Here is a 45,931-nt window from a genome sequence, read left to right as displayed (position 1 = left end):
GACCGGCCCTGGAGGACGGCTCGCCGCCGGGGACGGCCCCTGGGGGTGGCTCGTCGTTCGGGCCAGCCCTTGGGAGCGGCTCGTCGCCCGGGTCAGCCCTTGGGGGTGGCGGCCGCGCCCGAGTCGGTGAGGACCCCGGCGCCCGTGGTGGCGGCCAGTTCCGCCGGCAGGTTCCTGGCGGAGGTCTGGAGTCCGGCGGTGAGGACCGGGGTCCAGTTGACCGCCGTGGAGAGCTTCTTCGAGTGCGCGGCGTTGTGGGCGGCCACGAGGTCCGTCACGGCACCGTTGACGGTGTTGCCCCCGCCCGCCACCGCGCCCGTACCGTCACCGCTGAGCAGCTGCGCCGGCCTGCGGTCGGCGGACAGCGTCCAGGCGTTGTGTTCGGCGACGATCTGAGCCTTGGCCCGGGCGTTGACGCTGTACTGGTGCGTGTAGCCGTTGAGCTTCGTGGTGTCGTAGTGGTTGTTGTAGATGTGGATCTGTCCGAGGCGGGCGAGCGGCGCGCGCTGGGCGATGCCTTTCCACACGTTGTGGTGGATGGTCACGCGGAGCTTGCCCTTGCTGTCGGAGTCGCTGCTCCCGATCAGCATCGTCTTGTCGTGGCTGGTGAACAGGTTCCGCTCGACGGTCACCAGGTCCGAGCCGTTCGTGATGTCCAGGGCCCCGTCATGGACCTGGTACTTGCGCCCGAAGTACGTCTTGCTCGCGCTGTCGTACGTCGGGGCGTCGGTGAACGTGTTGTGGTCGGCCCACACGTGCGTGGCGCCGCGCAGGGTGACCGAGTCGTAGGCGGAGTTCCACTCGCCCTTGGACCCGTCGGTCGGGTCCCACTGCGGGAAGCAGTCCTCGGTGGCGCTGAAGGTGAGGTTGCGGATGATGACGTTGTCCGCGCCCTGCACCATCACGCTCCCGCCCTTGATCCCGGCGCCGGTACCGGGCACGCCGACGAGGGTGGTGTTCGACGGGACGCGGAAGACGATGTTCTTCGCCTGCTTCGCCCGGGCGGCCTGCCGGGCGTTCTCCTGCTTGCCCGACGGCGTCTTCGACCGGCCCCATACCGAGGGGTCGTACGCCTTGAGGTAGGCGCTCAGCGAGTAGCCCGTGCCGGCCGCGTAATCGGCGCAACGGCTCCCGCCGTTGGCGTCGATCGTGCCCTTGACCCGGATGATCCGAGGAGTGGTGGAGGGACCGGAGCCGAGCGCCTTGGCCAGTTCGGCACGGTTGGAGACGGTGTACACCTGCGCGTCGGCGGCCTTGGACCCGCCGGCCGTACCCGAGCCCTGGGCCGCCCAGCCGTCGTTGGCGGGCAACGTCTGGCGCGACAGGTTGGGAGCGGCGTTGGCGTTCATGACGAACGGCACCGCGCTGAGCCCGGCGGCCCCCACGGCGGCGGAGCAGATCAGCGCCGTACGGCGGCGGCGGTGTGACCGGCGGTGAGTGGGGGATGCCACAGATGAATCCTTACGAGATCGATCGGGTGACCCCGGTTGTCGGGACCTCCGCCCCTCAGTGGCCGCGGTGATCGGAAAGGTTGCCACGGCGTACCTGTGTCGTGTCCCACAGCACAGGCGGCAGTGAGCGGTGGCGGGCAGGGCACCGTGGGGAAGCCGTGCGGCTCCGAGCCCGGCTCTGATTCCGATCCCGGCTCCGGTTTCGGTTTCGGCTCCGGAAAGCAGAAAAACCCCAGCTGGGCTGGGGTTTCTCCTGGTACTTCTGGTGTCCGAGGGGGGACTTGAACCCCCACGCCCGATAAAGGGCACTAGCACCTCAAGCTAGCGCGTCTGCCATTCCGCCACCCGGACAAGGTGTCTGTCGCTCCGCGAGGCGCTCCCCGCGGCGACATGGACAACTCTACCAGGGGTTCGAGGTGCCCTTCACCCGTATATCCCGTGGTCAGGCGGCCGGGCGGGGTGTCCGCGAGAGGCTCGGCAACTCATACGCAGCGTCTCCGCCGCCGCACTCTGCGTAGAAGGGGTGTGCGAATGTGAGCTCCGTGCCGGAGGCGCGGGCGGCCGCATGCTGTCACCGCTGCTGGAGGCCGCCCCTGGGTGCCTCGGACAGCAGCCCCCGGGGCGGTGGGTGGGGGTCCCTGACAGGCCCCGCCTCAGCAGTCCCTCTCGCGCAGTGAGTGGAGGTGGGCACTCGCCTTGCGCGCGAAGGCGAGGGACTCGACCGGGTTGTCGTGCTCGGCCTGCCAGTGGTGGTCGCGCCGGCCGCCGTGGGTGCGGCTGACCGCCGAGATGAAGCGCCGGTAGTCGATGTCTCCGTCGCCGACGTCCACCATCCGGTAACCGTCGCGGGCGGAGTCGTCACGCTCGCCGTCCTTGACGTGGAAGAGCGGGTAGCGGTCGGGCTGCTTCAGTACGTAGGCGAGGGGGTCGAAGGGCGCTGGCGTGCCGTCGGCGCGCCTGCTGAACCGGAACTGGCCGGCGTACGCCCAGTAGACGTCCATCTCCAGGTAGACGAGGTCGGGGTCGGTTTCGGCGAGGAGGACGTCGTAGAGCCGGACGTCGGGCCGGTCGGTGGCGAAGGAGAACTCCTCGGCGTGGTTGTGCTGGTAGAACTTCATGCCGCGCTTCTTCGCCTCGGCGCCGTAGTAATTGAACTCCTCGGCGCAGCGCTTCCAGCCGTCCACGGTGGCACCGTAGCGCCAGGGACCGGAGGCGGTGCCGATGTGCGCGAGGCCGAGGGCCTGGGCGTCGTCGAGGACCTGGGTGAGGTTCTGGGCGAAGGTGTAGGCCTTGGGGTCGGAGGAGTGGTAGCCGACGTGACTGCCGATGGCGCGCAGGCCGTTGTCGCGGGTGAGGCGCTTGAGCTGGGCAAGGGTGAGGGGGCCGGCGGAGCCCTGGGAGTACCCGGCGTACTCCACCTCGTCGTAGCCGAAGCGGCGCAGTTCCTCGAAGACCTTGGCGAAGCCGAGAGTGGAGACCTTGTCACGCAGGGAGTACAGCTGGATGCCGAGGCGCCCGGGGGGCAGAACGGGTCGTCCCCGGCCGCTGCCCGCCCCGGTTCCGGTGGCCGACGCGGTGGTCGCGCCGCCGAGCAGGGCGGCGGCGGTGGCACCGGCGGCGACGCCGAGCATGTTCCGTCTGCTGAGCTTGTGCGCGAGCTCGGCATCGGTGGTGCTGGTGGTGCGCGGCATGTGGATAACTCCTCGTTGTCGGTGGCGTCTGCTTCACTGAGGTCAGGTCAGTGGAGTCCGGCGAGTTGGAGCAGCAGGGACTTCACGTCGGTGGCCGCGACGCGGCCCGGCAGTGCGTGGGGGGTGGAGCACACGATGAGCGGACCTTCGTCGTCGCTCGCGGGGAGGCGGCCGTGGCTGCCGCGAATAGGTGAGGGGTCGAGGGGCACGACCGCCATGCGGTAGCGCATGCCCAGTTTCTTGCGGGCGAGCGCCGTGGCCGCCTTGACGCGCACATAGGGGTCGAGGGGGTCCATGAACAGCTCGACGGGGTCGTATCCGGGTTTGCGGTGGATCTCGACGAGCTGGGCGAAGTCGGGCGCGCGTGCGTCGTCGAGCCAGTAGTAGTACGTGAACCAGGCGTCCGGTTCGGCGAGGGCGACGAGCTCGCCCGACCGGGGGTGGTCGAGTCCATGGGCCTTCTTGCCCTCGTCGTCGAGGAGCGCCTCGATTCCGGGTACGCCGTCGAGGGCGGCGCGGGCGGCGGCCATGTTCTCGGGAACCTCGGGGTGCCGTACGTAGACGTGGGCGATCTGGTGGTCGGCGACGGCGAAAGCCCGGGAGGCCATGGGGTCCAGGTACTCCATGCCGTCCTGGGTGTGCACCTCGAGGAGTCCGGCGCGGCGCAGGGCGCGGTTGATGTCGACGTGCCGGTTCACGCGGGTGATGCCGTACTCGGAGAGCGCGACGACGGTGCGGCCCTCGGCCTCGGCGTCGTGGAGGAGGGGGGCCATGGCGGTGTCGAGTTCGGTGGCGGCCCGGTGGGAGCGCGGGTCGTCGGGACCGTAGCGCTGGAGGTCGTAGTCGAGGTGCGGGAGGTAGCTCAGGGCGAGGTCGGGAGCGCGGGTGCGGATGATGTGGCGGGTGGCGTCGATGATCCACCGGCTGGAGACGATGTCGGCGCCGGGGCCCCAGAAGTGGAAGAGGGGGAAGGTGCCGAGCCGGTCGGTGAGTTCGTCGTGCAGGGCCGGGGGCCGGGTGTAGCAGTCGGGTTCCTTGCGGCCGTCGGCGTAGTAGACGGGACGGGGGGTGACGGTGATGTCGGTGTCAGCGCCCATGGCGTACCACCAGCAGATGTTGGCGACGGTGTAGCCGGGGTGGGCTCGGCGGGCGGCGTCCCAGAGTTTGTCGCCGGAGACGAGCCCGTTGTGCTGGCGCCACAGCAGGACGTCACCGAGTTCGCGGAAGTACCAGCCGTTGCCGACGATGCCGTGTTCGGCGGGGAGGGTGCCGGTGAGGAAGGTGGACTGGGCGGCGCAGGTGACGGCGGGCAGGACCGTGCCGAGGGGGGCGTGGGAGCCGGACCGGACGAGTCTGTGGAGGTGGGGCATGTGATCGAGGAGCCGGGGGGTGAGACCGACGACGTCCAGGACCAGGAGGGGGGTGGGCCGGTTCATGGGAGTTCCTTGAGGCCGAGGTCGGTCAGGAGGTCGCGGGCGAGGGCGAGTTCGGCGGCGATGCCGTCGGCGAGCCGGCTCCTGGTGCGGGGCCGCAGGCCGGGTGGGAGGGCCTGCCAGGTGTACGTCTCGACTTCGAGGTGGCGGGTGTGCGGGGCCGGGCCGCCGACGAGCCGGTTCAGGGCGTCGCGGAGCACGGGGAGGGTGGAGGTGAGGGGCGCGGCGGGCGGGCTGTGCAGGGGCATGTGGAAATGGGCCCGCCACGGGGTGCCGTCGGGGAGCGTCTCGCCGTCGAGGGCCTCGGTGAGGTCGTCCGTGCCGCGCAGGCCGGCGGCGGTGCTCGTGCGGGTCTGGTGCAGGAAACGCGGTTCGGCGAAGGCGGCGAGGGCCGCGCGGACTTCGGGGAGGTGGGGGTGTTCGGCGTGGAGGGCGGCGGAGAGCTGGGCCTTGGGGATGGGGACGTGGGCGGCCACCAGGGCGTCGACGGCGGTGCGCGGGTCTTCGAAGGAGGTGGCGAGGTGGCAGGTGTCGACGCAGATGCCGATGCGGGGGCTGGAGACGTCGGTGAGCGAGCCGATCGCGTCGGCGGTGGTCTCGATGGTGCAGCCGGGTTCGGGTTCGAGGGCGATGCGGATGGATGTGCCGGTCAGCTCTTCGAGGGCGTCCAGGCGCTCGGCGAGCGTGGTCAGGGCGGCGCGGGACCGAGCGGCGGCGGCGGTGTCGAAGGAGGTGCGCCAGGCGAGCGGGAGGGTGGAGATCGAGCCCTCGGTCACGTCGTCGGGCAGGAGCGCGGCGAGGAGGCGGGCCAGGTCGGTGGTGTGGGCCAGGCGCTCGGGACGGGTCCAGTCCGGCTGGTAGACGCGGTACTTGACCTCGTCGGCACCGAAGCCTTCGTAGGGGAACCCGTTGAGGGTGACGACCTCCAGGCCGCGGCGGTCGAGCTCGGCGCGCAGTCCGCGCAGGGCGGCCGGGTCATTGGTCAGGGCCTGCGCGGCGGCCTTGGCGAGCCAGAGGCCGATGCCGAGGCGGTCGCGGCCGAGGCGCCTGCGGACCGGCTCGCAGTGATCGCGCAGTTGGGCGAGGACTCCGTCGAGAGTCTCGGCGGGATGGACGTTGGTGCAGTAGGCGAGGTGGACGGTGGAGCCGTCCGGATGACGGAAGCGCATCCCCGGCCCCTCTCATTCCCCGCCGCGGAGGATGGAGTTCCCCTCGTGGAGCGCGCCCGGGGAGGGAAGATCGAGGTGGAGCCGCCCGCTGAGGCCGTAGAAGGCGACGGGGTTGCGCCACAGGACCCGGTCGACGTCGTCGTCGGAGAAGCCGGCGGCGAGCATGGCGTCGCCGACCTTGCGGGTCTTGAGCGGGTCGCTCTTTCCCCAGTCGGCGGCCGAGTTCACCAGGACCCGCTCGGTGCCGTGCGACCTGAGAATGGCGACCATGCGGTCCTCGTCCATCTTGGTGTCGGGGTAGATGGAGAAACCGAGCCAGGCGCCGCTGTCGCAGGCCTCCTTCACGGTGGTCTCGTTCAGGTGGTCGAGCAGGACTCGCTCCGGGGGGAGGTGGGACTCGCGGATGACATCGACGGTGCGGCGCAGCCCGGCGAGCTTGTCGCGGTGCGGGGTGTGGACGAGGGCGGGCAGGCCATGGTCGGCGGCGAGCTGGAGCTGGGCGGCCAGGGCGGTGTCCTCGGCGGGGGTCATGGAGTCGTAGCCGATCTCGCCGACGGCGACCACGGAGTCCTTGACGAGATAGCGGGGCAGCGCGTCGAGGACGGGGGTGCAGCGGGGGTCGTTGGCCTCTTTGGGGTTGAGGGCCAGCGTGCAGTGGTGGGCGATGCCGTACTGGGCGGCGCGGAAGGGTTCCCAGCCGAGCAGCGCGTCGAAGTAGTCGAAGAAGCTGGCGGGCGAGGTGCGGGGCTGGCCGAGCCAGAAGGAGGGTTCGACGAGGGCGCGGATCCCGGCGTCGTACATCGCCTCGTAGTCGTCCGTGGTACGGGAGGTCATGTGGATGTGCGGGTCGAAGATGCGCATCAGGACTCCTCCGGGGGGACGGTCAGGGTGAGGACGCGGGGGAGGTCGGCGGGGAGGGGGCGGCCGGCGGCGGAGCGTTCGTCGGCGTAGTCGGCGAGCATCCGTGCCAGCGCGGTGTCACCCCGTGCGCGCCGGGGCAGGTCGGCGACGGCCTCGACGGGGACACCGGTGAACAGGCACTTGAGGACGGCGTGGCGCCAGGAGTGCTGGTCGAGGTGGGTGGCGGCGTAGGGGCCGACGGCGGCGGCGACCAGCCGGGTGTCGTTGGTGCGCAGGGCGTCCGCGACCAGGGGCAGGGCTTCGGGGCCCGGTACGAGGGAGAGGAGGGCGAGCAGGACGGCGCGGCGCTCGGCGGCGGTGCCGTGCTGGTAGAGGCGGGTGAGGGTGTCCGTGCCGGCGCGGGCCTGGTGGAGGAGGAGGATGCGTACGGAGTCGGCGTGCTCCGGGCCGCAGTGGCGGCCGGCGGAGGCGAACCGCAGTTCCCAGGAGGCCGACAGATAGGGGCCCGTCGGGTCGGACGGCGTGTCGGCGGCGTGCGCCGCCTCGGTGAGGGCCTCGTCCAGCCAGGTGCGGGCGGCGGCGCCGAGTCGGCCGGCCAGTTCGTCGCGGGTCGTGGTCACGGTGCCGTTGCTCCCCTCATGCCGGTCCCCTGGCGGAGGAAGTCGATGGACGCGCGGGCGAGCTCGGGGCCCGCGTGGGAGTGGCGGGGCAGTTCGACGACCGTCAGGCCCTGGTAGCCGGCGGCGGCGAGGGCCTCCAGGACGGGCGGGAAGTCGATCTCCCCCTCGCCGAAGGGCAGGTGCTCGTGGACGCCGCGTCGCATGTCCTCGATCTGGACGTGACGGAGCCAGGGAGCGGCGTCGCGGACGCAGTCGGCCGGTGTGGCCGGCTCCAGGCACTGGCAGTGGCCTATGTCGAGGGTGAGGCCGAGGATGTCGGGGCCGGGGTCGCCGAGGAGGCGGCGGAGGTGGTGGAAGTCGGCGAGGGTGGCGAGGAGGTGGCCGGGTTCGGGTTCGACGGCGAGCGGGACGCGGGCGGTGGCCGCCGCGTCCAGGACGGGTGCGAGCGATCCCGCGAGCCGCTCCCAGGCGGTGGCCGTGTCGGTGGACGGGACGTCGTGGGGGGTGATGCCGCTGAAGCAGTGCACGGCGTGCGCGCCGAGGTCCGCGGCGACCTGAACGGCGCGGAGCAGGAGCCGGACACGGGCGGCCCGGCCGTCGGGGTCGGGGTCGAGGAGGGAGGGGCCGTGCTTGCGGCGCGGGTCGAGGACGTAGCGGGCGCCGGTCTCGACGGTCACGCCCAGGCCGAGGTCGCCGAGGCGGCGGGCGACCCGGGAGGTACGGGTGGCCAGGTCCGGGGCCAGGGGGTCGAGGTGCATGTGGTCGAGGGTCAGGCCTACGCCGTCGTACCCGAGGTCGGCAAGGAGGACGAGGGCGTCCTCCAGCCGGAGGTCGGTGAGGCCGTTGGTGCCGTAACCGAAGCGGAGGGCGGTGGTGGGGGGCTCGGTCGTGGGGGGTGCGGTGATGGAGGGCGCGGTGGTGGGGGCGGGGGGCTCGGTGGTGCGGGCGGAGGGCTCGGTGGTGGGGGGCTCGCTCATGTGGGGCTCACCTTCCGGGCGAGGGCCCGGGCGAGGGGGGCGAGGCCCATGAGGGTGAGGCCGGTGCACCTGGCTCCGCCCCGGGCGGCGAGCGCGGCCTGGAGGGGGATCATGGCGCGGATGCCTCCGCCGACGGCGCGTCGGGTGAGGGGTGGTGACGGGTTGAGCGCCGCGTGCAGCAGGGGTACGGCGGCGGTGCGCAGGTAGGCCGCCGCGGTGAGGGTCGCCGTGAGGTTGTGGCCGCCACCGGTTCCGGCCGGGGCGCGGGACGCCACGGCGCCGAGCAGGGCGGTGGCCCCGAGCGCCCCGAGCGGGGCGGCCGTCGAACCGCCATGGACCTCGTGGCGGGAGACGGCGGTGACCGCGTAGGTGTGTGCGCCGAGCAGGGCGGCGGACGGCAGGGCGGCTGCCGCCGGGACACGGCGCCCGGGCTCTCGCCGGCCGGCGGCCGGCCAGCGCCGGTGCGTCCCGTGACGGGCGGCCACGGCGGACGGGCCGGAGGCGGTCGCGGGTCGCGCGGGGGCGCCGGGGGCGGTGGCCGTGGCCGTCGCGCCGAGGAGGAGGTCCAGGGCGCGGGCCGTGGCCATGGCGGCGGGAGCGGCGCGGGTGTGCTTCAGGCGGAGGTCGTAGGCCCATACCGTCGCGGCCAGCGCGGTCGCCACCGTCAGCGGGCCGCGGCCGGCGCGGGCGGCGAGTGCCAGGCCCGTGGCCGTCAGGGCGGCCGACGCGGTCAGGGCGGCGGGCGGTGTGACCCGGCCCGACGGGATGGGGCGCTCGGGGCGGTCGACGGCGTCCTCGTCGCGGTCGGCCCAGTCGTTGAGCGCCATGCCGGCCTCGTACAGGCAGAGGGAGGAGCCGATGGCCAGCGCGGTGCCCCGGTTGGGGCGCATGCCCATGGCCGACGCCCCCGCGAGGGCGTCGCCCGGTACGGAGAACAGGGCGGTGACACGGAGGAGTTCCGCCCAGGCCCGTCGGCGTGCCCGGCGCGGCCGTCCGCCGGGCCGTGTCATCGGGCGTCCCGGAGCCGGGCGGCGAAGGAGAGGAGCGCGGCGTACTGGTCGGAGAGGGCAGCCGGTCCGCCGTCGGGGTCCTTGAAGTAGAAGCCGAGTGCCGGGAGGGGCCCGGAGAGACCGGCCTCGTGGGCCCGGGCGACCAGGCGGGCGAGGTCCAGGACCAGGGGGGCGGCGAGGGCCGAGTCGCAACCCTGCCAGATGGTCTGCAGAACCATCCGCGAGCCGAGGAACCCGTCGAAGGCGATGTGGTCCCAGGCGGTCTTCCAGTCGCCGAGGGCCGGGACGTCGTCGATGTGGACCGCGCCCTGCGGGGCGTGGCCGAGTGTGTCGGTGAGGACCCGCTCCTTGCCGGCGTTCTTCGCGGCCGCCGCTGCCGGGTCGGCCAGTGCCGCCCCGTCCCCGCCGCCCAGCAGATTGGTACCGGACCACGCCCGTACGGACAGGGCGCGCTGCACGAACATCGGGGCGAGCACGGAACGGAGCAGCGTCTGGCCCGTTTTGCCGTCGCGGCCCGCGTGGGGAAGCCCTCGGGCGGCGAAGGCGTCGGTGAGGGCCGCGGTGCGCGACCCGGTGGAGGGAGTGAAGTTGACGTACGGGCAGCCGGCGCGCAGTGCGGCGGCCGCGTAGAGGGAGCTGGCCGCGGGCCGCGGGTCGTCGGGGGCCGGCGCGGGTTCCGTGGAGGCCACATTGATCACGACTGTCCGGGTGAGGTGGTGGCGGCGCGTGAAGTCGGTGATGTCGGAGGTGAAGGACGTGATGAGGTCGTCGTCGGCGCGTGTGTCCCCGGCCGACGGCCCGCCGGGGCGGATCTCGGCGTCCGCGGCGGTGAGTTCACCGCGCACGGCGTCGGCCAGGCCGTGCGGGAGGACTCCCGCCGCCGTGAGTTCCTCCGCCCGCTTGGGCAGCGGACAGGTCGCCGTGTCGTGCCCGCCGAAGACGAGCGACGAGAGGGAGGGGAGGCCGGACGCGACGAACGGCGGGGTCTCGGTGACCATGCCCGTCGGGGGGTGCAGTCCGGCGGCGACGGCCGCGCACCCCGCCACGGCGGTGGTGGCGACGGAGCCGCGCGCTCCGACGAACCAGACACCGACGTCTCCGACACGACGTTCTTCGAGCATGGCCAGCCTCCCTGGGTGTGGTGCGCTGAAGACGGCGGGCGGGGGGTACGGCGCCTCCCCGCCCGCCGCCGGCTTGTCGGGAACGGCCCTACGAGGGCAGTTCCTTGAGCTGGATGTCGCGGAAGGACACCTGGTCGTCGTCGCCGTGGTTCTGGATGCCGATGTGGCCGTCCTTCAGGCTGCGGGCCGGGGCGGTGTTGGTGAAGTCGTTGATCTTCACGCCGTTGAGGAAGACCTGGAGCCGCTCCCCCCTGACCTTGATCTCGTAGCTGTTCCACTGGCCGGGGGGCCGCAGGACCCGGTCGCGGGCCTTGGCGTCCGCCGATGCGAACCCGTAGACGGCCCCGGTCGTGCGATCGGCCGTGTCCGTCGCGTCGATCTGGATCTCGTAGCCGTTGTGCACGGCCGACCAGGGGTCGTCGGACGCCGGGAACCCGACGAAGACACCGGAGTTGTCGTCGCCCGCCATCTTCCAGTCCAGCTTCAGCGAGTACGAGGAGAGTTCCTTCGGCTGGTACCAGAGCATCCCCATGCCGCCCTCGGTGCGCAGCTCGCCGTCCACGACGGTGAACCTCCCCGGTCCGGCCTGCTTCCAGCCCTCCAGGGTGTGGCCGTTGAAGAGGGAGCGGTAGCCGGTCCGCGGTGCGCAGTCCGCCTTCACCTGTCCGGTGGCGTAGCGGAGGCCGCCGAGCAGATGCTGCCGGAAGGCGGGCTCGGCGTAGGACGCGGCCGTGTGGCCGCCTCCGGTGTAGAAGGCGCGCCCGCCCTCGTAGCTCTGGCACCAGGCGATGGGGTGGTCGCCCTTCATGGTGCCGCCCTCGTAGGTGGTCTCGTCGAGGGTGGCGAGGACGCGGGCCTGGCCGCGCGGGTTGGTGCGGAAGTCGTACCACTCGTCGGTGCGTTCCCAGCCGGCGGCGGGGAGGTGCGCGGTGGCGGGGTGCTGGTGGTCCTCGACGCGGACGGTGGCGGACTGGACGTGCGGGTGGGAGGCGAAGCGGGCGCCGACGAGTCCGCCGTAGAACTCCCAGTCGTACTCGGTGTCGGCGGCGGCGTGGACGCCGACGTACCCGCCGCCCGTGCTGACGTAGCTCTCGAACGCCTTCTGCTGTTCGGCGTTGAGGACGTCACCGGTCGTGGAGAGGAAGACCACCGCGTCGTACCGGGCCAGGTTGCTGGTGGTGAACTGCGCCGCGGTCTCCGTCGCGTCGACCGTGATGCCGCTGGAGGCCCCCAGCTCCTTCAGCGCCGCGATTCCGGCCGGGATGGAGTCGTGCCGGTAGCCGGCGGTCCTGGAGAAGACCAGCACCCGCTCGGCGGTCCGGTCCACCGGTGTGTTCGACAGGGTGAAGTCGTCGACGTCGTACAGTGCGCCCGTTCCGCCCTTGAACACCAGGAACAGTTCCGTGGTCCGTTTCGGTACGGCCCTCAGCGGGACGTCGACGTCCTGGAAGGTCTCCCAGCCGCCCGTCACCGGCACCGGGGCCGACCCGAGCAGCCTGCCGGTGGCGGATCCGGCGCGTACCTCCAGGAAGCCGCCCGCGCCGCCCGACGAGATCCGGGCGGTGAGCTTCCTCGACCCGGTGAGGTTGTAGGGCGTGAAGGAGATCCAGTCCCCGTTGTCGATGTCGCCGACGGTCTTGCCGCCGTGCGCGGTGGCCTTGTCGTACGTGCGGATGCCGGACTGCGCCGAGAAGTGTTCGGCCTGGCGGTGCCGGGGCTGGAGCTGTGCCTGGTCGTGGCTGGTCAGCGCCGCCTGGCCGCCGCCACCGCCGTCGGTGTACTCGGCGTCGAGGACTCCGAAGATGTTGGCGTTCGGGTCGTGGCCGCCGTCGGCCGATGTCCTGATGGTGCCGGTGCAGCCGTTGGCGGAGGTCACCGGGTGCCCGTGGCTGTCGTGGCCGAGGATGTACGTGACCTTGACCTTGGAGCAGTCGATGGTGCCGTCCTCGGGATCGGTGACGGTCACCTTGAAGGGGATCTCGTCGCCGAAGGTGAACAGCGCGCCTTCGGCGGGCAGGGCGAGCGTCACCTTGGGGGCGGTGTTGCCGACGACGACGCGCACACTGGCGGATCCGGTGCGGCCCGACGGGTCGCGCGCGGTGACGGTGGCGGTGTAGGTGCCGTTCTTCCGGTACGTGTACGTGGGGTTCGCGGCCGTCGACGTGCCTGTGCCGTCGCCGAAGTCCCAGCTGTGGGTGAGGGCGTCGCCGTCGGCGTCCGTGGTGCCCGCCGAGGAGAAGGCGACCCGCAGCGGCGCCTTGCCGGACGTCTTGTCCGCCGATGCCTCGGCGACCGGCGAGAAGCCTCCGGTGGCGTTCTCGATCCGGTACAGTCCGGCGTTCTCGTCGCCGCCGAACCAGGCGGTCCCGTAGTCGAGGACGTACAGCGCGCCGTCCGGGCCGAACGCCATGTCCATCACCTGTGTGCCGGTCCAGGGCACCGGGTTGATGGACCGCACGGTGCCGTCGGAGTCGTGCTCGATGCGCTTGATCCAGCGCCGGCCGAACTCACCGGCGAAGAAGTCCCCGTCGTACGCCTCCGGGAACTTCACCGGCGACGGGTTGGCGGCGTCGTACCGGTACACCGGCCCGCCCATCGGCGACTCCGACCCGGAGCCGAACTCGGGCAGCGACCCGCCGTCGTAGGGGATCCACGCGGGCTCGGCCGGCGGGAGGTCGACCAGCCCGGTGTTGTGCGGCGAGTCGTTCTTCGGCGCCGCGCAGTCGAAGGGGGCGCCGGACGTCCCGGTGGCGAAGTCGTAGTCGACGTACGGCTCGTTGTCGCCCGTGCAGAAGGGCCAGCCGAAGTTGCCCGGCCGGGCCACGCGGGCGAACTCGACCTGCCCGGCCGGTCCGCGCCCGGGGTCCGCCGCTCCCGCGTCCGGCCCGTAGTCACCGACGTACAGCACGCCCGTCTGCTTGTCGACGCTGAAGCGGAACGGGTTGCGGAAGCCCATCGCGTAGATCTCGGGCCGCGTCTTCGCCGTGCCGGGTGCGAAGAGGTTGCCGTCGGGCACCGTGTACGAGCCGTCGTCGGCGACCTTGATGCGGAGGATCTTGCCACGCAGGTCGTTGGTGTTCCCCGAGGTGCGGCGGGCGTCGTACGCGGGGTTGCGCGTCGGGCGCTCGTCGATCGGGGTGAACCCGTCGGAGGCGAACGGGTTGGAGTCGTCGCCCGTCGACAGGTACAGGTTGCCCTGCGCGTCGAAGTCGATGTCACCGCCGACGTGGCAGCAGATCCCGCGCGTCGCGGGGACGTCGAGGACCTTCTTCTCGCTGGCGTTGTCGAGGGTGCCGTCCGGTTTCAGCGTGAACCGCGAGAGACGGTTGACCCCGTCGAACCTCGCGAAGTCGGCGGCCGTGCCGTCGCCCGGCGCGTCCCCGGCGGGGGTGTCGAGCGGGGGCGCGTAGTACAGGAAGAGGGCACGGTTGTGTGCGAAGCCGGGGTCGAGGGCGATGCCCTGGAGGCCCTCCTCGTCGTGGGAGTACACCGGGACGGTGCCGATGACCTCGGTGTTGCCCGCGGCGTCGGTGCGCCGCACCTCGCCGCCGCGCGAGGTGTGCAGCACGCTGCGGTCGGGCATCACGGCCAGCGACATCGGTTCGCCGACCTCCTCGCCGCCCTTGGCGAGGGTGACCTGCTGGAACTGTTCCGCCGGCGCCGTGGGGGCGGGGGTGTCGGCCGCCACGACCGGCGGCGCTCCGAGGGCGAACGACGTCGCGGCGAGCAGGCCGCCGGTGAGGAGTGCGAGCGCGTTGCGCGCTCCTGGCCGTTGTCTGTGCACGGTGTCCTCCGGAGAAGGCCGGGGTACGGGCTGTTGCCTCGGTCGGGCGGCTCCCGGGTGGTATTTCGGTGGTGCTTCGGTGGTGCACGGGATGGTGCGTCCGGTGGAGGTTCCAGTGGTGCGTCCGGTGGTGCGTCCCGGGTGTCGCGCCGGGATGTCCGGGGACCGGCGTGCGCCGTCACGCTGGTCGTCGGCGGGGATCGGGGCGAGCCCGATGGCGGTGTCCTGTACACCTCAAGGCTGTACGGAAGGGACGTTAGCCGGGTTGCTCCGGCGCCGAAAGCCCTTGTGCGCGACGCCCGTCACCCTTCTTCCCTGCGGTGGACGAAGACGTCACCGGGCAGCCCGGGCCGCCCGGTGGCGGTACCCACCACCGGGCTGTCGACCTGGTGTTCTTCCCTAGTCGGCGCCCCCGAACGCGGCGTCGAAGGAGGCCGTGGGCGGGTCGAAGTCGTACCGCTTCAGCGTGGCAAGCGCTTCCGGGGCGCCCGTCAGCCGGTCCATCCCCGCGTCCTCCCACTCCACCGACACCGGCCCGTCGTACCCGATCGAGCGCAGCATCCGGAAGACGTCCTCCCACGGCACGTCCCCGTGCCCGGCCGACACGAAGTCCCAGCCGCGCCGCGGGTCGCCCCACGGCAGGTGGGAGCCGAGCCGGCCGTTTCGGCCGTCGAGCCGCCGCCGCGCCTCCTTGCAGTCCACGTGGTAGATCCGGTCCCGGAAGTCGTACAGGAACCCCACCGGATCGAGGTCCTGCCACACGAAGTGGCTCGGGTCGAAGTTGAGCCCGAAGGCGGGGCGCCGGTCCACCGCCTCCAGGGCCCGCCGCGTGGTCCAGTAGTCGTACGCGATCTCGCCGGGGTGCACCTCGTGGGCGAACCGCACGCCCTCCGCGTCGAACACGTCCAGGATCGGGTTCCACCGCTCGGCGAAGTCCTCGTACCCGCGCTCGATCATCCGCTCCGGCACCGGCGGGAACATCGCCACCAGGTGCCAGATGGACGACCCGGTGAATCCGATCACCGTCGTCACGCCGAAGGCGGCCGCCGCCCGCGCGGTGTCCGCGAGTTCCCGCGCGGCCCGCCGCCGCACGCCCTCGGGGTCGCCGTCGCCCCAGATCCGCCCCGGCACGATCGCCTGGTGACGCTCGTCGATGGGGTGGTCGCAGACGGCCTGGCCGACCAGGTGGTTGGAGATCGCCCAGCACTTCAGGCCGTACGTGTCGAGCAGCGCCCGCCGCCCGTCCAGGTAGGAGGGGTCGCCCAGCGCCTTGTCGACCTCGAAGTGGTCACCCCAGCAGGCGAGTTCGAGGCCGTCGTAACCGAAGTCGCGGGCGAGGCGGCAGACCTCCTCCAGCGGCAGGTCGGCCCACTGGCCGGTGAAGAGGGTGAAGGGACGTGGCACGGCGGACCTCCTACGGCGACACGGGGGTGTAGACGGCGTTCTTCTCGGCGCTCTCCTCCACGGCCGCGAGCACCCGCTGCACACGCAGCCCGTCCGCGAAGGACGGCGCCGGCTCGGTGCCCGAGGCGATGGCGTGGACCAGGTCGCGCGCCTGGTGGACGAAGGTGTGTTCGTACCCCAGGGCGTGTCCGGGCGGCCACCACGCCTCCAGGTAGGGGTGGTCCGGCTCGGTGACCAGGACGCGCCGGAAGCCGGCCGACCGCGCGGGGTCGCCCCCGTCGTAGAACGACAGCTCGTTCAGCCGTTCCAGGTCGAAGGCGAGCGACCCCCGCTCACCGTTGATCTCCAGCCGCAGCGCGTTCTTGCGGCCCGCGGCCATCCGGGACGCCTCGAACGACACGAGCGCTCCCGACGCCAGCCGGCCCGTGAACAGCGCCGCGTCGTCCACCGTCACCGTCCCGCGCTCGGCGCCCCCCGGCGCCGAGAGCCCGGCCGACGCGCCGGCGAGCAGCGGTCGTTCGCGCACGAAGGTCTCGGTGAGCGCCGACACCCCCACGATCGGCTCCCCCGCCAGGTACTGCGCCAGGTCCACGATGTGGGCGCCCAGGTCCCCCAGCGCGCCCGATCCGGCGTGCTTGCGCTCCAGCCGCCAGGTCAGCGGGAACTCCGGGTCCACCAGCCAGTCCTGCAAGTACGTGACCCGGACGTGGCGCAGCCCGCCCAGCCTCCCGTCCGCGACGAGCTCCCGCGCGTACGTCATGGCGGGCACGCGCCGGTAGTTGAAGCCGACCATGGCAGCCTGCCCGCGTGTGCGGGCCCGCCCGGCGGCCGTGACCATCGCCTCCGCCTCGGCGACGGTGTTGGCGAGGGGCTTCTCGCACAGGACGTGTTTGCCCGCCTCCAGAGCGGCGATGGCGATCTCCGCATGGCTGTCGCCCGGGGTGCAGATGTCCACCACGTCGACGTCGTCGCGCGCGACGAGGTCCCGCCAGTCGGTCTCGGCGGCCGCCCAGCCGTGTCTGTCCGCCGCCGCCCGCACGGCGGTGGCGTCGCGTCCGCAGACGGCGGCGAGCACCGGCCGCAGCGGCAGGTCGAAGACACGGCCCACGGTGCGCCAGCCCTGTGAGTGGGCGGCGCCCATGAACGCGTACCCGACCATGCCGATTCCCAGGGTCCGCCCCGGGACCCGGCCGTCGGTCTGTTCCTTCCCGGCCATACGGTTCCTCCTCGTCGATTGCTCGGTGGGGGCGGGCAGAGCCGGATCAGCTGAAGCCCGTCGGCAGGTACTCGTCGACGTTCTCCTTGGTGACGACGGCCGAGTACAGGGTGATCGACGCCGGTATCTCCAGCTCCGCCATGCCGCCGACGCCCTTCTTCTGGCCCAGCGCGCGGGCCAGGTCGATGGCGGAGGCGGCCATGGTCGGCGGATAGAGCACCGTTGCCTTGAGGACGCCGTCGTCCGCCTTGATGGCGTCCATGGCCGCCTTGGCGCCCGCCCCGCCGACCATCAGGAAGTCGTCGCGGCCCGCCTGCTGGATGGCGCGCAGCGCGCCCGCGCCCTGGTCGTCGTCGTGGTTCCAGAGGGCGTCGAACCGCTGCTGCGCCTGCAGCAGTTGGGCCATCTTTGCCTGGCCGGACTCGACGGTGAACTCGGCGGCCTGCCGCGCCACCTTCTTGATGTTGGGGTAGTTCTTCAGGGCGTCGTCGAAGCCCTGGGTGCGCTGCTTGGTCAACTCCAGGTTGTCGAGGCCGGCCAGTTCGACGACCTTGGCGTCCGGCTTGTCCTTGAGCTGTTCGCCGATGTAGCGGCCGGCGTTGAGCCCCATGCCGTAGTTGTCGCCGCCGATCCAGCAGCGGTACGCCTGCGGGGAGGCGAAGACCCGGTCGAGGTTGATCACCGGGATGCCGGCCCTCATGGCCTGGAGGCCCACCTGGGTGAGGGCCTTGCCGTCGGCCGGCAGGATCACCAGGACGTCGACCTTCTTGTTGATCAGGGTCTGGATCTGGCCGATCTGGGCGGCGGTGTCGTTGGAGCCCTCGGTGATCTCCAGGGTCACCTCGGAGTACTTCTCCGCCCGCCGCTTGGCGTTCTCGTTGATGGCGTTGAGCCACCCGTGGTCGGCCTGCGGCCCGGCGAAGCCGATGGTGACGGGCGGGCCGGGCTTGTCGTCGGCGGCGGGAGCGCCGCCGGTGTCGGGGGCGGAGTTCTTGGGTTCGTTGCTGGTGCAGGCGGTCAGCAGCGCGCCGACGGAGACGGCGGCGGTACCGAAGAGCAGTCTTCTGCGGCTGGTGCGTGGCATGGCGGTGGGACCCTTCCGGTAGGGCGGTGTCACAGGGGGGCGGCGGGGTGTCAGGCCTCGCCGGAGCCGCGTGCGGTGCGGCGCTGGACCAGGACGGCGGCGACGATGATCGCGCCCTTGGCGATCTGCTGGACGTCGCTCTGCAGGTTGTTCAGGGCGAAGATGTTGGTGATCGTGGTGAAGACCAGGACGCCGAGTACGGAGCCGACGATGGTGCCGCGTCCCCCGCTGAGGAGAGTGCCGCCGATGATCGCCGCCGCGATCGCGTCGAGTTCGTACAGGTTGCCGTTGGTGTTCTGGCCCGAGCCCGCCAGGACGATCAGCAGGAACGCCGCGATGCCGCAGCACAGACCCGACAACAGGTACAGGTAGAGGCGCTGGCGGCGTACGTCGATCCCGGCGAGCCGCGCCGCCTCCGCGTTGCCGCCGACGGCGACGGTGCGCCGGCCGAAGGTGGTGCGGTTCAGCAGCAGCCAGCCGACGACGGTGACGGCGGCGAAGACGAGGACGAGCGGCGGTACGCCGAGGACGTACGCGTCGGGCACGCCGAGGTCGAGGACGGACTGGACGGTGACGATCTGGGTCCTGCCGTCGGTGATCTGGAGGGCGAGGCCGCGCGCCGAGGCGAGCATGGCCAGCGTCGCGATGAAGGGCACCATGCCCCCGTAGGCGATGAGGACCCCGTTCACCAGGCCGCAGCCGAGCCCCACCACCACGGCGGTGAACAGGATGCCGGCGAAACCGTACTCCTGCGTGGCCACGGTGGTCGCCCACACGGAGGCGAGGGCGACGATCGCGCCGACCGACAGGTCGATGCCGCCGCTGGTGATGACGAACGTCATGCCGACGGTGACGACGCCGATGACGGACGCCTGGGTGAGCACCAGTTGGAGGTTGGAGGTGTCGAGGAACTGGTCGGGCCTGGTGACGCCACCGACCGCGATCAGTACGGCGAGGACGCCGAGGAGGGAGAGGTTACGGACATCGGCCCGCAGCCCCAGGCTCGGCCGCCCACCGGCTTTGCCGACGGGCGGTTCGGCGGTCGTGACCGGAGCGGGCTGCGTCATGACGTCGGGCTCCCTTCCATCACAAGGTCGAGTACGCGGTGTTCGTCGAGCTCCCGGGCCGGCGCCGTGTGCACGACCTCCCCCTCCCGGAGCACCAGCACCCGGTCGGCGAGGCCCAGCACCTCGGGCACCTCGCTGGAGACCAGCAGGACGGCGAGCCCCTCGTCGGCGAGGCGGCGGATCACGGCGTACAGCTCGGCGCGGGCGCCGACGTCCACGCCGCGGGTCGGCTCGTCGAGGAGGAGGACGCGGCAGCCGCGCAGCAGCCAGCGGGCGAGCACCGCCTTCTGCTGGTTGCCGCCGGACAGGGTGCGGACGCGGGCGTCGGGGTCGTCGGGGCGCAGCGACAGTTCACGGGTGGCGGCGCGGGCGGCGTCACGCTCGGCGGTGCGGTCGATCCAGCCGCCGCGCGAGAAGCGGGAGAGGGACGACACGGAGACGTTGCGCGTGACGGATTCGAGCAGCAGCAGGCCCTGCGCCTTGCGTTCCTCGGGGGCGAGCCCGAGTCCGGCGCGGACGGCGGCGCGGACGCTGCCGGGGCGCAGCGGCCGGCCGTCGACGAGGACGCGGCCGGCGCTCGGGCGCCGGGCGCCGTAGACCGTCTCCAGGATCTCGGAGCGTCCGGAGCCGACGAGCCCGGCGAGCCCGACGATCTCCCCCGGCCACAGTTCCAGGTCGACCGGTGCGAACTCCCCGTCCCGGGCCAGGCCCTCGGTCCTCAGGACGGGTGTCCGGGTGCGGGGTGGTGAGGTCGTGGGCCGCTCGGGGAAGACGTACTCGACATTCCGGCCGGTCATCATGGCGACGATGTCGCGTGTCGGTGTGCCGTCGGCGGGCAGTCCCACGGCGACGGCGCGCCCGTCCTTGAGCACGGTGACGCGGTCGCCGATGCGGCGGATCTCCTCCAGGCGGTGGGAGATGTGGACGACCGCGACCCCGCCCGCGGTGAGGTCGCCGACGATCCGGAAGAGGTTGGCGGTCTCATCGGGGTCGAGAGCGGCGGACGGCTCGTCCATGACGATGAGACGTACGTCGTGGGAGAGCGCGCGGGCCATGGAGACGATCTGCCGCTGAGCGGCGGACAGTTCGCCGACCGCTCGCGCCGGGTCGATCTCCGGGTGGCCCAGGCGGCGCAGCAGGACGGTGGTGGCGGCCCGGGCGCTCCGGCCGCGTACGACGAAACCGGCGGTGGTGGGCTCGTGGCCGAGGAAGACGTTCTCGGCCACGGAGAGGCCTTCCACCAGGTCGAGTTCCTGGTAGATGGTCGCGATGCCCAGGCGCATCGCGGCGATGGGCGACTTGAGGGCCACCCGCTCGCCGCGCCAGGTGATCGTTCCGCCGTCGGGCTGGTGGACGCCTGCGAGGACCTTGATGAGGGTGGACTTCCCGGCGCCGTTCTGGCCGAGGAGGCAGTGGACCTCGCCGGGCCGGACCTCCAGGTCGACGCCGTCGAGGGCGCGTACGCCGGGGAACGACTTGGTGATGCCGGACATGGTGAGCAGGGGTGGTTCTGGTGTTGCCATGACGGATCCCCTCGGCGGGCGGGTGCGGTGCCGGTGAGCGGGCAGGGCGAATGACCAGGTGTGCGGGTGAGCGGTGGCGGTGCGTACGTCGGTGCTGCGTACGGGGTGTCGCGTGTGCCCTGCCTGTGGGTCAGGCCGGTGAGAACAGGTGGTCGCTGATGAGCCGGGCGGCACCGGTGACTCCGGCGGCGGCGCCCAGCTCCCCCAGCACGATGGGCAGGTTGCCGGTGGCCAGGGGCAGGGAGGTGCGGTAGACCTGGGTGCGGACGGCGGCGAGCAGGTTGTGGCCGAGGCCGGTCACCCCGCCGCCGATCACCACCAGGCCGGGGTTGAAGAAGCTGACGAGCCCGGCGATGACCCGGCCGACGTGGTCACCGCCCTCGCGGATCAGGGCCAGTGAGGTGGCGTCCCCGGCGGCGGCACCGGCGGCGACGTCCACGGCGGTCAGCCTGCCGGCCGCCTCCAGCCGCCGGGCGAGCTCGTCCGACCGGCCGGCCCGCGCCGCGTCCTCGGCGTCCCGGGCGAGCGCCGCGCCGCTGAAGTGGGCTTCCAGGCAGCCCCGGTTGCCGCAGGCGCACGGGCGGCCGTCCGGGACGACCTGGATGTGCCCGATGTCGCCGGCGCTGCCCGTCGTACCGCGGTAGACCTCGCCCCCGACGACGATGCCGCAGCCGATGCCCGTGCCGATCTTGACGCAGAGGTAGTCGCGTGCGGAGCGGGCCACGCCCGCGTGCTGCTCCCCCATCGCCATCAGGTTCACGTCGTTGTCGACCATGACCGGGCAGCCCAGCTCCTGGCTGAGCGCCTCCCGGACGGGGAACCCGTCCCAGCCGGGCATGATCGGCGGGGCGACCGGTACGCCCTCGGGGAAGCGGACCGGGCCGGGTACGCCTATCCCGGCGCCGTCGAAACCCTCGGCGAGGCCTGACGCCCGGAGCTTGGCCGCCAGGGCGAGCACCTGCTCGAACACGGCGACGGGGCCTTCGCGGACGTCCATGGGGTGGTTGAGGTGGCCCAGTACCTCCAGCTCGGCGTTGGTGACGGCCACGTCGATCGAGGTGGCACCGATGTCCACGCCGAGGAAGCGGAGGCCGGGCGCGAGGCGGATGTTGTGCGACCGTCGTCCGCCGCGCGACGCGGCGAGGCCGTCCGCCACCACGAGTCCGGTCTCCAGGAGCCGGTCCACCTCGACGGCCAGCTTGGAGCGGGACAGGTCGACCTGATCGCCCAGCTGTGCCCGCGAGTTGGGCCCGCCGTCGCGCAACAGCCGCAGCAGGCGGGCCTGGTGCGCGTTGGCGGGTCGGGCCGTCATACGTCTCACGCGTCCCTCCCCACCGTCGGTGTCCGGCTTCTGTGCGCTGCTTTCGAGGGGGAACGTAGCAGCGCTTTGCCGCAGGGGGAAGAAGTTGCGCGTCAATCGGCGCCAACTTTCCCCACCGTCAGGACAAAGCCCTCTGGTGCGCCACGGGTGACCCACGCGTGCCGCCGCAAGCCGGGGCGGGCGCCGGGGGGCGCCGGACCCGCTCGCGACGCGGATCGGCCCGCTCCACGGCGCCGGGCCGTCGGCCGGCTCGGCCCCCTCCGCCGTACCGGCCCGCCTCGGCGCCTCACACGGCGGGCGGCGGGACACCCCGCGACGACCGGCGGGCCCGGTACGGCGCCCTGCGGCGCTCACCGGGCGGGGACGGGGCGCGTGCCGCGTCCCCCGCCTCGGTCAGGGGACGCGCACGACCTGACCGGCGTACGAGAGGTTCCCGCCGAAGCCGAACAGCAGCGCGGGGGCACCCGACGCGACCTCGCCCCGCTCGACCAGCTTGCTGAGCGCCATGGGGATGGAGGCGGCGGACGTGTTGCCGGACTCGGTGACATCGCGGGCGATCACCGCGTTCACGGCGCCGATCCGCCGCGCGACCGGCTCGATGATGCGCAGGTTCGCCTGGTGCAGCACCACGGCCGCCAGGTCCTCGGGCGCGATGCCCGCCCGTTCGCACACCTTGCGGGCGATCGGCGGCAGCTGGGTGGTGGCCCAGCGGTAGACCGCCTGGCCCTCCTGGGCGAACCGTGGCGGGGTGCCCTCGATGCGGACGGCGTGGCCCATCTCCGGGACGGAGCCCCACAGCACCGGGCCGATACCGGAGTCGCCGGGCGCCGCCTCGACGACGGCCGCGCCCGCGCCGTCACCGACCAGGACGCAGGTGGTCCGGTCCGTCCAGTCGGTGACCTCGGTCATCTTGTCGGCACCGATCACCAGGGCACGCGCCGACGAGCCCGCCCGTACGGCATGGTCCGCGGTGGCCAGCGCGTGGGTGAAACCGGCGCACACGACGTTGAGGTCCATGGTGGCGGGCGCCCCCATCCCGAGCCGGGCGGCCACCCGGGCCGCGGTGTTCGGGGAGCGGTCGATCGCCGTGGAGGTGGCGACCAGGACCAGGTCGATGTCGGCCGGTGTGAGCCCGGCGGTGGCCAGCGCCTTGGCGCCCGCGTGGGCGGCCATCTCGTCGACGGGTTCGTCGGGGCCCGCGACGTGGCGGGTCCTGATGCCGACCCGGCTGGTGATCCACTCGTCGCTGGTGTCGACCAGCGCGGCCAGGTCGGCGTTCGTCAGGACCCTGGCGGGCTGGTAGTGCCCGAGCGCGGCGATACGAGTGCCCGTCATGCTCGGGACCCCCTTGGTGTGCGAACGTGGTGTGCGCAGTGTTGCGTGTGCTTCGGCTGCGTACAGGAGCTCCTCAGTCTCGTCAGCGACTGACGAGTAACCGGTGAGGTGAACCAACAGGATTTACGTCCGCCTCTTGGAGACTCCGCAACATCCCGTTTCCCGGCTGCCGCCCGCCGTGAAAAGCCGGGGGTACGGCCGCGGTCCCGGACCCGCCCCGCCGTGACCGGTCAGGACCGCGGCGGCGGCCCGGCGGCGCCGGGCGCGCGGGGGCCGCGGCCGCGGCCGCGGCCCGCGCGTGCGGGACAATGAGACCGCCGTGGTCACCTCGCCGCACGACGAACCGGTGACCCACGGCAACCTCTCCACCGAGGCCCTCGCGGCCACCACCACGTGCAGAACCGGGGCTGATCACCATGGGACGGGTCACCGAGCGCCGCCGCGTCATCCGCATCCGCGACGGCGCGGTCTCGGCCCGCCCGGACACCCTGGTCGCCGAGGAACCGCTGGAGATCCGGCTGGGCGGCAAGCCCCTGGCCGTCACCATGCGTACACCCGGTGACGACTTCGCGCTCGCGGCCGGCTTCCTCGTCAGCGAGGGCGTGCTCGGTTCGGCGCGGGAGGTGCGGAACATCGTGTACTGCGCCGGCGCCAAGGACGACGGGACGAACACCTACAACGTGGTGGACGTACAGCTCGCTCCCGGCGTGACCGTGCCGGACATCACGCTGGAGCGGAACGTCTACACCACCTCGTCGTGCGGCCTGTGCGGCAAGGCCGGCCTGGACGCCGTGCGCACCACCACCCGCTTCCCCATCGCCGACACTCCCCCGCTCCTCGTCGAGCCCGGGCTCCTCGCCGTCCTCCCCGACCGGCTGCGGGCGGCGCAGCGGGTCTTCGACCGGACCGGCGGGCTGCACGCGGCCGCGCTGTTCTCGGAGGACGGCGAGCTGCTGGACGTACGGGAGGACGTCGGCCGGCACAACGCGGTGGACAAACTGGTCGGCCGGGCGCTACGGGAGGACCTGCTGCCGCTGGACCGGGCGATCCTGCTGGTGTCGGGCCGGGCCTCGTTCGAGCTGGCGCAGAAGGCGGTGATGGCGGGCATCCCGCTGCTGGCTTCGGTGTCGGCGCCGTCGTCCCTCGCCGTGGACCTGGCAGCCGAGACGGGCCTGACGCTGGTCGGCTTCCTGCGCGGCCGGAACATGAACGTGTACGCGGGTGAGGACCGTATCGCCCTGAAGGACGCCGCCTCCGGGGACTGACACCGGGTCCCGTCCCGCGTACGTGCCCGTACGGCCGACGGGCCCCAACGGTGACCGGGCCGGTGGCCGACGGGCCCGAACGGCGACCGGGCCCGAACGGCCGCGGAGTGCGCCCTTGCCGGGCCCCGTACCGCACCGGCGTGCCGGCCCGCTACTTCCTCGGCGCGTCGATCATCTGGAGCATCAGCGTGGCCGGGGGGTCGGCGACGCCCGGCCCGCCCGCCTCCACCCACGCCAGAATGTCGTCGAGACAGTCGTCGTCGAGCGCCCAGCCGATCCAGGCGGCACGGGCGCCGCGCCGCCGGGCGTCGGTGGAGGGCTGGACCACCACCACGTTGGCCTGGCCGCAGGGCCCGAGGCAGTCGCTGGTCCGGACGGCGAGCCGGCCGCCGGAGGCCTCGGCGGCCTCCCGCAGCCGGGCCAGCTGACCGGCGTGGTCGGTACCCGGGTGCTTACGGGCGTCACCACAGCAGCAGCCGCGGCAGACCACCAGGGAACAGGGGCGGGCGGCGCCGGGGCGTATCCAGGTGCGGTTCATGCGGTTCACCGGGCGGCGTCCGGCGCGTCGAGTGCGGGCATGCGCTCACGGTAGCGACCCGTGTGATCATCACCGGGCGGTGGGGTGCGCGCTCCGCCGCCGCGGCGGATCGCGACCGGCGACGGCGGACGCCGGGCGGCGGACTCCGGGGGCGGGGGTCACGGCGGGCTGCCGCACGGCGCGCCGCGGAGCTCAGCGGCGGGCGGGTTCCGCCGGGCGGGGGCCGGCCGGGGGCGGTACGGGCACCGGATCGTTCGCGCGGCGTCCGGCGATGACCGCGCAGACCATCAGCTGCATCTGGTGGAAGAGCATCAGCGGCAGCACCGCGAGCGAGGCGTGCGCCCCGAACAGCACGCTCGCCATCGGCAGGCCGGCCGCCAGGCTCTTCTTGGACCCGGCGAACTGGATCGCGATCCGGTCCTCCCGGCCGAAACCGAGCCGCCCCGCCCCGTACCAGGTGAGCGCCAGCATCGCGGCCAGCAGCACGGCCTCGACACCCAGCAGGGCCGCCAGCCGGGCCGGGGTCACCTGGTGCCAGACGCCCTCGGTCATGCCCTCGCTGAACGCCGTGTAGACCACGAGCAGGATCGAGCCCCGGTCGACGTACCCCAGCACCTTCTTGTGCCGGGTGAGGAAGCCGGCCACCCAGCGGCGCAGCAGCTGCCCCGCGAGGAACGGGAGCAGCAGTTGCAGGGCGATGCGCAGCAGCGAGCCGGCCGAGAAGCCGCCCGCCGGGCCGCCCAGCAGCAGGGCGGCCAGCAGCGGCGTCAGGACGATCCCGGCGAGGGACGAGAAGGAGCCGGCGCAGATCGCGGCGGGCACGTTGCCCCGCGCCATCGAGGTGAAGGCGATCGACGACTGGATGGTGGACGGCACCAGGCAGAGAAAGAGCAGTCCGCCGTACAGGGCGGGCGTCAGCACGACCGGGACGAGACCCCTCGCGGCCAGCCCCAGCAGGGGGAAGACCACGAACGTCGCCGCCAGCACGGTCACATGGAGCCGCCAGTGCCTCAGCCCGTCCAGCGCCTCGCCGGTGGACAGCCGCGCCCCGTAGAGGAAGAACAGCAGCGCGATCGCGCCCGTCGAGATCCCGCCGGCCGCGTCGGCGGCGGCGCCGGACGCCGGCAGCAGCGCGGCGAGGGCCACCGTCGCCAGCAGCGCCAGGATGTACGGGTCGATCGGCGGGCGCGGGATCGGGGGTCGGCGGCTCATGTGCTCCACGTGCTCTCGGTGTCGGATCGGGCCCTCTCCATCGTCCCCGGACCCGGGTCGATCGGGAATCCCGTACACCGCTCTGACTGATATCACGCTGCACGATAAGCGGCTAGGGTGGGGCGGGTGTACGAGCCGACCCAGCTGCGCACGTTCCTGGCCGTGGCGCAGACCCTGAGCTTCACCCAGGCCGCCCGGCGTCTCGGGCTGCGCCAGTCCACGGTCAGCCAGCACGTGCGCCGGCTGGAGGAGGCGGTGGGGCGGGCGCTGTTCACCCGGGACACCCACAGTGTGGAGCTCACGGAGGACGGCGAGGCGATGCTCGGCTTCGCCCGGACGATCCTGGCGGCGCACGAGCGGGCGGCGGCGTTCTTCACCGGTACGCGGCTGCGCGGACGGCTGCGCTTCGGGGTGTCGGAGGACTTCGTGCTGACCCGGCTGCCCGAGGTCCTCGAGTCGTTCCGCCGCGAGCACCCGGAGGTGGACCTGGAGCTGACGGTCGGCCTCTCCGGCACGCTGCACGAGAAGCTGGCGGCCGGGCGTCTGGACCTGGTCCTCGCCAAGCGGCGCGGCGGTGACGTCCAGGGCCGGCTGGTCTGGCGCTCCACTCTGACGTGGATCGGCGCGCCCCGGCTGCGGGTGGACCCGGACCGGCCGGTACCGCTGATCGCCTTCCCGCCGCCGGGTATCACGCGGGCCCGTGCCGTGGAGGCGCTGGAGGCGCACGGGCGCCCCTGGCGGATCGTCTGCGCGAGTGCGAGCCTCAGCGGGCTGATCGCCGCCGCCCGCGCGGGCCTGGGCGTGATGGCCCACGCCCGTGGTCTGGTCCCGCCGGGCCTCGTCCCGGTCCCGGCCCGGGCCGGCCTGCCGGAGCTGGGCGATGTGGACTTCGTCCTCCTCCACGGCCGCCCCCGTGGCACCGCCCAGGAGGCGGCGGACGCCCTGGCGGCGGCCATCCTCGCGGGCGGCGACCGGCTGCACGCCGCGGCGGTCGACCGCTGACGGCAGCCGGGCCCTCGCGGGCGGCCGCCGAGGACGGGGGACACTGACCGGCCTGCGTGGCGGTCCGCCGGACGGGAGGCCGGGCGTGCGCGGGGCGTACAGATTCGGTGGAGATTCCGGCACCCGCTACTTACCCGGCGGTCAGTAATCCGCGCGCGCCCACCGCCGTGGCCGGGTACTTAGCTCCTGACCAGTGGCGATACCCGTACGGGCGGGGTCCACGAAGACCCTCCCGCGCCGGGTCCGGTCTGGGGTACCGTCACCCTCCGCCGTGCGGAGCGCCCCCCAAGGAGCAGGCCATTGCGCGAGTTCTCTGTCCCACCCGTGGCGATGGCTCCCCTGGTCGGCGGACTGGCCGATTCCGTATTCGAGCACGCCATGGACGACCCGGACCGCGTCGCGCTCGGCCGCAAGGACGCGGACGGCCGGTGGGCCGACGTGACGGCGGCGGAGTTCCGGGACGAGGTGCTGGCGCTCGCCAAGGGGCTGCTCGCGGACGGTGTGCGGTTCGGGGACCGGGTCGCCATCATGGCGCGCACGCGTTACGAGTGGACGCTGTTCGACTTCGCCCTGTGGACGGTCGGCGCGCAGTCCGTCCCGGTCTACCCCACCTCCTCCGCCGACCAGGTCCACTGGATGCTGCACGACGCCGGGGTGACCGCCTGCGTGGTGGAGCACGAGGACCACGCCATGACCGTCGGCTCGGTGATCGACCGGTTGCCCCGGCTGAAGCGGCTGTGGCAGCTGGACGCCGGGGCGGTCGGCGAGCTGATGGCGGCGGGGGCGCGGATCGACGAGGAGGTGGTGCAGCGGCACCGGCGGGCGGTGACGCCCGAGTCGATCGCCACGGTGATCTACACGTCCGGGACGACGGGCCGCCCCAAGGGGTGCGTGCTGACGCACGCCAACTTCATGTTCGAGGCGGAGACGCTGGTCAGCCGCTGGGAGCCGGTGTTCCACTCCAAGCCCGGCGACGAGGCGTCGACGCTGCTGTTCCTGCCGCTGGCCCACGTCTTCGGGCGGATGGTGGAGGTCGCGGCGGTCCGCAAGCGGGTGAAGTTCGGCCATCAGCCGCAGCTGGCGGCCGGCCCGCTGCTGGCCGACCTGGCGGCGTTCCGGCCGACGTTCGTGCTCGCCGTCCCGTACATCTTCGAGAAGGTCTTCCAGGCGGCGCGGCGCCGGGCGGAGGTGGAGGGGAGGACCGGGCCCTTCGACAAGGCCGTCGAAGTGGCGGTGCGGTATGCGGAGGCGCTGGAGCGGAAGGCCTTCGGGCTGGGCCCGGGCCCGTCGGCCGCCCTGCGGGTGCAGCACCAGTTCTTCGACAAGGTCGTGTACGGGAAGGTGCGCGAGGCTCTGGGCGGGCGGGTGCGGCACGCGATGTCGGGCGGATCGGGGATGGCCCGGCGCCTCGGCCTGTTCTTCGAGGGCGCGGGCGTCACCGTGTACGAGGGGTACGGGCTGACCGAGTCGGCGTCGGCGGCCACCGCGAACCCGCCGGAGCGGACCAGGTACGGCACGGTGGGCCCGCCCATCCCGGGCACGACGGTGCACATCGCGGAGGACGGCGAGGTGTGGCTGCGCGGCCCGCACGTCTTCTCCGGGTACCTGGGCAACCCGGACGCGACCGCCGCCGTGCTCCGCGACGGCTGGCTGGCGACCGGTGACCTGGGGGCGCTCGACGCGGACGGCTATCTGACGATCACGGGGCGGAAGAAGGAGATGCTGGTGACCTCCGGCGGCAAGAGCGTGCCGCCGTCCGGTCTGGAGGAGCGGGTGCGGTCCCACCCCCTGGTGGCGCAGTGCGTCGTGGTCGGCAACGACCGCCCGTACATCGCGGCGCTGGTGACCCTCGACCAGGAGGCGGTCGACCACTGGCTGGCCATGCAGAACCGCCCGCCCCTGCCGCCCGCCGAGCTGGTGCGGGACCCGGCGCTGGAGGCGGAGATACGACGGGCCGTGGTGGCGGCGAACACGCTGGTGTCGCAGGCCGAGTCGATCCGTACGTTCCGGATCCTCGCCCATCCGTTCACCGAGGAGCACGGACTGCTGACGCCGTCGCTGAAGCTGAAGCGCAAGGCGATCGAGACGGTGTACGCGGCGGAGATCGAGGCCCTGTACCGCTGACCGGGATGCGGCGCGCGGTTTCCGGGAACAGGTGACGAAAGGTGATCGTTGCACCTGAACGTAACAACCGACGACGTAAGGATCGACCGCTCGTGAGCAAGGTCCCCTCCATCACCCTCAACAACGGTGTCTCCATGCCGCAGCTCGGCTTCGGTGTCTGGCAGGTGCCCGACGACGAGGCGGCGAAGGCGGTGGGCACGGCCCTCGAGGCCGGATACCGCAGCATCGACACCGCAGCGATCTACGAGAACGAGAAGGGCACCGGCGAGGCCATCGCCGCCTCCGGCATCGCCCGTGACGAGCTCTTCGTCACCACCAAGCTCTGGAACAGCGAGCAGGGCCACGACGCGGCGCTGCGCGCGTTCGACGCGTCGCTGGACCGGCTGGGTCTCGACTACGTGGACCTGTACCTGATCCACTGGCCCGTGCCCTCGAAGGACCTGTACACCGACACCTACAAGGCGTTCGAGAAGATCCACGCGGACGGCCGCGCCAAGGCCATCGGCGTCTCCAACTTCCTGCCCGAGCACCTGGAGCGCCTCCTCGGGGAGACCTCCGTCGTCCCGGTGCTCAACCAGATCGAGCTCCACCCCCAGCTCCAGCAGGCCGAGTCCCGCGCGTTCCACGACAGGCACGGCATCCGGACCGAGGCCTGGTCCCCGCTCGGCCAGGGCAGGGGCCTGCTGGAGGTCCCGACCATCGTCGCGGTCGCCCGGAAGCACGGCCGCACCCCCGCCCAGGTGGTGCTGCGCTGGCACCTCCAGCTCGGCAACATCGTGATCCCGAAGTCCGTGACGCCGTCCCGGATCCAGGAGAACATCGACGTCTTCGACTTCGAGCTGGACGCCGACGACCTCGCGGCCCTCGCCGCCCTCGACGAGGGCAAGCGCCTGGGCCCCGACCCGGCCGTGTTCGGCGCCTGACCGGCACCGGACCGGGCCCGCGCTGCGGACGGGGCCGCGCGGAAGGCGTCCGCGCGGCCCCGCCACCAGCGCGGCCATTCGTTCCCACCGTCGTCCGGACGGACCTGCCGAGCCCAGTACAGGCCAGGCGAGGCGTGGCGAGGTGTGGCCAGGCCAGGCCGAAATGATTATCGTTCGCCGCTGCGGCTAGGGTGTCGCTCCATGAACCGAGCCGCACCGGCGGGAGAGCGTCCACCCGGCGCGATACCGCTGTCCGTCACCGTCACCGGAGCCGTGTCGCTGCTGCTGGTCACCGCGCTCGCGGTGCCCGTGCTGAACCACCCCGGCTTCCGGGCGTGGCAGACCATCTGCGTGGCGCTGACCGTGCAGGCGCTGCCCTTCCTGCTGTTCGGCACCGTGATCTCGGGGGCCGTCAACGCCTTCGTCCCCGCCCGGGTGTTCAGCCGGGCGCTGCCCCGCAACCCCGCCCTGGCCGTGCCCGTCGCCGGCGCGGCGGGCGTGGTGCTGCCCGGCTGCGAGTGCGCCTCCGTACCGGTCGCCGGGAGCCTCATCAGGCGCGGGGTCACCCCGGCCGCGGCGTTCGCGTTCCTGCTCTCCGCGCCCGCGGTCAACCCCGTCGTACTGGTGTCCACCGCCGTCGCCTTCCCCGGCCAGCCGGGCATGGTGGCCGCCCGGCTCGTGGCGTCCCTCGCGACGGCGGCCACCATGGGCTGGCTGTGGCTGAAGTGGGGGCGGGCCGAGTGGCTGAGGATGCCCGCGCGGCACACCGGCCACCGGGCCGGACACAGCCGCTGGGAGGAGTTCCGGATCGGGTTCCAGCACGACTTCCTGCACGCGGGCGGATTCCTCGTCGTCGGCGCCATGGCGGCGGCCTGCTTCAACGTGCTCGTGCCGCGCTCGGTCCTCGACACCTTCGCCGACTCCCCCTGGCTGTCGGTGCTCTTCCTCGCCGCCCTGGCCATCGTGCTCGCCGTCTGCTCGGAGGCCGACGCGTTCGTCGCCGCGTCGCTCACCGGCTTCTCCCCCACCGCGCGGCTGACGTTCATGGTCGTGGGGCCCATGGTCGACGTGAAGCTGATCGCCCTCCAGGCCGGCACCTTCGGAAGGGCCTTCGCGATGCGCTTCTCCTCCGTCACCGCGGTGGTCGCCGTGACCAGCGCCTGCCTGACGGGCTGGTGGCTGCTGTGAGGCGGCACATCCAGGCGGCCCTGCTGCTGCTCACCGGCGCCGCCGTCCTGCACATCTCGGTGCTGAGCCAGGTCTACCTGCGGTACGTGAAGGAGGGCCTGCGGCCTTTCCTCATCGCGTCCGCCGTGCTGCTGCTCGTCCTGGGTGTGGTCGGCGCCGTACGGGACGGCCTGCCGTTCGCGGCCCGCCGCGACTCCGGCGGGGGGATGGACGGCGGGCACGCGGACGGGGACGGGGGCGTGGACGGGGGCTGCCACGGGGACGGTGACGGCCATGGGCACGGGAGCGGGCCGCGCGTCGCCTGGCTCCTCTTCCTGCCCGTCCTCGGCCTGCTGCTGTACGCCCCGCCCGCGCTCGGCTCGTACACGGCGGCGCGCGAGACCGACAACGCGGTGGCCCGGGTGTCGGAGTTCCACCGGTTGCCGGACGCCGACCCGGCCCCGCTCGCGCTGTCGGGGTTCATCGCGCGGGTCCAGCAGGACCGGGACCGCAGCCTCGCCGGCCGTACGGTCCTGATGACCGGGTTCGTCACGCCCGCGAAGGACCGCGCCGGCGGCTGGTACCTCACCCGGCTGGTCGTCAGCTGCTGCGCGGCCGACTCCCGGTCGCTGCGCGTCCGCGTGCACGGCGCCCCCGCGCCCCCCGCCGACACCTGGGTGACCGTGACGGGCACCTGGCACCCCGGGGGCGGCGGAAAGCTGGGGACCGCGACGGCCTCGGTGGCGGTCGACGCCCGGACGGTGGACCGGGTCCCGGAGCCGGTCAACCCGTACCAGGACACCACGCCCCTGTTGCCGTGACGGCCCGGTCGCTCGCGCTCAGCCGCGGCGGGCGGTGTGGACCGTGCGGGCGGTCAGCATGAACAGGTCCGGCCGCTGGTGCAGGCCCCGCGGTTCGGCCGGGTCCAGCAGCCGGTCGAGCGCGGCCCGGTCGTCGGGAGCGAGACGGTCGCCGAGCGCCTCGCGGTGCCGGGCGAACCCGGCCACGATCTGCCCGCGTACGGCGTCCGTGACGGGCGCCGGCACGTCGTGGAGGAACGAGCGGGTGCCGCTCGGCACCAGACCGGCGCCGGACAGCAGCGCCCGCCAGTCGTCGGTGTCCTCCTCGGCTCCGGGCAGCCCGGCCCGCATCTCGGCGAACCACTCGGCGTGCGCGGCGTCCATCCGGGCCTCCAGCCCCGGACGCCCGATGCCGGGGTCCCGTGGCAGCCGCCGTGTCGGCAGCCCGCCCTCCACGACCGCCAGCAGGCCGCCGGGGCGCAGCAGTCCCGCCAGGTCGCCGACGGCGGCACGCTGGTCACCGAGGTGGTGCAGGAAGTCGGCCGCCCAGATGAGGTCGGCGCCCCCCAGTCCGGCGATGCCGTCCGGGAGGTCTGCCCGGCGCGTGGTGATCCGCTCGCCGAGGCCGGCCGCACGGGCGCGCTCGCCGGTGCGCTCCAGGAGCTCGGGCGTGGCGTCGACGGCGACGACCTCGGCGTACGGGAAGGCCTCGGCGAGCAGGCACGACAGCACGCCCGGTCCGCTGCCCACGTCGAGGATCCGGCGCACACCGGCCGCCGGCAGCAGCTCGCCGAGCCAGGCCGCGGCCCGCCGGTACAGCCCGCTCTGGAGCTCGGCGCCGTTCTCCAGCAGCGGCAGCATCTCGGACCAGTCCATGTGGGTGTCGTCATGGGGGTGGTGACCGTGGTGGTGTTGGCTCATGCCGACAGGGTGGCGGCCGGGACGCGATCACGGCGAGCTCTGTTGCCGTTTCCGCAAGGAATCCGTCCCACGAGGGGTCCTTCCGGCAGGGCCGGCCGGGGAAGACGGGCACCTCGGTGCGTGCTTGGACGATCGCCGCTTCCCCGCCCCTGAGGCCCGAGAAGACACGAAGGCAGCAAGGCAGCGGGCTGGAGGCTCAGGCCGGGACCTTCAGGAGTCTTCTCGCGCACCGGAGGCGTGCGCGGCCCGGCCGGTGCCGGCGTACCGGTCCGCGAGCACGCGGGCAGTCCCGGCCAGCCGGGCGCGCAGTTCGGGAGGGCCGAGGACCTCCGCGTCGGAACCGAGGGCCAGGAACTGGTCGTGCGCGCGGTCCGTCGACTCGACCGGCAGCCGGGCGCGCGTCCAGCCGTCCGGTTCACGGGTGCCGGTGGCGGCCGCGGCCCGGGCGGCGGCGCCGGTCAGCCGGGTGAGCCCGCGCGGCGAGAGGCGGACCAGGGCCTCGCCCCGGTACAGGCGGGCGTGGAAGTCCCGCTGGTAGGCCTGCCAGTGGGCGGCCAGGTCGAAATCCTCCGGTACGTCGAACCCGTCGTCCGTGACGGTGAGCCGGAGGATCCGGTCGACCCGGTACGTGCGCGGCCCCGAGCCGCCGGGGCGCGCCGCCACCACGTACCAGCGGCCCGCCTTGAGCACCAGCCCGTACGGCTCCAGGCGGCGGTCGACGTCGGTCGGCTCGGTCCAGCGGCGGTAGCGGACGGCCAGGACCCGGCCGCGCCACACCGCGTCCGCGACGGCGGGCAGGAACGGCACGTCGTCGCCGTCCGCGTACCAGCCGGGCGCGTCCAGGTGGAACCGTCGGCTCATCCGGTCGGCCTGCGCCCGCAGTCCGGGAGGCAGGGCGGCACGCAGCTTGAGCCGGGCGCCGGCGACGGCGGGACCGAGCCCGAGGTCAGCGGCCGGACCGGGCAGCGCCGTCAGGAACAGGGCCTCGGCCTCGTCGGCGGACAGGCCGGTCAGGCGGGTCCGGTAGCCGGCGAGCAGCTCGTAGCCGCCGCGGTGACCGGCGTCCCCGTACAGCGGAACGCCCGCCGCGTGCAGGGCCTCGACGTCCCGGTAGACGGTGCGGACCGAGACCTCCAGCTCGGCGGCGAGCCGGGCGGCGGTCATCCGGCCCCTGGTCTGGAGCAGGAGGAGGATCGACAGGAGCCGGCTGGACTTCACTGACACAGGGTGTCAGTGAACCGCTCGTACGGTCCAGCCATGGCTTTCGCAGAGAAATCGCTCTCCGTCCCACCGCCGGTCGAAGTGGCCGGCCGCCGCGTCAAGCGCTATCACGTCACCGCCGACCCGTCCGGCATCGCCCCGGAGGTGCAGGAGGCGGCCTACGCGCTCCTCCCCAACCTGTTGCCGGAGCTGGACGGGACCACTCCGCCGGCGTCGTTCACCGTCCTGCACCGGGGCGGCGACGACGGCGCGTACCTCAACACGTACAGCTGGGTGTGGGACAACGTCCTGCACTGTTCCATCGCCGTGGCCGGGCAGCCGGCGCTCGGCTGCCCGGACCGGGATCCGACGCGTTTCGTGCCCCTGGACCGGCCCTGGATCGGCTGCGTCTGGGAGCTGCCGCCGCTGGCGCACGAACGGGACGCCTGGGTACGGCACATGCTCGCGCCCGACCGCCCCGACCTCGACGCCTACGTGGCCGACTCGCTGCGGGCGCCGCGGACGGGCGGCACGCGCGCGTAGGCGGTCAGTTCGCGCCGTGGGAGGGGGCGATCCCCTCGACCCGGGAGGCGAGCGTGAAGTCCTTCTCCGTGATCGCGCCACCCGCGTCATGGGTGTTCACGGTGAGGTTGACGGTGTTGTAGCCGAGGGTGAGGTCGGAGTGGTGGTTCAGCTCCTCCTGGATCTGGGCGACGTGGACCACCATGGCCGTCGCGGCGAAGTGCGTGCCGAGGCGGTAGGTGCGGGCGATCCGGTCGCCCTCCTGGGACCAGCCGGGAAGTTCGCGCAGCCGGTCCTCGATCTCCTTCTGCGACAGCGGCTCAGTGGGCATGTCCCGTGCTCCCTCCGGGTCGGTGCGGACGATGACGACGTGACCGTGACGATACGGTCCGGTGGCACGGGCCCGTGGCCGACACGTGGGTTACCGTCTGCGGTATGACAACTGTCGCCACCGGTAAGGGAGTAGGGCCGCTGATGCGCGGCTGGCGTGAGCGGCGGCGGCTGAGCCAACTGGAGCTGGCACTGCGCGCGGACTCGTCCGCCCGGCACATCTCCTTCATCGAGACGGGCCGGTCGCGTCCGAGCGAGGAGATGATCCTGCGCCTGGCCGAGCACCTGGAGGTGCCGGCCCGGGAGCGCAACGCCCTGCTGCTGGCCGCCGGTTACGCCCCCCGGTACGCCGAGACGTCCCTGGACGACCCGTCGCTGGAGACGCTGCGCGCGGGCATCGAGCAGCTGCTGGTGGGGTACGACCCGTATCCGGCGATCGTCGTGGACGGCTCGTACACGGTGGTGGCCGCGAACCGGGGCATCACCATGCTGCTGGACGGGCTGCCCGAGCACCTGCTGACCCCGCCGCTGAACGCCATGCGGGTCACCCTGCACCCGGAGGGCCTGGCGCCGAGGATCCGCAACCTGCGGGAGTGGCGCGGCCATCTGCTGGCCCAGATGGAACGCCAGCTGGCGCTGGTGCGCTCGGAGCCGCTGCGGCGGGTGTACGAGGAGGTCTCGGCCTACCCGGTGCCGCCGGCGGGCGCCGACGCGGAGGACCGTGACGATCCGCCTCCGTACCCGTACTTCGCCCTGCCGCTGCGGATCGAGCACGACGGGCACGTGCTGTCCTTCGTGTCGTCCATCTCGACGTTCAACACGCCGATGGACGTGACGGTCGCCGAGCTGGCCATCGAGACGCTCCTCCCGGCCGACCCGGCGACGGTCAAGTACCTCCGGTCGCTCTAGCGGCCCGCCGCCCGGAGCGCGGCCCACTGGAGGGCGGCGAAGGCGGCCACGGTCGCGGCCTGCACCGGGATCCACACCGTCCCGGCCGTGCTGGGCGACAGCCACGCGACGAGCGCGACGACACTGAGCGCCGCCCAGGCCAGATTGGCGTCGACGACGAGCTTGACGCCCGTCGCGGGCGGTTGTGGCCGGGAGGCGAGGTGGCCGACACCGGCGGCGTACCCGGTGAGGAAGACACCGAGTCCGAGCAGGAGCGTCGCGTCCACCCCGAGCAGCCGCCCGAGGCTCGCGGAGGCGAGGACGTACGCCAGCCCGTTGGCCCCCGTGACGACGGCGTCCAGGGCGAGGAAGCGGCGCAGCATGGTGTGCGGCTCGGTGGTACGGGAGATGCCGGCGAGCAGGGCCTGGGACATGGCGGGTCAGCCTCCATCGCGGGGGGGGTGTCAGGGGCGGGGCCGGGGTCCGGCCGGAGTGCGCCGGCCGGACCCCGTACCGCCACCTTGCCGGTCGGGCCGGGGACGGGTCGATTACCGCGCGGGTAATGAGGCGGGCCCGACCGGGCCGGCGCCCGGATCCGGCGCGCCCGGATCCGGACGAGGACGGGCGAAGGCCGGTGTCGCGGAACGTGGCACACCGCTTCCCCGCGCCGGGCAGGGGCGTCCGGTGCGGCGGGGTCCCCCGCCGCCGTTCCCGTGGCGGGGGTGTCCTACGGGGAGGGTGCGATCAGGTCCCGGATCCGCTGCCGGGTCCAGTGGCCCGCCGCGCCCGGGCAGGAGGCGAGGTACGTGGCGACGCTGTCCGCGTTCCAGGCGCCCGCCGCGAGGAGGCCGGCGGCGAGGTGGCGGAGGTAGTCGGCGGAGGGGCTCGTCCACTCGACGTCGTGCATGCGCCAGGGGGCCGTGAAGGTGAGCAGGGGCAGCCCGTCGAGGGTGCCGGGGCGGACGAGGGTCTCGTAACGCCCGTCGCCCAGCACCACCCTGCTGCCGTCGCGCGGGACCGCGGCCAGGTCGAGATCGGTCTCCGGGCCGGGGACGCGGTACATCTCCTGGGCCGCGATGTCGCAGAACTGCTCGGCGGTGATCCGGTGCGCGCGGGCCAGCACGCGGCCGTCGGCGTCCGGGTCGTAGAACGCGCGGCCGCCCGTCCACACCGGGGATTCGGTGGCGAAGTACAAAGCGCCCCTCAGCTCCACCGGGACGGAGGCGGTCGGCAGGCGGCGGTCGCGGCAGCCGGGGCAGGCGCGGGCACCGCCCGGGGGCGTGCCGCCGACGATGTAGTGGGCCAGGCGGTCGACGTGCGTGTTGGAGCCGTAGGACGTGTACCAGACCTCCGTCGTCATGTGCCGAACGTAACCGGCGTGGCGCGTGAAGCTGCGCTGTTGACCCGCTTAAGAAAACCTCGATGGACGCGGCGGGCGCGGGTGGGCAGATTGGTGCGCGTTCACGATCTCTCCCCTTCCGCATGGAGCCGCACCCATGAAGGCACTCGTCAAGCACAAGGCCGAACCCGGTCTCCGGCTCATGGACGTGCCGGAGCCCCGGACCGGCCCCGGCGACGTGCTGATCCGGGTGTTGCGCACCGGCATCTGCGGTACGGACCTGCACATCCGCGCCTGGGACGGCTGGGCGCGGCAGGCGGTGTCGGCGCCGCTGGTGCTGGGTCACGAGTTCGTCGGCGAGGTGGCGCACGTCGGTTCCGACGTCACGGACATCGCGGTGGGCGACCTGGTCAGCGGTGAGGGCCATCTGGTGTGCGGCAAGTGCCGCAACTGCCTGGCGGGGAGGCGTCACCTGTGCCGGGCCACGGTCGGGCTGGGCGTCGGGCGGGACGGCGCGTTCGCCGAGTACGTCGCGCTGCCCGCGTCCAATGTGTGGGTGCACCGCACGAAGGTCGACCTGGACGTGGCGGCGATCTTCGACCCGTTCGGCAACGCCGTGCACACCGCGCTGTCCTTCCCGCTCGTCGGCGAGGACGTCCTGATCACGGGCGCCGGCCCGATCGGCATCATGGCGGCAGCGGTCGCCCGGCACGCGGGTGCCCGCAACGTGGTGATCACCGATGTGAGCGAGTCGCGGCTGGAGCTGGCCCGCAAGGTGGGCGCGACGCTCGCCGTGAACGTCGCGGAGAGCGGCATCGGTGAGGCGCAGCGGCAGCTCGGGCTGCGCGAGGGGTTCGACATCGGCCTGGAGATGTCCGGCCGGCCGGAGGCCATGCGGGACATGGTCGCCAACATGACGCACGGCGGCCGCATCGCGATGCTGGGCCTGCCCGCCGAGGAGTTCGCCGTCGACTGGTCCAAGATCGTCACCTCCATGATCACGGTCAAGGGCATCTACGGCCGCGAGATGTTCGAGACGTGGTACGCGATGACCGTGCTGCTGGAGGGCGGACTCGACCTCAGCCCGGTGATCACCGGCAGCTACGGCTACCAGGACTTCGACGCCGCCTTCGACGAGGCGGCCACCGCCCGCAGCGGCAAGATCATCCTCGACTGGACCGTCTGACCTTCCCCCGGCCTTTCCCCTAGGAGATCCCTTTCATGTACGCGTCCGTCCGCGACGAGCTGCGCACCACCCTCGACGAGATCCGCGACGCCGGTCTCTACAAGCCGGAGCGGGTCATCGGCACCCCGCAGAGCGCGAAGGTGTCCGTCCCCTCCGGTGACGTGCTGAACTTCTGCGCCAACAACTACCTTGGCCTCGCCGACCACCCCGAGGTCGTCGCCGCCGCGAAGGAGGCGCTGGACCGCTGGGGTTACGGCATGGCGTCCGTGCGGTTCATCTGCGGGACGCAGGACGTGCACAAGGAGCTGGAGCAGCGGCTGTCGGCGTTCCTGGGGCAGGAGGACACGATCCTGTACTCCTCCTGCTTCGACGCGAACGGCGGTGTCTTCGAGACACTGCTCGGCCCCGAGGACGCGGTGATCTCCGACGCCCTCAACCACGCCTCCATCATCGACGGCATCCGGCTGTCCAAGGCGCGCCGCCACCGGTACGCCAACCGGGACATGGCGGACCTGGAGAAGCAGCTCAAGGAGACGCAGGACGCCCGGCGGCGCCTCATCGTCACCGACGGCGTGTTCTCCATGGACGGTTACGTCGCGCCGCTGCGGGAGATCTGCGACCTCGCCGACCGGTACGACGCCATGGTGATGGTCGACGATTCGCACGCGGTCGGCTTCGTCGGCCCGGGTGGCCGGGGGACGCCGGAGCTGCACGGCGTGATGGACCGGGTCGACATCATCACCGGGACGCTCGGCAAGGCGCTCGGCGGCGCGTCCGGCGGCTACGTGGCGGCGCGTGCGGAGATCGTGGAGCTGCTGCGCCAGCGTTCGCGCCCGTACCTCTTCTCGAACTCCCTCGCCCCGGTGATCGCCGCCGCGTCCCTGAAGGTCCTGGACCTGCTGGAGTCGGCCGGTGACCTGCGGGAGAAGCTGGAGGCCAACACCAAGCTGTTCCGTACGAAGATGACGGAGGCGGGCTTCGAGATCCTGCCCGGCGACCACGCGATCGCCCCGGTGATGATCGGTGACGCGGCCGAGGCCGGCCGGATGGCGGAGCTACTGCTGGAGCGGGGGGTGTACGTGATCGGCTTCTCGTACCCGGTGGTGCCCATGGGGCAGGCCCGCATCCGGGTGCAGCTGTCGGCGGCGCACTCGACGCGGGACGTGGAGCGGGCGGTGGCGGCGTTCGTCGACGCCAGGGCCGCGATGGCGGGCTGACGCCCGGGGTCGGGGACCGGCCGGGGGGTCGCGGACCGGCCAGGGGGTCGGGACGGCCGACCGTGGCCGGGGGGTCGGGGACGGCCGGCCGTGGCCCGGGTGAGGGCTGAGTGACAATGGCAGGGTGATCGACCCCCGGCGGCTGCGCATCCTGCGGGCCGCGGCGGACCACCGTACGGTGACCGCCGCGGCCGCGGCGCTGTATCTGACCCCGTCCGCCGTCTCGCAGCAGCTCGCCGCGCTGGAGCAGGAGACGGGCCACGTGCTGCTCACCCGCAGCGGCAAGGGCGTACGGCTCACGGCGGCCGGTGAGATCCTGCTGGAGCACGCCCACGAGGTGCTGGCGCAGCTGGAGCGGGCCGAGGCGGAACTCGCGGCGTACGCGGGCGGCAGCGCGGGCGAGGTGACGGTCGCCGCGTTCGCGACCGGGATCGCCGAGGTGCTCGCACCGGCGATCGGGCGGCTGGCCGGGACGCACCCCGGTATCCGGGTGCGCGTGCGGGACGCGGAGGGCGACGAGTCGCTGCCGCTGGTCCTGGACGGCGAGGCGGACGTGGCGCTGGCGGTGGAGTACCGGGGAGCTCCGCGCGAGGGCGACCGGCGCCTCGCGCGCGTGCCGCTGTACGCCGAGCCGTTCGACGCGGTGCTGCGGGCCGGGCATCCGCTGGGGCTGGAGCCGGAGGTGGCTTTGGCGTCGCTCGCGGACGCCGACTGGATCGCGCCCTACCCCGGCAACCCGTGCCACGACATGGTGCTCCTCGCGTGCGAGCTGGCCGGCTTCGACCCCCGGCTCGTGCACTCCTCGGACGACTTCCGCGCCGTGGTCGCCCTGGCGGGTGCGGGCGCGGGAGTGGCGCTGGTGCCGCGTTCGGCGCTGCGGGGCATCGAACTGAAGGACGTGGTGGTCCGCCCGGTCGCGGGCCCGGCGGCGTTCCGGCGCGTGTTCGCCGCGGTGCGGCGGGGCGCGGAGGAGCACCCGCTGATCCGGCCGGTGCTGGACGCGCTGGCGGGGGCGGCCCGGGGGCTGTCGACGCCGGGAGGGTGACCCGGCAGCCGGGGGCGGATACCGCTCCCCTCTGCCGGGACTCCCCCTCTGCGGGGACTCCTCCAGCGCTGGAGCTCCCCCTCCGCAGGAGTTCCCCCTCCGCCGGGGCCGGGGGTGGCCGGGGTGCCGGACGCTTCCCGTCCGCCGGGTTACGGCGTCCTCCCGCCCGCCCGGTTCCGGTACCTTCCCGTCCCCCGGGCGGTGGTTACTTCTCGTCCTCCTCGGGCGACCGGGGCGCGGGGTCCGGGTCGGCGGCCGGCGAGGGGTCCGGCTCGGCGGCGCGGGTGGCTTCGGCGCGGATCATCGCGGTGAGGGCCGCGAAGGGGTCCATGGGCATGGCTGTGCTCCTCGTCGGTGAAGTGGGGGTCGGTGGCGAGCGGGGCGTACCGCTCAGCAGCGCAGGACCACACACCGGACAGCGCGTAGCGTCGGCCGGTTCGTGAGGAGGGGTGTCGTGGCGGGCGCGGTCGTCGTCGGGGGCCGGTGCGGGCGGCGGGCCGGGGGGCGGACGGCGCGCCGGTGGCGGCGGTCCGCGCGGTGCGGTGCGGCCGCCTCCGCCTCCGTCAGGTCCGGTTCGGGCGCCGCGGAGGCGGCCGGGCGGGGCTCGGCACCGGTGGCCGCCGCTGTCCCGGCGGCGACACCCAGCAGGGCGGCCAGCACCAGCAGGGTGACCAGCGCGGCCCGACGTGCGGCGACGGCGAGCCCGGGCATGCTGGTCATGGGCGTTCCTTTGCCCGTGACGGGACCCGTTGTGCCGCTCCGGCGCGAGAACCGCCCGTTCAGCGGAGCCGGAACACCGGGCCCCGTGCCGTGAACGGCAGCCTCGCGCCGTCCGGGACGAGATAGGCGTGCTCGCGGCGGACGCGGAGCGTGTCGCAGTACCCGTCGGTGATGATCAGCACCGGCGCCCCGGGCGGGAAGTCCTCGGCGCGCTGCAGAAGGTCCACGCCCGGCTGGAGGACCGTCCCCCCGCGGCCCCGGACCCGTACCCGGCCGGCGATCTCCGTCGGCGGCAGGTACCCGGCGTCGTGCGCGGCCGCGTCGCAGAACACCACCCGCGCCGCCGGTACGTCCCTGGCCTCGGCGTACGAGGCGATGGCGCCGAGCGCGCTGCCGAGCAGCCGCCGGTCCATGGAGCCGGACGTGTCGAGGACGACGCCGAAGGTGCAGCGGGCGACCTCCTCGGGCGGGACGTACCGGCCGGCGCGCGGTATGTCGGGCGTGGCCGCCTGGCGGCGGGCCGGCCGCGCGAAACTGCGCACCGGATACGGGCGGGGCACGAACTCGTCGAACCAGCGGGCCAGGCGGACGTCCCATGGCACCGGCGGGTGCGCCAGCGCCCGGATCTCCTCGACGAGCCCGGCCGGCAGCAGGCCACGCTCCCCGCTCGTGTGCAGGTCGAAGCCCTGCACCAGGCCTCGCCGGTAGAACTCGTCCAGGTCGGCGTAGTCGCGGGGGCGCCCTCCCAGGGGTTCACCGAGGATGTCGCCCGCGCCTTTGCCCCGCAGGGTCGCCAGGCGCCGCGTCCGGCGGGCGTCGGTGACGATCCGGTCGTACACCTCCTCGGCCGACAGGCCTTTGAGGCCGGGGTCGTACAGCAGCCCCTCGGGCATGGCGCCGACGCCCATCTCGACGAGCCAGCCGTTGATGACGTAGTCGGCGGCGACGTTGTAGAGGTACGGGTCGCGGGCACCGCACCGGTCGCCGTGGCGGAGCGCGGCGTGGAGCATCTCGTGGGCGAGGACGAACCTCCACTCCTCGTCCTCGTAGCGGCGCAGCGGGTTCAGGTAGATCTCGCCGAGCGTGGCGTCGACGGCGGCGATCGAGACGCCGTGGGCGCGGGCGAGTCCGGCGTCGGCGACCAGGGTCATACCGGACGCGATGCCGCCGAGCAGCGGGTAGGAGGAGATGAACCAGCTCAGCGCCCGGTCCCAGGGCTCTTTCCGCCGGACCTCGCCGGTGAGCGCGTCACGCCGGCCGCCGGCGACGTCCATGGTCTCGGAGACCGTACGGGTCAGGGCGTGCGCGAAGGCGAGCTGCCAGTCGGGTACGGCATGCCACCGCGACCACGGGACCAGGACCTGGTCGGGCACGCCTTCGGCCGCACCGCGGTGCTCGTGGCCCGCGGGGATGCCCGTCTTGCGCCAGCGGGCGGCGAGCTGCTCCTCGTCGCCGTCCGGGAACGTCACCGGGTGGTCCTCGGGGGGCCGGCCGATGTGCAGGGTGAGCATGAAGCGGTTGACGACGGCGCAGCGGGCGGCCAGCTCGAAACGGTCGGGTTGCTCACGGGAGTCCTGGTGGGCGGGGACGTGGCCGAATCCGAGGTGCAGCAGGCAGTGCGCGAGGGCCCAGGCCCAGTCGGCGGGCTCGGCTCGACGGTCGGGGTGGACATGGACACGGCCGTTGGAGTCGACGGTGGCGAGCCCGTGGCGGGGGCTCAGTTCGCAGTCGCGGGAGCGGCAGATCTCGGCGTCCAGCGCGGCGAGGGCCGGGTGGCGCCTGACGAGGGCCAGCCCGGCGAGGAACGCCTCGGCGGCCGGGTCGTCGCGGCGTGCCTTCCCGGCCCGCGCGCCCCGGCTCACCGGCGGGCCCCGGCCGGGGGCGCGAGGCGGCTCACCGGCGGCCCGAGATGGCGCACCCGCTGCACAAGGTGACGCACCGGCGGTGCGAGGCGGCTCACCGGCGGGCCTCGACCAGCCGGGGCATGTCGCGGGCGGCCTCGACGAGGAACCAGGCGGGCAGCACGGGCCGGCCGTCCTCGTCGTCGCGGATGACGGTCTGGGCGACCTCGACGGAGATCTCGGCGAGTTGCACGAGCAGTGACTTGGCGCGGTGCGCGGCCTGCCGGAGCGCGGGCGGGATCTGGTCCTTGGTCGCGGGGAGTTCCCTGATCAGGCGCGCCCGGAACGCCTCGGCCAGGTAGTAGAGCAGGTCGCGGTCCTCGACCCGGTTCGGCCAGTTCGCGTCACCCTTGATGATGGCCTCGATGCCGTAGGTGTGCCGGACGATCTTGGCGTACCCGCAGAAGGAGACGGCGTGCGCGGGGGTGAGGGTGCCGTGCGCGACGATCTTCAGCGTCTCCTCGTCGAGCGTGGGCCCGAAGGAGTGCAGCGCGTCGGAGAGCATGTGCCAGGAGCGGGGCGTGGAGAACGGCTCCTCGGTCTTCGGCGGCTGCGACCAGAGGTGGTCGGGCCGGTCGGTGAGGTAGTCGGTGACCCACGGGTGGATGCCGTTCTCCCCCGCCCACACCAGCCAGTCGGTGACGGAGGCGCGCAGGTGGACGTGCGTGAGCCGGTTGATGAGCGCCGAGGCGATGGGCCGGGCGAGTGCGTTGTCGGTGGCGCGGTTGCCGGCGCCGATGACGATGGACCCGGCGGGCAGTTCGTAGTTCCCGACGCGCCGGTCGAGGATCAGGGAGTAGAACGCCTTCTGCACGTCGGGGGTGGCGGCGTTCAGCTCGTCGAGGAACAGGCAGTACGGCTCGTCGCGGGCGATGGCCTCGGGCGGGCAGAAGACGGAGCGGCCGTCACGGATCTGCGGGACGCCGATGAGGTCCTCGGGGGCGAGCTGGGTGCCCAGCAGGCTGACGCACTCCAGGCCGAGGGACTCCGCGAAGCCCCGTACGAGGGACGACTTGCCGATGCCGGGCGCGCCCCAGAGGAAGACGGGGCGGACGGTGGCGAGGCCGAGCAGCAGCTCGGGGATCCGGGCGGGCGTGACGGTGACGGCGGCCTGCAGCGGGAGCTCCTGGGGTGCGCGGGGTCCGGTGCGTCCGGACCGTTCGACGCCCGGACGGACGTCGGGCTCGCCCAGTGTGGGCGCCCGGCACCCGTCGGCGCAGCCGATTTTCGGGCGGCCGACGGTGGCCGGACCAGGGCCGTTCGGCGGCGGGCCCGTCCGGGGGGCCTCCGTGCCGCAGGACGGCACGGGCGGGTGCGACGGGCCGGGCGGGCGGGAGGCCGGGCCTGGGCCCCGCCCCGTGCCCGTGCCCCGCCCCGTGCCCGGGTCCGGGTCCGCACGGCGGCCCCGCTCGGGGCGGACGCACGGCGGGTGCGGGAGGGCCGCACCGGGGAACGGCGCCGGGCCGGGTCAGGCGCGCTGCTTGCGGGCCGACATCCAGGCGTAGACGAGTACGCCCGCGAAGAGGAACAGCACGCCCTGGTAGACCGCCGCGTAGCCGGAGCCGGCGACCAGCCACATGGAGAACGCGAAGGCGGTGACCGCGAGGACGGCGTCCCGGACGAGGCGCGGGCGGTGGACCCGGTCGGCGCGGCCGGAGGCGAGGAAGTAGATCTGCGCGGCCGTCGACAGCAGGTAGGGCACCGTGGCGGTGAAGGTGGTGACGAGGACCAGCGTCTCGAAGACGCCTTCGGGGCCGGCCGTGTAGTTGTAGACGGTCAGCAGGGAGGCGAGGACGACGGTGACGAGGACGCCGTAGGTGGGGACGCCGCGCCGCTTGTGGGTGAACGCCCGCGGGAACAGGCCGTCCTTGGCCGCCGCGTACGGGGTCTGGGCGCTCAGCAGCGTCCAGCCGTTGAGGGCGCCGACCATGGAGACGAGGGCCATGCAGGCGACGGCGGTGCCGCCCCAGGAGCCGCCGAACATGGCGTTGACGGCGGCGGAGAACGGCGCGCTGGAGTCGACGAGCCGGTCGTGGGCGACGAGGCCGAAGACGGAGAGGGTGCCCAGCAGGTAGATGACGGCGGCGCCGAGCGTGCCGAGGATGGTGGCGCGGCCGACGTTGCGCTTCGGGTCACGGACCTCGCCGGCACTGACCGCCGCCGACTCCACGCCCAGGTAGCTGAAGAGGAGGATGGCGGCGGACGCGGAGACCGCGCCGACGGCGCCGGAGTCGCTCGCCTGGAAGGGGCCGAGGTTGGCGGAGTCGAAGAAGAACAGGCCGCCGACGGCCACCAGCAGGAGCGGGACGAACTTCAGGACGGTGGCCACGAGCTGGACGGCACCGACGTACCGGGTTCCGGCCAGGTTGGCGAGGGCGGGCAGCCACTGGAGGGCCAGCGCGGCGGCGATCGTGGCGGTCCTGGAGTCCTGTACGGGGACGAGGACGTCGAGGTAGCCGACGGCGGCGACGGCGAGAGCCGCGTTGGAGACCCAGGTGGTGATCCAGTACGACCAGGCGGAGAGGAAGCCGGCGAAGTCGCCGAACGCCTCACGCGCGTAGATG

40 protein-coding genes, 1 tRNA gene and 1 pseudogene (1 of these 42 only partly in view) are annotated in these 45,931 nt (G+C 73.2%); 12 read left to right on the top strand and 30 right to left on the bottom strand.

Annotated features, from left to right (window positions below):
- Window positions 1-92: 92 nt before the first annotated feature.
- The 18 genes from ABD347_RS25175 to ABD347_RS25090 all read right to left on the bottom strand — a co-directional run bounded on the left by ABD347_RS25175 (window position 93) and on the right by ABD347_RS25090 (window position 23,067).
- Window positions 93-1,451 (bottom strand): pectate lyase family protein, encoded by a 1,359-nt coding sequence (locus ABD347_RS25175; RefSeq protein ID WP_344365352.1) that lies wholly within the window; start codon window positions 1,449-1,451, stop codon window positions 93-95.
- Between the two features lie 263 nt (window positions 1,452-1,714).
- Window positions 1,715-1,802: transfer RNA gene (locus ABD347_RS25170), tRNA-Leu, on the bottom strand.
- A gap of 302 nt (window positions 1,803-2,104) precedes the next feature.
- On the bottom strand, window positions 2,105-3,142 hold the full coding sequence (locus tag ABD347_RS25165; RefSeq protein WP_344365350.1) for a sugar phosphate isomerase/epimerase family protein: 1,038 nt from the start codon (window positions 3,140-3,142) through the stop codon (window positions 2,105-2,107).
- Window positions 3,143-3,189: 47 nt separating this feature from the next.
- Window positions 3,190-4,578 (bottom strand): alkaline phosphatase family protein, encoded by a 1,389-nt coding sequence (locus ABD347_RS25160; protein ID WP_344365349.1) that lies wholly within the window; start codon window positions 4,576-4,578, stop codon window positions 3,190-3,192.
- Entirely contained in the window at window positions 4,575-5,744 is a 1,170-nt protein-coding gene (eboE, locus tag ABD347_RS25155) for a metabolite traffic protein EboE (RefSeq protein WP_344365347.1), read from the bottom strand. Before eboE ends, ABD347_RS25160 begins: the two co-directional genes overlap by 4 nt.
- 12 nt (window positions 5,745-5,756) lie before the next feature.
- Window positions 5,757-6,605 carry a TatD family hydrolase gene (locus ABD347_RS25150; protein ID WP_344365346.1) on the bottom strand — a complete coding sequence of 283 codons (849 nt, stop codon included), beginning with the start codon at window positions 6,603-6,605 and terminating at the stop codon, window positions 5,757-5,759.
- Window positions 6,605-7,225, bottom strand: a complete 621-nt coding sequence (locus ABD347_RS25145) for an EboA domain-containing protein (protein WP_344365344.1) — start codon at window positions 7,223-7,225, stop codon at window positions 6,605-6,607. Before ABD347_RS25145 ends, ABD347_RS25150 begins: the two co-directional genes overlap by 1 nt.
- The gene (locus ABD347_RS25140) at window positions 7,222-8,202 is read right to left on the bottom strand and encodes a sugar phosphate isomerase/epimerase family protein (RefSeq protein WP_344365342.1); all 981 of its coding nucleotides are present in this window, start codon (window positions 8,200-8,202) and stop codon (window positions 7,222-7,224) included. The genes ABD347_RS25145 and ABD347_RS25140 overlap by 4 nt, the downstream gene beginning before the upstream one ends.
- Window positions 8,199-9,212, bottom strand: coding sequence for an SCO3242 family prenyltransferase (locus ABD347_RS25135; RefSeq protein ID WP_344365341.1), 1,014 nt, complete (start codon window positions 9,210-9,212; stop codon window positions 8,199-8,201). Before ABD347_RS25135 ends, ABD347_RS25140 begins: the two co-directional genes overlap by 4 nt.
- Window positions 9,209-10,333: an inositol-3-phosphate synthase gene (locus ABD347_RS25130; RefSeq protein ID WP_344365338.1), complete on the bottom strand. Its 1,125-nt coding sequence runs from the start codon at window positions 10,331-10,333 to the stop codon at window positions 9,209-9,211. The genes ABD347_RS25135 and ABD347_RS25130 overlap by 4 nt, the downstream gene beginning before the upstream one ends.
- A gap of 88 nt (window positions 10,334-10,421) precedes the next feature.
- Window positions 10,422-14,117: a ThuA domain-containing protein gene (locus ABD347_RS25125; protein ID WP_344365336.1), complete on the bottom strand. Its 3,696-nt coding sequence runs from the start codon at window positions 14,115-14,117 to the stop codon at window positions 10,422-10,424.
- 399 nt (window positions 14,118-14,516) lie between these two features.
- Window positions 14,517-15,521: a sugar phosphate isomerase/epimerase family protein gene (locus tag ABD347_RS25120; protein ID WP_344365333.1), complete on the bottom strand. Its 1,005-nt coding sequence runs from the start codon at window positions 15,519-15,521 to the stop codon at window positions 14,517-14,519.
- 10 nt (window positions 15,522-15,531) lie between these two features.
- Window positions 15,532-16,737, bottom strand: a complete 1,206-nt coding sequence (locus tag ABD347_RS25115; RefSeq protein WP_344365331.1) for a Gfo/Idh/MocA family protein — start codon at window positions 16,735-16,737, stop codon at window positions 15,532-15,534.
- 46 nt (window positions 16,738-16,783) lie between these two features.
- A complete protein-coding gene (locus tag ABD347_RS25110) occupies window positions 16,784-17,821 on the bottom strand; it encodes a substrate-binding domain-containing protein (protein WP_344365330.1) in 1,038 nt (345 codons plus the stop codon).
- Window positions 17,822-17,871: 50 nt separating this feature from the next.
- On the bottom strand, window positions 17,872-18,888 hold the full coding sequence (locus tag ABD347_RS25105) for an ABC transporter permease (RefSeq protein WP_344365329.1): 1,017 nt from the start codon (window positions 18,886-18,888) through the stop codon (window positions 17,872-17,874).
- Window positions 18,885-20,411 carry a sugar ABC transporter ATP-binding protein gene (locus ABD347_RS25100; protein ID WP_344365327.1) on the bottom strand — a complete coding sequence of 509 codons (1,527 nt, stop codon included), beginning with the start codon at window positions 20,409-20,411 and terminating at the stop codon, window positions 18,885-18,887. The genes ABD347_RS25105 and ABD347_RS25100 overlap by 4 nt, the downstream gene beginning before the upstream one ends.
- 130 nt (window positions 20,412-20,541) lie before the next feature.
- Entirely contained in the window at window positions 20,542-21,723 is a 1,182-nt protein-coding gene (locus ABD347_RS25095; RefSeq protein WP_344365326.1) for an ROK family transcriptional regulator, read from the bottom strand.
- Window positions 21,724-22,125: 402 nt separating this feature from the next.
- Window positions 22,126-23,067 carry a beta-ketoacyl-ACP synthase III gene (locus ABD347_RS25090; protein WP_344365324.1) on the bottom strand — a complete coding sequence of 314 codons (942 nt, stop codon included), beginning with the start codon at window positions 23,065-23,067 and terminating at the stop codon, window positions 22,126-22,128.
- Between the two features lie 298 nt (window positions 23,068-23,365).
- On the opposite strand from ABD347_RS25090, the pseudogene ABD347_RS25085 reads away from it, so the two are divergent.
- Both ABD347_RS25085 and fdhD read left to right on the top strand, forming a co-directional pair.
- Window positions 23,366-23,478 (top strand): annotated as a pseudogene (locus ABD347_RS25085) (2Fe-2S iron-sulfur cluster-binding protein); the annotation flags it as partial.
- 5 nt (window positions 23,479-23,483) lie between these two features.
- Window positions 23,484-24,332 carry a formate dehydrogenase accessory sulfurtransferase FdhD gene (gene fdhD, locus ABD347_RS25080; RefSeq protein WP_344365321.1) on the top strand — a complete coding sequence of 283 codons (849 nt, stop codon included), beginning with the start codon at window positions 23,484-23,486 and terminating at the stop codon, window positions 24,330-24,332.
- Between the two features lie 151 nt (window positions 24,333-24,483).
- On the opposite strand, the gene ABD347_RS25075 is transcribed toward fdhD, so the two are convergent.
- Complete coding sequence (locus tag ABD347_RS25075) at window positions 24,484-24,870, bottom strand: (2Fe-2S) ferredoxin domain-containing protein (protein ID WP_344365319.1); 387 nt, start codon at window positions 24,868-24,870, stop codon at window positions 24,484-24,486.
- Between the two features lie 192 nt (window positions 24,871-25,062).
- Window positions 25,063-26,082: a bile acid:sodium symporter family protein gene (locus ABD347_RS25070; protein ID WP_344365317.1), complete on the bottom strand. Its 1,020-nt coding sequence runs from the start codon at window positions 26,080-26,082 to the stop codon at window positions 25,063-25,065.
- Window positions 26,083-26,208: 126 nt separating this feature from the next.
- Here ABD347_RS25070 and ABD347_RS25065 point away from each other — a divergent pair, with 126 nt between their 5' ends.
- From ABD347_RS25065 to ABD347_RS25045, 5 genes are all read left to right on the top strand, one after another.
- The gene (locus tag ABD347_RS25065; RefSeq protein WP_425575757.1) at window positions 26,209-27,084 is read left to right on the top strand and encodes a LysR substrate-binding domain-containing protein; all 876 of its coding nucleotides are present in this window, start codon (window positions 26,209-26,211) and stop codon (window positions 27,082-27,084) included.
- A gap of 324 nt (window positions 27,085-27,408) precedes the next feature.
- A complete protein-coding gene (locus ABD347_RS25060; RefSeq protein ID WP_344365454.1) occupies window positions 27,409-29,208 on the top strand; it encodes an AMP-dependent synthetase/ligase in 1,800 nt (599 codons plus the stop codon).
- 92 nt (window positions 29,209-29,300) lie between these two features.
- Window positions 29,301-30,131, top strand: a complete 831-nt coding sequence (locus ABD347_RS25055) for an aldo/keto reductase (RefSeq protein ID WP_344365313.1) — start codon at window positions 29,301-29,303, stop codon at window positions 30,129-30,131.
- A gap of 201 nt (window positions 30,132-30,332) precedes the next feature.
- The gene (locus ABD347_RS25050; protein WP_344365312.1) at window positions 30,333-31,319 is read left to right on the top strand and encodes a permease; all 987 of its coding nucleotides are present in this window, start codon (window positions 30,333-30,335) and stop codon (window positions 31,317-31,319) included.
- Window positions 31,316-32,119 carry a TIGR03943 family putative permease subunit gene (locus ABD347_RS25045; protein ID WP_344365311.1) on the top strand — a complete coding sequence of 268 codons (804 nt, stop codon included), beginning with the start codon at window positions 31,316-31,318 and terminating at the stop codon, window positions 32,117-32,119. The genes ABD347_RS25050 and ABD347_RS25045 overlap by 4 nt, the downstream gene beginning before the upstream one ends.
- A gap of 18 nt (window positions 32,120-32,137) precedes the next feature.
- On the opposite strand, the gene ABD347_RS25040 is transcribed toward ABD347_RS25045, so the two are convergent.
- Together ABD347_RS25040 and ABD347_RS25035 are read right to left on the bottom strand one after the other, a co-directional pair.
- Window positions 32,138-33,019 (bottom strand): class I SAM-dependent methyltransferase, encoded by an 882-nt coding sequence (locus tag ABD347_RS25040; protein ID WP_344365309.1) that lies wholly within the window; start codon window positions 33,017-33,019, stop codon window positions 32,138-32,140.
- A 210-nt stretch (window positions 33,020-33,229) separates the two neighbouring features.
- Window positions 33,230-34,237, bottom strand: a complete 1,008-nt coding sequence (locus ABD347_RS25035) for a helix-turn-helix transcriptional regulator (RefSeq protein ID WP_344365307.1) — start codon at window positions 34,235-34,237, stop codon at window positions 33,230-33,232.
- Window positions 34,238-34,276: 39 nt separating this feature from the next.
- On the opposite strand from ABD347_RS25035, the gene ABD347_RS25030 reads away from it, so the two are divergent.
- Window positions 34,277-34,762 (top strand): hypothetical protein, encoded by a 486-nt coding sequence (locus ABD347_RS25030; RefSeq protein ID WP_344365305.1) that lies wholly within the window; start codon window positions 34,277-34,279, stop codon window positions 34,760-34,762.
- Window positions 34,763-34,766: 4 nt separating this feature from the next.
- Here ABD347_RS25030 and ABD347_RS25025 read toward each other — a convergent pair whose 3' ends face one another.
- The gene (locus tag ABD347_RS25025) at window positions 34,767-35,072 is read right to left on the bottom strand and encodes a 4a-hydroxytetrahydrobiopterin dehydratase (RefSeq protein WP_344365303.1); all 306 of its coding nucleotides are present in this window, start codon (window positions 35,070-35,072) and stop codon (window positions 34,767-34,769) included.
- Between the two features lie 104 nt (window positions 35,073-35,176).
- Between ABD347_RS25025 and ABD347_RS25020 the strand changes: the two genes are divergently transcribed.
- Complete coding sequence (locus tag ABD347_RS25020; RefSeq protein ID WP_344365301.1) at window positions 35,177-35,980, top strand: helix-turn-helix domain-containing protein; 804 nt, start codon at window positions 35,177-35,179, stop codon at window positions 35,978-35,980.
- On the opposite strand, the gene ABD347_RS25015 is transcribed toward ABD347_RS25020, so the two are convergent.
- Both ABD347_RS25015 and ABD347_RS25010 read right to left on the bottom strand, forming a co-directional pair.
- Complete coding sequence (locus ABD347_RS25015) at window positions 35,977-36,393, bottom strand: hypothetical protein (protein WP_344365299.1); 417 nt, start codon at window positions 36,391-36,393, stop codon at window positions 35,977-35,979. The two genes, ABD347_RS25020 and ABD347_RS25015, sit on opposite strands and share 4 nt — an antisense overlap.
- Window positions 36,394-36,686: 293 nt before the next feature.
- Window positions 36,687-37,319, bottom strand: a complete 633-nt coding sequence (locus tag ABD347_RS25010) for a histone deacetylase (RefSeq protein ID WP_344365297.1) — start codon at window positions 37,317-37,319, stop codon at window positions 36,687-36,689.
- 136 nt (window positions 37,320-37,455) lie between these two features.
- Here ABD347_RS25010 and tdh point away from each other — a divergent pair, with 136 nt between their 5' ends.
- The 3 genes from tdh to ABD347_RS24995 all read left to right on the top strand — a co-directional run bounded on the left by tdh (window position 37,456) and on the right by ABD347_RS24995 (window position 40,746).
- Window positions 37,456-38,484 (top strand): L-threonine 3-dehydrogenase, encoded by a 1,029-nt coding sequence (gene tdh / locus ABD347_RS25005; RefSeq protein ID WP_344365294.1) that lies wholly within the window; start codon window positions 37,456-37,458, stop codon window positions 38,482-38,484.
- A gap of 35 nt (window positions 38,485-38,519) precedes the next feature.
- Entirely contained in the window at window positions 38,520-39,701 is a 1,182-nt protein-coding gene (locus tag ABD347_RS25000) for a glycine C-acetyltransferase (protein WP_344365291.1), read from the top strand.
- Between the two features lie 124 nt (window positions 39,702-39,825).
- Window positions 39,826-40,746, top strand: a complete 921-nt coding sequence (locus ABD347_RS24995) for a LysR family transcriptional regulator (RefSeq protein ID WP_344365288.1) — start codon at window positions 39,826-39,828, stop codon at window positions 40,744-40,746.
- A 205-nt stretch (window positions 40,747-40,951) separates the two neighbouring features.
- On the opposite strand, the gene ABD347_RS24990 is transcribed toward ABD347_RS24995, so the two are convergent.
- The 5 genes from ABD347_RS24990 to ABD347_RS24970 form a co-directional block, all read right to left on the bottom strand.
- Window positions 40,952-41,083: a hypothetical protein gene (locus ABD347_RS24990; RefSeq protein ID WP_344365285.1), complete on the bottom strand. Its 132-nt coding sequence runs from the start codon at window positions 41,081-41,083 to the stop codon at window positions 40,952-40,954.
- A gap of 53 nt (window positions 41,084-41,136) precedes the next feature.
- Window positions 41,137-41,466 carry a hypothetical protein gene (locus ABD347_RS24985; RefSeq protein ID WP_344365282.1) on the bottom strand — a complete coding sequence of 110 codons (330 nt, stop codon included), beginning with the start codon at window positions 41,464-41,466 and terminating at the stop codon, window positions 41,137-41,139.
- Between the two features lie 59 nt (window positions 41,467-41,525).
- Window positions 41,526-43,328: a vWA domain-containing protein gene (locus tag ABD347_RS24980; RefSeq protein WP_344365280.1), complete on the bottom strand. Its 1,803-nt coding sequence runs from the start codon at window positions 43,326-43,328 to the stop codon at window positions 41,526-41,528.
- Between the two features lie 94 nt (window positions 43,329-43,422).
- Window positions 43,423-44,484 (bottom strand): ATP-binding protein, encoded by a 1,062-nt coding sequence (locus tag ABD347_RS24975; protein WP_344365452.1) that lies wholly within the window; start codon window positions 44,482-44,484, stop codon window positions 43,423-43,425.
- Between the two features lie 351 nt (window positions 44,485-44,835).
- Window positions 44,836-45,931, bottom strand: the 3' portion of a protein-coding gene (locus ABD347_RS24970) for an amino acid permease (RefSeq protein ID WP_344365277.1). Its footprint extends 257 nt past the window's final position; 1,096 of the gene's 1,353 nt are visible here — the last part of the coding sequence; its start codon lies beyond the right edge, outside the window — the gene reads right to left on this strand; it ends in the stop codon at window positions 44,836-44,838.

Origin of the sequence: Streptomyces gobitricini, assembly GCF_039532985.1 — a bacterium.
Taxonomy (GTDB): Bacteria; Actinomycetota; Actinomycetes; order Streptomycetales; family Streptomycetaceae; genus Streptomyces; species Streptomyces gobitricini.
The sequence above is the reverse complement of the archived record's forward strand: the minus strand, read 5'-3'. Positions and strand labels throughout refer to the sequence as shown.

Bases quoted from the DNA above. Each gene is read 5' to 3' on its own strand.
- ABD347_RS25050 (WP_344365312.1), top strand. From the start codon at position 30,333: ATGAACCGAGCCGCACCGGCGGGAGAGCGTCCACCCGGCGCGATACCG.
- ABD347_RS25025 (WP_344365303.1), bottom strand. From the start codon at position 35,072: ATGCCCACTGAGCCGCTGTCGCAGAAGGAGATCGAGGACCGGCTGCGC.
- ABD347_RS25165 (WP_344365350.1), bottom strand. From the start codon at position 3,142: ATGCCGCGCACCACCAGCACCACCGATGCCGAGCTCGCGCACAAGCTC.
- ABD347_RS25105 (WP_344365329.1), bottom strand. From the start codon at position 18,888: ATGACGCAGCCCGCTCCGGTCACGACCGCCGAACCGCCCGTCGGCAAA.
- fdhD (WP_344365321.1), top strand. From the start codon at position 23,484: ATGGGACGGGTCACCGAGCGCCGCCGCGTCATCCGCATCCGCGACGGC.
- ABD347_RS24990 (WP_344365285.1), bottom strand. From the start codon at position 41,083: ATGCCCATGGACCCCTTCGCGGCCCTCACCGCGATGATCCGCGCCGAA.
- ABD347_RS25090 (WP_344365324.1), bottom strand. From the start codon at position 23,067: ATGACGGGCACTCGTATCGCCGCGCTCGGGCACTACCAGCCCGCCAGG.
- ABD347_RS25115 (WP_344365331.1), bottom strand. From the start codon at position 16,737: ATGGCCGGGAAGGAACAGACCGACGGCCGGGTCCCGGGGCGGACCCTG.
- ABD347_RS25020 (WP_344365301.1), top strand. From the start codon at position 35,177: ATGACAACTGTCGCCACCGGTAAGGGAGTAGGGCCGCTGATGCGCGGC.
- ABD347_RS25015 (WP_344365299.1), bottom strand. From the start codon at position 36,393: ATGTCCCAGGCCCTGCTCGCCGGCATCTCCCGTACCACCGAGCCGCAC.
- ABD347_RS25070 (WP_344365317.1), bottom strand. From the start codon at position 26,082: ATGAGCCGCCGACCCCCGATCCCGCGCCCGCCGATCGACCCGTACATC.
- ABD347_RS25040 (WP_344365309.1), bottom strand. From the start codon at position 33,019: ATGAGCCAACACCACCACGGTCACCACCCCCATGACGACACCCACATG.
- ABD347_RS25000 (WP_344365291.1), top strand. From the start codon at position 38,520: ATGTACGCGTCCGTCCGCGACGAGCTGCGCACCACCCTCGACGAGATC.
- ABD347_RS25010 (WP_344365297.1), bottom strand. From the start codon at position 37,319: ATGACGACGGAGGTCTGGTACACGTCCTACGGCTCCAACACGCACGTC.
- ABD347_RS24985 (WP_344365282.1), bottom strand. From the start codon at position 41,466: ATGACCAGCATGCCCGGGCTCGCCGTCGCCGCACGTCGGGCCGCGCTG.
- ABD347_RS25130 (WP_344365338.1), bottom strand. From the start codon at position 10,333: ATGCTCGAAGAACGTCGTGTCGGAGACGTCGGTGTCTGGTTCGTCGGA.
- ABD347_RS25160 (WP_344365349.1), bottom strand. From the start codon at position 4,578: ATGAACCGGCCCACCCCCCTCCTGGTCCTGGACGTCGTCGGTCTCACC.
- ABD347_RS25110 (WP_344365330.1), bottom strand. From the start codon at position 17,821: ATGCCACGCACCAGCCGCAGAAGACTGCTCTTCGGTACCGCCGCCGTC.
- eboE (WP_344365347.1), bottom strand. From the start codon at position 5,744: ATGCGCTTCCGTCATCCGGACGGCTCCACCGTCCACCTCGCCTACTGC.
- ABD347_RS25140 (WP_344365342.1), bottom strand. From the start codon at position 8,202: ATGAGCGAGCCCCCCACCACCGAGCCCTCCGCCCGCACCACCGAGCCC.
- ABD347_RS25100 (WP_344365327.1), bottom strand. From the start codon at position 20,411: ATGGCAACACCAGAACCACCCCTGCTCACCATGTCCGGCATCACCAAG.
- ABD347_RS25030 (WP_344365305.1), top strand. From the start codon at position 34,277: ATGGCTTTCGCAGAGAAATCGCTCTCCGTCCCACCGCCGGTCGAAGTG.
- tdh (WP_344365294.1), top strand. From the start codon at position 37,456: ATGAAGGCACTCGTCAAGCACAAGGCCGAACCCGGTCTCCGGCTCATG.
- ABD347_RS25075 (WP_344365319.1), bottom strand. From the start codon at position 24,870: ATGAACCGCACCTGGATACGCCCCGGCGCCGCCCGCCCCTGTTCCCTG.
- ABD347_RS25135 (WP_344365341.1), bottom strand. From the start codon at position 9,212: ATGACACGGCCCGGCGGACGGCCGCGCCGGGCACGCCGACGGGCCTGG.
- ABD347_RS25095 (WP_344365326.1), bottom strand. From the start codon at position 21,723: ATGACGGCCCGACCCGCCAACGCGCACCAGGCCCGCCTGCTGCGGCTG.
- ABD347_RS25150 (WP_344365346.1), bottom strand. From the start codon at position 6,605: ATGCGCATCTTCGACCCGCACATCCACATGACCTCCCGTACCACGGAC.